Genomic DNA, 57,671 nt, shown 5'->3' on the forward strand with positions numbered 1-57,671 from the left:
GCAGTACATGATCGTGATATTAATGCAAGTCAAAATATATTAAAAACAGCCGTGGGAGGGCATTCCAAGGCTTTAAATGGATGTGGAGCAGGGCGTAAGACTACCGCAAAGGTAGCAGTATGCGATGAAGCGTCAACCATCCTAAAAGGAACTCAATTAAGTTTGAGCTTGTTTTAGGAATCCCGTCGCCTTCAGGCACGGGAGGATGTCAATTATAATTGTTTTGATCATCAAATAATAAACTTTAAATTATGGTGTGGAAATATAAAACTTCAGGCATTCCCGACGAACTTTTTGAACGTTTACCCGGAATTCCGTTAACCAAAAGAGAAGTAAGATTATTGATTTTGTCAGCTTTGCGCCTAGAAGATAAATCCGTAATTTGGGATATTGGAGCGGGTACTGGTACAGTTTCCATTGAAATGGCTTTACTATGCCCCCAGAGCGAAATTATTGCCGTTGAACGAGATCCAGAGATTGTTTCTTTAGTTAACAAAAATTGTAAAAAGTTTAAAGTAACTAATGTTACAGTAATGGAGGGTAGCGCCCCTGATTGTCTTGGGGAAATAAAATCTAAACCTGATCGAGTTTTTATTGGGGGTGGTAAATCCGTTAAGGCTGTTTTAACCCAAGTTTGGGATAACTTACAAGGGGGTGGTCGAGTAGTGGCGATCGCATCTAACCTTGAAAATCTTTATCAACTCTCGGAAGGATTAGCCCAACTACAAGCCAGAAACATAGAAGTAGTACAATCATCCATCAACCGCCTAGAAACAAGGGGGATGAGTCAAGTATTTGCCGCCATTGCCCCCGTATTTATTCTCAGTGGAGAAAAAATTTAAAATAATATTAATAAATAATATTTATCACTATCATCTAAAGTTTAATCAGTAATTAATATGATTAAATGTTACCCTAAAATAAATAAAATAAAATATTCCTAAAGAAAAATATATGCTTCAGCGTTGCCTAATTTGTACAGACTTAAAAGATGGACTACAAAAGTTAGCCCGTTTTATAAGTAGTTTTGAACATAGTGGCCTAAAAGAAATTACTTTTTTGCACAGTGTTCCCCTCTGGACAGAAGGAGAAATTCCCCGTGTTGACCAAGATAAAATTGATGAGGTCAAAAATTTCCTATCTTCTCAATTAGAGAATGTTCCAGACTCTATTAAGGTTAATGTAGAGGTGTTATCGGGAGAACCTACCACCAATATAATTGAAACCGTAGAAAAAAATAATATTGATTTTGTTATTCTTGGTACTACCGTAAAAACAGCCATTCAAGAGGGAATATTTGGCTCAACCGCTACAAAATTGACCAAAAAATTAAAAGTTCCTTTCATGATTTTACGTCCTCAATTAATCTCCGTTTACCGAGATGAGGAATTAGCCCTAAGATGTAAGCATCTCAATCGTTTTTGGTTAGTACCTTATAAGGGTGGTAAATCTTCCCGTTATCTTATTAATAAAGTAAAAGAATATTGTCAAAAAGAGTCTTTGAAAACTCAACATCAAATTTTATTAGTAACCGTAGTAGAAGAAGTTTCTCGCTCTCCTTTATTATTAGAAAATAGGGTAGAAAATGCTCAAAAAGATTTAGCAAAGGTTGAACAAGAGTTAAAAGATTTAGGTTTAGAAGTTCAATCCATCGTCAAAAAAGGTGACCCCATTTTGGAAATTCTTGACCTTGCCCTTAATTATGATGTAAGTGCGATCGCCGTTGCCGATGACCGTGATAACATATTACTAAACTGGACAGTAAAAAGTTTTGCCCAAGAAATCCTCCACCGTAGTTGGTTTCCCCTCGTCTATTTCCCCCTAGAAAAATAATATTATTTATTATTAACAAAAAAAATCAACGGTGGGCTATGCCCACCAAAATCCTATCTCACTTCACCCACGAGTTAAAAACTTTACCCTTTTATTGCCCTTAAATATGTCACAAACCATTTAAAATTGCCATAACCAAAAATAATAATATCCCTGTCCCATTAACCTGATCATGAACTTAAAAAGTTTAATATTAATTGTCTTTTTTTTAATCTTAATTTTATTATTAGTACAAAACTCCCAAGCCATTCCTATTATTATATTAGGAAGCTCACCTGTTAATATCCCTCTGTCCATAATTCTTTTTAGTGGCTTTTTCGGAGGAATAATCTCCACCCTAATAATCAACTTTTTTAATAAATTATCCGCCCCCAAAACTTCACAATATTCTAACTATAATCCCACCAGCCCCAACAACCCAAAACCATCAAAAAATAGGCAATACTCCACCAAAATAGAAGAAAAATCCCATCCCTACTATCAACCTACCTACCAAGACGATCCTATTTATCCCGACAGCTTAGACACAGAAAATAAACCCAATTTTGAACCTAGAGAACCGATAAAATATCAAAAAGAAACCACAAATAACATAACAAATAACACCCCCCAAGAAAATATTAAATCAGAAAAAAAACTAGATATTTTAGAAGAAAAACCAGAAGAAAAAAATATCAACATAACCCCCCCCCCAGAAACAATTGATACCCCAAAAGTAGAAATTATAGATCAACCAGAACCAGAAATAGAAATCAATCAAAAACCCCGTCAAGCAGCCCCCTACTCCTATCAGCCAGGGGAAAGGACGGAAATAGTGCCTAAAAGTGCTAAGATTTCCCCTCGCCAACCCTCTCGCCCCAGTGCCAACCAAGGGGGAATTTATGATGCTACCTATCGAGTTATTACCCCCCCCTACCAACAAGATCAAGATTTTGATGACTTTGAAGATGAAGACTGGGACATTTAACTTTTGTAACTTAATTAATTAATAATTGTTAAATAATCATGACCATGTTTTGAAAAAAATGGGTAAAATAAAATTACTTTAACCCTTAAAAAAAAGTAACTTTACCTTGATAAATAATTAAAAATATCACCCTTAAATTTTTTTTCTTCTCATTTAAAAAACTATCATGATTGACCTAGCAAGCGTCCAACAACAATCCCATGAACAATTTGAGATTAGGTACCCTGGTTCTATTCAAGGCCACGGAATCTTGATAGTTATTGACTTTGCCACCCTAGAAATTATTCAAGTTAGTAATAATGTTGAAGAGTTTTTAGACATAGCACCATCAAATCTTCTCGGAAAGCATCTAAAAAAAATACTTTATCCGAAACAAATAAATAACATCTTAGCTTCCTTAAAAAATAATAGTCACGATTTTTTTGAGATTATTAAAGTTAAAACCCGTAAGAAAAAAACTACATTTCAAGGTACTATTCACACCATTCAAGATAGTATTATCTTAGAACTTGAACCTCTAAAGTTTTCCCATCAAAGATTTTTACCAGATTTATATAGTCTTCTCAATAATGCTATTCTTAACACCACCTCTAGCTATAGCCTCGAAAAAACCTACGAAATTATTACCCAAGAAATCAGGAAAATAACTCAATTTGATCGAGTTTTAATTTATCGTTTTAATTTTGATAGTAGCGGAGTTGTCATTGCAGAGGATAAAAAAGAAGGTATCGAAAGCTATCTCGGTTTACACTACCCCTCCTACGATATTCCCACCCCTGCACGGGAATTTTATGAACGTAACTGGTTAAGGATTATTTGTGATGTATCGGCCCCCCCCGTGGAGATTATTCCCATCCAACATCCCCTCAAAAACCAAGAGTTAGATTTAAGTCGCTCAACTTTAAGGAGTGTTTTTCCCTGTCATATTCAATACCTCAAAAATATGGGGGTAAAGGCTTCCATGTCCATATCCCTGATAAACCAAAATAAACTTTGGGGTTTAATTGCCTGTCATCACTATTCTCCCAAGTATATTAACTATGAAACGAGAAAAGCAGGGGAATTTTTAGGGCAATTTTTATCAGCGCACTTATTCTGTAAACAAGAACAAAAATTTAAAAATTATCGCCTTCAAATACAAGGGATTCAAAATAGGCTTAGGCAAGGTTTTTTAAGGAGTCCAGAATTGATTAAAGATGTTTTTATGCGAAATAAGAATAGTTTAATCAATCTGACAAAATCCCAAGGTTTGGTGGTGTGTTTGGATGATGATGTTCATTTGATGGGAAGTACCCCTAGCCAATCCCAAGTAAATGATTTAATGAAGGAATTTCTCAACCCTAGTCAACAGGAAATATTTTTTACAGACTCTCTTGCTACTATTTATCCTCCAGCGCAGGAGTTTCAAGATACTGGATGTGGAATTTTGAGCATATCTTTGTTTTTAACTAATCATACTTATCATTTAATTTGGTTTCGAGCGGAACAATCCTATCAAGTGGCATGGGCGGGGAATCCCTATGATGTAAATGTGGAAAATGTTGATAATATTCCCCAACTTTCCCCCCGTAATTCCTTTGCTTTGTGGAAAGAAACCATCAAAAATAAGTCTTTTCCTTGGGAGTCGGTGGAAATTGAGGCAGCCCAAGAGTTGCGCAAGGTTTTATTGTTAACGGCTTTAGAGTTTTCCCAACATTCCCAATATCTTTTAGAAGAAACCACGAAACAAGCCAATGCGGCTAATTTGGCAAAAAGTCAGTTTCTAGCAAAAATGAGCCATGAATTACGTACTCCTCTTAATGCTATTTTGGGTTTTACTCAAATGATGAATCGAGATTGTTCCCTTTCTCAGACACAGCAGGAGTATTTGGGCATTATAAATCGTAGTGGAGAGCATTTATTGTCTTTGATTAATGATGTTTTGGAAATGTCTCGCATTGAGGCAGGGCAGATTACTTTACACCAAACTTGTTTTAATCTCCACAATTTGATTAAGTCGGTGCAGGAGTTGTTAACCATTAAGTCTAATTCTAAGGGTTTACCTTTTCGAGTATATCAAGATGATGACTTGCCCAAATATCTACAGGGGGATGAGAGTAAATTACGCCAGATTATCGTTAATTTGGTGGGTAATGCCATTAAGTTTACGGATAAGGGTTATGTGGATTTAGTTTTATCTTTATTATCACTGGATACTTTGCCTTATCCACAAGTTAAGTTGTTGATTGAGGTGAAGGATACGGGCATAGGTATTGAGGAGGAGAATTTAGAGAGTATTTTTGAGCCTTTTAAGCAGACTGATAATAGTATTCATTCTAGGGAAGGTACTGGTTTAGGGTTATCGATTAGTCGTCAGTTTGCCCGTTTGATGGATGGTGATATAACGGTGAGAAGTCGTTTGGGGGAAGGTTCTATTTTTACTTGTCGTATTGTTATGACTCTTCCCGAAAAAATTGAAGAAAAACCTCTGAATAATTCTCGTCAGATTATTGGTTTACAGCAATCACAACCCCTTTATCGCATTTTGGTGGTGGAGGATGTGGAGAATAATCGACTTTTGATGGAAAAAATGTTAAAATCCATGGGTTTTGATGTACAAACTGCTTGTAATGGTCAAGAGGCGATCGCACTTTGGGAAACATGGCAACCCAACCTAATTTGGATGGACATGAGAATGCCCGTAATGGACGGCTATCAAGCCAGTCGTAATATTCGTAAACTAGAGAAAAATAACAACCAAAAACCAGTACCCATTATCGCCCTCACCGCCACCGCCTTCGACGAAGAAAGAGAAGCCATTCTCGAAGTAGGATGTAACGACTTTGTGAGTAAACCCTTCCAAGAAAAAATCATCTTTGAGATGATGGCAAAACATCTAGGGGTTAAATATATCTACCAAGAAAACCAAGAAAAAACCCAAGAAAAAACAAAACCCCCCACCCTCGATATTCAACAAGTACAAACTCAACTACGAAAAATGCCCCCCCCGTGGAAAAATCAACTCCATCAAGCCGCCTTGAGTGCCAGAGAATTAAAAATAAAAAAACTAATAGCCGAAATACCCGCAGAATATAGCTCCTTAACCCATCACCTTAACCACATGCTCAATAACCTATTCTTTGAGCAAATAACTAACCTAACCCAAAATAGCCATGAATAACTTAAATACCGCCAAAGGAGACATTCTCATCGTTGATGATGTACCCGAAAACCTACAACTACTATTTACCATGCTCACCGACCATGACTATGATGTAAGAAGGGTGTTAAGCGGTAAACAAGCCCTACAAGTAATAGAAATAGAACCTCCAGACTTAATCCTACTAGACATAAAAATGCCCAACCTAGATGGCTATGAAGTATGTAAAATTCTTAAATCCCAAGAAAAAACCCAACATATCCCCGTCATCTTCCTCAGCGCCCTTAACGACACCTTCGACAAAGTCCATGCTTTTAAGGTTGGGGGAGTTGACTACATCACCAAACCCTTTCAAATCGAAGAAGTAGTCATTCGAGTAGAAAATCAATTGCGTTTACTCAAAATGCAAAGAGAGATTGAAAGAAAAAATGAACAACTGATACTATTAAATCAAGACCTAGAAGCATTTAGCTATCGAGTATCCCATGACCTAAAAAATAAAATTCACGTCATCAACGGATTTAGTCAACTCATAGCGCAAGAATTTAGTCATCAATTTGAACCCAACGTCAAAGAATATTTTCAGTACATCTATGATGAAGGTAAAAGAATGGCTGAAGTGATTCGAGATTTATTACGTTTATCCCAAGTACAAAATATCGAAATAGAATACTCCACCTTCAACATCAGCGAAGTAGTGAGCGAAATTAGTGACAAATTTAGGATAGAAAATAAAAATCGTACCGTTGATTTTATCATTACCCCTGAGCTTTATTGCCAAGGAGATATTAATTTAATGAGAATTGTGGTCGAAAATCTCTTAGAAAATGCCTATAAATATAGCTCTAAAACCGAAAACCCTCGCATCGAATTTGGACTACTAAAAAAAGGTAATCAGAATGTATATTTTATCAAAGATAATGGAGCAGGATTTGATCCCAATACTGCCAAAAAATTGTTTACCCCCTTCCATCGCTTACATACCGATAGAGAATTTAAAGGCACAGGTATAGGTTTATCCACCGTCAAGCGCATTATTCAAAGACACCATGGTGAAATCTGGTATGATGCCGCCCCAAATAAGGGGGCAACCTTTTACTTTTATCTTCCGTAAAGCAATATTTACCTTTTTCGAGCCAAAGTTAAACCATCACCAATGGGAATTAAACTAAGATCAATACGATCATCTTCCTTTAAAAATTGGTTAAACTCCCTAATTTTATTGGTTCTTTTATCATCAATACTTTTATCTGCTACCCGACCATACCACAGCACATTATCGATCGCAATTAGACCCCCTCGACGCACCAAACACAAACACTTTTCATAATAATTCAGATAATTACTCTTATCCGCATCAATAAAACAAAAATCAAAAGTTTCCCTTTCCCCTTGTTCCACTAAATCATTGAGAGTATCGAGGGCAGGGGCTAAAAAAAGCTCAATTTTATCCTCTACCCCCGCTTTACGCCAATATTTTCTAGCAATGTCCGTATCAGCCTTACAAGTATCGCAACCAATCAATTTACCATCATCAGGCAAAGCCAAAGCCATAATGGTTGAACTATAGCCCGTAAATACCCCAACTTCTAATACCTTCCTTGCCCCCATCAATTTCAATAATAAAGCCATAAACTGCCCCTGCTCAGGGCAAATTTGCATATTACCCACAGGATGACTTTTCATCTCTTCCCGCAACTCTCCTAAAACGGGATTTTCCCTCAAAGATACCGATAAAAAATACTCATACAACGGAGGATTTAAGTTAATAGTTTGGTCACTCATTTTTACTTAAATGTAGGAATTAATCAATATCAAAATTTCCCACTACCATGGCACAAAAAGCAAAAGCAAAAACTAAGGGCATAGGAGAATTTAATACATAACTAAATATAACCCCTAAAAAACTAACTATTAAAGTAGCCGATACCCAAACTTTTTCTTGGTCAGAAAATCCTTTTTCCGCCTTAATATCTAATAATATTTCCCTAGGAATAGGTAATGGCATCACCCCATTAGGAGGAAAAGCCCAATAGTCTCGGCGATTTAAAAATAAGTCTGTCCAACCATTTTCGTAACACCATTCTTTAATCCACTCTTCTGAAAAATGCTTGATCATTTTTAATCGTCTTCGTTCATTCATTCTTTATCTAAACTATCAAAACTTTTTTCTTAAAAACACCTTTGTTTATTAAACGTAATATTTCCTTGATTATTTGTAAGTAATAATACTCAGTAAATTAATGAATATTTTAAAAATAATTAGTAATTATTCAAACATAAAGAAAATATAAAATAATTACCCATACTACACACAATTAACAGTTAAGGGGGTTGGTGAATCAAGGTATGATTTCTAGTTTAGTTCGGCAATAGGCAATGGTCCATAGTTTTGATTGTTATAATTATTCTCATCACCCACTAAGCATCAATAAAATAAGATCAGAGAATGATTAAAAAAAAGAAAAAATTAAAAAGAATACTAAACTTTTCCTTGTTATTTATTGTTAGTTTTTATTTTTCCCTACAGAAACATAACCCCGCTACGGCACAAAATAACATCAATACGGAAATAATAGAACTTATCACCAGAATTGATTTTGCTAGTAATAATCAAGATATGGAAAGTTTAAAACAATATATTTCGCCTCAATTTAGCAATGAAGATGGCTTAGATAATGAGACTTTTTTAAATTCCCTCGAACAACTTTGGAATAGTTATCCTAATCTAAAATATACAACTACTCTTAACTCCACTGAACAAAATCAACAACAATTAATCGTCAATACTACCACCATCATCGAAGGTAGCAAGGAGGAAAATGGAGAAACGGTAAATATGGTTTCTGAAATTACTGCCCGTCAAACTTTTGAAAATCAACAACTTGTTGCCCAAGAGATTTTGACGGAAAAAACCCGCATTACCACGGGGGAAAATCCTCCCCAAATTACCTTCAGATTACCTCAAACTGTCAGATCGGGTCAAGCATTTGATTTCGATGCGATCGTAGAAGATCCTATCGGTAATGGTTTAATATTAGGAGGGGTAAAAGAAGAGCGAGTAAGTCCTACTTTATTTACCAATCCACAACCCATGGAATTAGATGCCCTATCTGCGGGGGGTATTTTCAAACGAGTGACCATCAATGAAGGGGATCATTGGTACTCGGCTATTTTCATCCGTGACGATGGCACAACTATGATTACCCAAAGGGTAAGGGTTGAATAACAAACAAAAGCATACCAATAAAACCAACAATGGGCTTAAGCCCATTGCCCATAAATAGTAAATAAAAGTATAGTTTATGGATAAATTAACCCACAGTGCCTTCTAATTTGAGGCTTAATAATTTATCAGCTTCCGCGGCAAATTCCATGGGTAATTCGTTCAACACATCTTTACAAAAACCACTTACCAACATAGAAATGGCATCCTCTTCAGAAATTCCCCTTTGGGCAAAGTAGAAAAGTTGATCTTCGCCAATTTTAGATGTAGAAGCCTCATGCTCTAATTTGGCGGTATTATTATCTACCTGAATGTAAGGGAAGGTATTAGCCTCGGCATTGTCACCGATAAGCATAGAGTCACACTGGGAGTAGTTTCTTGCCCCCTTGGCTTTATTACCCATTTTCACCAAACCACGGTAACTATTTTTAGAGTTTCCTGCGGATATACCTTTAGAAATAATGGTGCTACGGGTATTTTTGCCGATGTGTACCATTTTTGTGCCTGTGTCGGCTTGTTGCATATTGTTGGTAAGGGCGATGGAGTAAAATTCTCCCACGGAGTTATCACCGACTAATACACAACTGGGATATTTCCAAGTAATGGCAGAGCCTGTTTCTACTTGAGTCCAAGAGATTTTTGAGTTTACCCCTTTACATAGTCCCCGTTTAGTAACAAAGTTATAAATACCCCCTTTACCTTTTTCATCCCCTGCAAACCAATTTTGGACGGTGGAATATTTGATGTCGGCATTGTCGAGGGCTACTAATTCTACCACTGCCGCATGGAGTTGATTTGTGTCATACATGGGGGCGGTACATCCTTCTAAGTAGCTTACCGATGCGCCTTCTTCTGCTACGATTAAGGTGCGCTCGAATTGCCCTGTATCGCCATTATTAATGCGGAAATAGGTGGATAATTCCATGGGGCATTTTACCCCTTTGGGAATAAATACAAAGGAACCATCACTAAAAACGGCGGAGTTGAGAGCAGAGAAAAAGTTATCTCCCACAGGGACAACACTACCTAAATATTTTTGTACTAAATCAGGATATTCTTGTAATGCTTCAGAGATAGAACAAAAGATAACTCCGTCTTCGGCTAATTTTTCTTTGAAGGTGGTACCAATGGAAACACTGTCAAAAATAGCATCTACGGCAACGTTACTTAATCTTTTTTGCTCGGATAAAGGAATACCTAATTTCTCAAAGGTATCGAGCAAAGTAGGATCAACATCATCTAAACTTTTGAGCTTTTCTTTACCCTGTTTTGGTGCGGAATAGTAAATAATATTTTGATAATCAATTTTAGGATAGCCCACATGAGCCCACTGCGGTTCAGTCATTTTCAACCACTGACGATAGGCTTTGAGGCGAAATTCCAACATGAATTCAGGTTCGTTTTTCTTGGCAGAAATTAATCTGACTACGTCTTCACTTAATCCTTTGGGAATACTATCGGATTCAATATCAGTGATAAATCCGTACTTGTAGGGTTGATTGACTAAAGTTTTTACGGTGGCACTCATGTTAATTAGTTTTTATAGACTGACTACTTATATAGTTTAACAACATTTTTGTTGCTAAAGTCTATTTTAGGACATTTAAACAACATTTTTGTTGTTTTAGTTATTTTTTATGGTCAATGGGGTTAAGCCCATTGTTCGTTTTATTAGTATACTTTTTCTGCGAACCCAGTATCAGTTGTAAAGCATCAAAAAAGCAAGAGGAAATATATCCCCTTGCCTGATTAATTTTAACTTCTTCCTGACAATCAAGAAAACATTGAAAAATTACCAAACATTTTTAGCCGCTTCAATTAAGGGCTGTAAATAAGAGGTTTGGCAAAGGAAGAAAGCAAAGAAAGCACCACCAGAAGCACCGAGAAGGAATCCAGAGGCAAATTCGCTCCAACCTTCTTTGGTACCTAATTCTGCGGGTACTTGGGGGGTGGTTAAGGTTTCAGTGGGTTTACTAACACCCACCGCACTATAGATGGATAAACAAATTGTTAAAATAGCAACTAAGCCAATGGTTGCGAGTAAACCAGCTTGGGAGCCAAAATCAGTATCTCTTAGGGGGCCTAGTAGGGCAAAAGGTCCATAAAGAAAATAACCATGGGCCATGCCAATTTCTAAACCACGACGGTTAGGGGATAAACCTTTGCGATAGGCGGGTAAGCCGTTGATAAATGCTTTTGTAAAACCAGATCCATTGATAGGAGTACTAAGATTTCCTACTTGAGGATCTCCACCAGAATTAACTACGTTACTACTCATGGATTTTATTTGATCTCCTTATATTTTTTTCACAAAAATTATTGTTTGTAGCTTACTTTAACTTGAGATTTGATTTTCAAAGTTTTTTTGTTAAGAATCTTTATATTTCGTCCATTTTTGCTTAGGTTAGCGGTAATATCCATGGTAGTTAATTTTATTGTTTAGCATAAGGAAAATAACAACCATGCTTGGAGAATACGCAGCCGCTTTCTTACCTTCTATTTTAGTTCCTGTTGTGGGTTTAGCTATGCCTGCAGTGGTTATGGCATTACTATTTTTACAAATCGAAGCTGAGGCATAATTAATTTCTCTGCTAGGGGAAAATATTGTAAGGAGGTGATGGGTGTCCTATTTTGTGGGATATGTATTGCCTCCTTACCGTTCAATTCTCAGGTTTTATTAAGGCCCTGAAAAAATAGCGTCTTCTATATCTTGTCGGGAAAGGGAGTAACGAAAGGCTCTTTTGATGTCTGTGCCATCGGCTCCTGCTTGGAGATAGTTTATATTAATATCTTCGGTTTCGAGGATTATTTCTGCTTTCCAGTGATCTTTGCTGAGGTACCAGTGGTTTAGTTTTTGACTATTTTGTTCGCATCCCATGGATTTTAACCAATCTTCGATCGCCGGTAGGGGATGACTGTAAAGGGGGCTAGTGGGTGACAATGGAGGCATTTTAATCAATGTAGTTCAATTTATTGCACCATAATTTTACCAAAAAAAATCAGCCTCTTAGCCAAGCAAGGAATAATGCAAGGATCACACAGGCAAAAAGGGTGACCCCCATGAGCAACAGGGCAAACAGTTCTCCTGATGATAAAGGTCTATCGGTGGGATCTAGGTAGGCAGAGCTTTTATATTCTTCTTCTTCTTCATCCTGATAAAAATTGAGGGGGGATTGAATTACATTCCAACGGGAGTAACCTATTTGTAAGTCATAGAGCGATCGCCTCTCAGGGTTAGCCAATACCCCGTAGGCTTCATTTAAACATTGAAATTTTGTTTTAGCCTCCTCAAGGGGTAAAGCAGTGGTATCAGGGTGATAAAGTTTACTCAACTCCCGATACGCCCGACGAATATCTACCCCAGAAGCCGAAGGATGTAACCCCAACAAACCATAATAGGTATGAGTAAATAAACCGCCTTGGGAAAAAACCGATTTTTGCTGTTTATCCATACTCCCCTACTACTCAACTTTAAACATATCCACCGAGGCAATTAAATCCCTAGCAATGGTTACTAAATTCTGTAAAGAACCTGCCACCCGTTGCGATTCTTGGGAAGTTTCTTGAGCCGTTAACTCCACATTCTGCATAACTTTGGCGACCCCCTTAGAGTTTTCCCTTTGCTCATCGGTATCCGCTGTAATCGATCGCACCAGGGCATCAATACGGTTCGCCACCTGAATAATATCCTCCAAAGAGCGTTTTGCATCCTCAGAACGGCGGGTAACGTCCATTACCTGTTGAATACCCTCCTCCATCGCCGTCATTACCGACCCTGTTTCCGTTTGAATTTGTAATACAATCTGCTCAATTTCCTGTAAAGACTTAGCGGATCTATCCGCCAACTGCCGTACCTCCGCCGCTACGATGGAGAAGCCACGACCCGCTTCCCCTGCCCTTGCCGCCTGTACCGAGGCATTAAGAGCCAAAAGGTTAGTACGGGAAGCAATGTTAGAAATTACCGCTACAATGGTAGAAATTTTTTGGGATGCCTCCGCCAAACGTTTTACCTTTCGAGTGGTTTCCGATACCGTCTCCCTAATTTGTAAAATACCAGCCACGGTGCGCTCCACCGCATCCCCCCCCTTGAGGGCTGTAACACTAGAAGAACGGGCTACCTCCTCGGCTTCTCGGGCATTTTCTGCCACCCTCTGAATCGAATCGGTCATCATCTGCACCGAATTAAGAGTAACCGCCAACTCCTCCGCCATCCTCAGCGCATCACTAGACTGACTACGGGCAAACACCTCACTATCGGTACTACCCTTGTTCACCTGAACCGCCGCCTGTTTTACCTGGGTTACGATGGTACGCACGTTTTTGATAATTAAGTTAAAAGCATCCGCTACCGCCCCCAATACATCAGAAGTAACCTCCGCCTGAACCGTTAAATCACCTCTAGCAGCCCCTTCCACGTCATCAAGGAACTTAACCACCTGTTTTTGGAAATCTTCCCGAGCTTTTTCCGTATCTTCCGCCCGTTTTTTAGCTTCCGTGGTGGTCATCTTAATCATTTTTGCCATGTGATTAAAACTAGAAGCCAAAGTCCCAAACTCATCTTGGGAATAGACCGTGGTTTTTACATCGTAGTTACCCTGATAAATAGAATCAAACTGATTTTGTAGATCATTAGTATAACGTTCCACGTGTTTTGCCATCACCAACCCAGCCCCAGCGGTGGTACCCCCAGCGGCTATTCCTGTTAATAAACCAAGGATAAATTTATTTCCAAATCCTAACCCTTGTCTTTCCCCATCGGCACCTCCCCCCTGAAAAGAGGTAATTAAAAATACGGCAACGAAGGAAACTACCCCCGTGAGTAGTCCATGGAATAGTTGTTTATTAAAAGTAGAGAGATTGTAATACTTCCCAAACTTACTAGATTGAACTTCAATCTCTGCGGGCATAGATTGATATGTGGGGGTACTGTAGGGAGAAAAAGAAGCACTGGTGCCGATGCCATCATCTCCCCCTAGGTCAATACTGTTGAGATCTGAGGTATTAAAACTAAAACTACTTTCATCATCATCAAACTTATCATCGTTTTGCAGTTGCTGAGGTTGGGGAAAAATAGAAGAAGGAATGCTATCCGATGAGATGTCGGGAATATCATCGAGGTCATCGGGGGCGAGGAAGAATTTTTCATCATCTCCAAAGGCAAGGGGTTGATCATCTTCATCTTCATTGATGGTGGAGGTTTGATTTTTGGTAGCAAAAGAGCCTGAAGGGGTGGTCAAAGGCTCAAGGGCGGAGCTGTAGTCTCCGTAGTCATCATCGTTGAGATCATCAAGGAAGTCCCCCCCAGTGCTACTGGTGAGCATTTCTTCTAAATCCACAAGATCAGATTCTTGGGAATTTTCTTGCTCTGAAGATACCACAAAGGTAGGGCTACCCGTTATGTCCTCTGACTCGTCCTCATCTCCGAGATTCAGGGGGGGGAAATTATCATAGTCAATGTCCGAGGGGCTAACATTTACATCCAAGTCTTGAAGATTGGTTACGCCAAATTCAAAATCATCATCATCGGAGCTATCTTCTGACCCAAAATCAAAGGGTTGGGAGAGGGAGTCGAAGTTGGTGGCGGTTAAATCATCGTCAAAATCGTCAAAATCATCTTCCCCTGCTTCAAAGGGATTATTTTGCTTTTCTGATGAACTTTGTTTACTGTTGGTAAAGGAAGGGTTTTGCTGGAGGGTTGGATCTTCTATATCTTCTTCTTCTAGGTCTTCTGGATCCCAATCTAGGTTATCTAGGGAAAGGCTATTGGTCCAGTTTTCGCTCTCACTTTCTTCAAAGTCTTCTACTTCATCGCCAAAGTTGGGATCTTCTAATTCCATGGGGTAAATACTGTCTTGCTGTTGCTCGTTGATTTGTTGTAAACCTTGATGGGCTAGGTTGATGATGTCGGGGCGATCGCTCAGTTTCAACACTTTTTGATAGCTGTCTTTAGCACTATCATGCTCATCCTGTTGTAAGCAAATATGACCTTTGAGTAATAAAACAGTGGGATCTTCAGGGTAATCATGAACAAGAATATCGGTAATATCACGAGCCTCTGGCAAATTTCCCTCTAAATATGCGTTTTGTGCTTGAGCGTATCTTTTTTGATAATCAGTTTCTGATGCCATGTTTACTTCTCCGTCAGTTGCTAAATTCTAAGTTTAAACTTGATTTTGTGTTGATCATATAACTACCCTAAAGTTAGGCTACCCAACGAGCCGAGCGTAAAATCGCAATGTGGTCTAATACCCTAATATGATGATTTCTTCCTTCCACCCATTCCCCCTGAACATAGGGAGCGATGTGATCTGGAATATTTTGGGGTATTTGCAATTTATCCACCTCAAGCCAATGAATTGCCCCTAATGATTTTACTGCTAATCCCAGAACAATATCCTGTTCCTCCACCGCAATAACGGGAACTTCTCCTCGGTCAGTGTTCAAAACATTAGGATAACCTAGAAACTGTCCGAGATCTGCTACCCAAATAATTTCTCCTCGAAGATTGATGGTCCCTAGAAGTAGGGGAGAGGCATTAGGTACGGGGGTAATGTTCCCCGGTTCCTGTTGCATAATTTCTCTAATTCCCATGGCCGAGAGGGCAAATTCATTGCCAGAGGGCAGAAAAAAACGGAGATGGGATTCTCCCTCTAAGGATTCTACATCTTTGGTAAATTCTGTATCAAGGGCGAGGGAATAGGGCGATTCGTCAATAGATGGGGATTTGTTTTGATTATCTACCATTTTCGATGCTTTTGAGATGGAATTAGAGTATAACTTCTTTAAAGATTATGGGAATTAAACGATAAAAATTAGGAGAAGTGTAACTAATCATTAATTATAGTGTATTATTCCCATTAGAAAATAAATTATAAACAATTATTTTTTGAGTAGTTGCTTAATCATTTTCATTAGTTCACTAGCTTGAAATGGTTTGCTAATGTAAGCGTCTGCACCTTGTTTCATGCCCCAGTAACGATCAAATTCTTCTTTTTTTGAAGAACAAAGAATAACGGGAACATTTTGAGTTTTTTCCCCAGATTTAATAGAGCGACAAACTTCATAACCATTCATTTTTGGTAAGATTATATCTAAAATTACTAAATCTGGAATATTAGTTTTCATCGCCTTCAAAGCATCCTCCCCGTTGGCAACACTTTCTACTGACAATCCTTGCTTGGTGAGTAAATTACTAATTATTTCTCTGGTACTTTTACTGTCTTCTACAAGTAAAATTTTTTTCATAGGAACGTGACAATTGACAATTGATAACTAATTTTTTCTGTTTTTTTTTACCACTCACTATCTATTATTCATCACTTTGTCGAGTTTATTCGGGAGTTATTTATAAATAAAAAAAATTAAAAGCGTTTTGCTTTCAGTATCACTCTGTAGGCTTAACGCTTCAACATTTTATTAAGGTGTGGGTAGGGAGCAAAAATCTAACTACGATACTGAATGCGTTTTATCTGGGCGCCTAGACTTTGTAGTTTTTGTTCAATGTTTTCATAACCTCGATCAAGGTGTTGTAATCCTTGAATTAAGCTAGTTCCATCGGCGGCGAGGGCGGCAATGACAAGGGCGGCCGATGCTCTCAAGTCCGTGGCCATTACGGGGGCGCCGGATAAACGATAAATACCTTTTACCATGGCACAGTTACCTTTTACTTTGATGTCCGCTCCCATGCGCTTGAGTTCGGCTACATGGCGTAAACGATTTTCAAAGACAGTTTCGGTGATGAGGCTATTGCCTTGGCTGACGGTGAGTAATGCCATGAATTGGGCTTGCATATCCGTGGGAAAACCGGGATGGGGAGAAGTTTCTATGTCTGTGGCACGAAGTTCTCCTGGTACGACCGTAAGGCTAGTGGGAGATTCTTGGGCAATTTTTACACCAATTTCTTCTAATTTAGCAATGACGGGAATGAGATGCTCACGGTTAACGGCGGTGAGGGTAATGGGGGAGTGGGTAATGGCACCTGCGACTAAAAATGTACCGGCTTCGATGCGATCGGGAATTACGGCATAGTCGGTACTGTGAAGACTTTTTACCCCTTGGATGGTAATGGTATTTGTTCCGGCGCCTTTAATCTTTGCTCCCATGCTATTACAGAAGTTGGCAAGATCAACGATTTCGGGTTCTTGGGCTGCATTTTTGATAATAGTTTCTCCTTCGGCGAGGGTGGCGGCCATCATGATGGTTTCGGTGGCCCCTACGCTAGGATAATCGAGAAAGATGTTTGCTCCTTGGAGTCTTTTTTTGTTTCCTTTCACCGAAGCGTTAACGATACCATGGTCAATGATAACCTCTGCTCCCATGGCTTGAAGCCCTCGGACGTGAAGATCTACAGGACGAGAACCGATGGCACAGCCCCCCGGTAAAGGCACGTGGGCAACCCCTAGGCGGGTAAGAATAGGACCGATGACAAAGAAACTGGCTCGTAGCTGGGAAACTAATTCGTAGGGAGCTTGAGCGTCTTTGAGTTGACGGGCATCAATGTCCCAGACATCCTGATTTTGTTCAATTTTTACCCCAAGGGCGTTCAACACTTGACCCATAAATTGAACGTCTTTGAGGCTAGGAACGTTAGTTAAACGACATTCTTCGCTACATAAAAGAGTCCCTGCTAAGATGGCGAGGGCGGAATTTTTTGCTCCGCTGATTCTGACTTCTCCTTTTAAGGGTTTTCTGCCGATAATTTCTAGGGCAACATGGTTATAGTCTTGGGTGAATGTTGCGGATGAATTTGTTTGAATGGAAGTAGTAATAGCTTTTTCCTCCTGATCTTATTTAAAAATAAAGTTTAATCATAATATTTCACCATGATTCTACATGATAATTTCTGTTTTGTTCTTTTTTTCTTGAAATTTAGATTTTTTTAGGGGTTTTCAGACACTACCATGGCAAAATCCCTCCTAAGGTCTTAAATTCAGAAACATGATTCTGGGGGGGTGGATTTTTGAATTTTCATTATCAATTATCCATGGGCTTTTAGGGTATAATTTAGGGTGATTATTTCATCATTTTTTAGCCTTTGGTTAGATGAAATTGTCATCGAATATACATATTATGAGGGGACGGTATTTGTGGTAAACACCATCAGTAAGCCAGAACAACAATTTAACAATATTTCCACCGATAGTAATAATTCTCTTGCTGTGTGGTTAAGGGAATTGGGCGATCGCATCATAGACGGTGGACAGATTACCAAAGAAGAAGCCTTAAGAATTACTACCATTGAAGGGGAAGAAAATATCCTCTTGTTGTGTGAAAATGCGGATCGTATTCGTCAGGTCTGTTGTGGTAATGTAGTTGATCTTTGCAGTATTGTTAATGTAAAGTCGGGTAATTGTTCGGAAAATTGTAGTTTTTGCTCACAGTCGGTACACCATCAGGGTAAAGATTCCCCCGTTTATGGTCTGAAAACTGAGGACGAAATTTTAGAATATGCTAAGGCGGCGGAAGCGGCGGGGGCAAAAAGATTTTGTTTAGTATCCCAAGGACGAGGGGTAAAATATAATAGCCCTAAAAATAATGAGTTTGCGGAAATTATCTCCACGGTGCGCCGTATTATCACGGAAACCAATGTTAAACCCTGTTGCGCCCTAGGGGAAATTACCCAAGAACAAGCTCAACAACTAAAAGAAGCTGGGGTAACTCGTTATAATCATAACCTTGAGTCATCGGCTAATTTTTACGAAAATATCGTTACTACCCACACTTGGCAAGATCGAGTGGATACGGTAAAAAACCTTAAGGCGGTGGGAATTCAAGCCTGTACTGGCGGTATTATGGGGATGGGTGAAAGCTGGGAGGACAGGGTGGATTTAGCCCTTTCCCTCAGAGAGTTGGAAGTGGAATCAGTACCCATTAATTTACTTAACCCCAGAGAAGGTACACCCCTAGGAGAGCAAAACAAACTTACTCCTTTACAAGCCCTGAAGGCGATCGCCCTTTTCCGTTTTATCTTACCCAAACAAATCCTACGCTACGCAGGGGGAAGAGAAACTGTCATGGGAGAATGGCAAAAACAAGGTTTAATTTCGGGAATTAATGCTATGTTAATCGGTAACTATTTAACTACCCTAGGACAATCTCCCCAAGAAGACCAAGCCATGTTAGAATCTTTAGGCTTAGAAGGGGGAGAAGCCCCTGTTCCCTACCAAGATGAATCCATTGGCTAAAGACGACCAAGAAGAACTCAAAATTAATCCGATATATGAGTTTGTGTGGGCATTGACAGGCTTAATGCTCACCATTTTTGGTACATTTATAGAGGTTTTTTTAGTAATTCCCCAGGGTACTACCCTAGAAGATTTAAACCCCACTTCCCTCGGTGTAACTTATCAATTGGTGGGGGTATTTTTAACGGGTTGTGTGGCAGGAAAAAATGCTGGGGCTTATGCTCAAATTGCTTACTTGGTTTTAGGTTTATTTAAGTTACCTGTATTTTATCAGGGGGGAACTTTTGAATATTTGGATCAACCCAGTTTTGGTTATATCTTAGGCTTTATTCCGGGGGCTTGGTTATGTGGTTATCTTGCCATACCGGGTAAAAGAAGATTAGAAACATTTGTGTATGCCATCTTTTTTGGTTTGCTCATGGTTCATCTGTGCGGGATTCTTTATTTGGTGGGCTATACTTTTATTACCCCCCTATTTGGTAATAATTTAGATCCTAATTATCTTACCGATGCTATTAACCTTTTTACGATTACTCCTTTTTTCTCTCAGATACTTCTGATTCCTTTAATTGCTTTAATTGCTTTTATTATTAGACTCATATTATTTTATTAATTTTTTCTAAATATATTTACATATTTTTAAAATATACAATTTACTTACATATATTAGTTATAAAAAACCTCCTAAACTATGAGGAAGAACTTTTATTTTTGGCTAGTGGCGATCGTTGGTTTAATCATTGACCAACTCACTAAAATTTTGACTATTTTAACCTTTGAAAATGTTAATGATACCATTCCTATTTGGGAAGGAGTATTTCACTTTACCTATGTACAAAATACAGGGGCTGCCTTTAGTTTTTTTAGTGGAGGGGCATTTTGGTTAAGATGGTTGTCTTTGTTTGTTAGTTTAGTATTGATTGTTTATGCACTATGGGAAAAACTACCTAAACCCGAACAGTGGGGCTATGGATTAATTTTAGCAGGGGCTTTTGGTAATGGTATAGATCGTTTTATCTTTGGCTATGTGGTAGATTTTTTTGATTTTCGTTTAATTAATTTTCCTGTTTTTAATGTTGCGGATGTGTGTATTAATATCGGCATTGTGTTTTTGATTTATGGTATGTTTCGGGAAAGCTAACCATGGACGTTGAATCAAAGCAATTGACAATGGACAATGGACGATGGACAATTTAGGTAATGAACAGTCAATAATTATAAATAAATGCTCAATATCCTAAGATGATAGGGATAGAGAATATTAAGATACTGATATGGTAAAAACCGAAAAAAAGCGTACTTTTCTGTTAGAGTTTGAAAAGCCTTTGGTGGAATTACAGGCGAGAATTGACCAAATTAGGGAACTAGCAGAGGAAACTAATGTTGATGTGTCGGGGCAAGTAAACGAGCTAGAGTCAAAAGCAGAGCAACTCAGGTTAGAAATTTTTAGTAGTTTAACCCCTTCTCAAAAGTTGCAAATTGCCCGTCATCCCCGTCGCCCCTCTACTCTGGACTATGTTCAAGCGATGACCGATGATTGGTTTGAACTCCATGGCGATCGCCGTGGAAACGATGATCCAGCCCTCATTGGGGGCATTGCCCGTCTCGATGGACGGGGGGTAATGATTATCGGGCATCAAAAAGGAAGAGATACAAAGGATAATGTGGCCCGTAACTTTGGTATGGCTTCCCCGGGGGGATACCGCAAGGCAATGCGTTTGATGGAACATGCGAACCGTTTTTCTTTGCCTATTATTACCTTTATCGACACTCCCGGGGCTTATGCTGGACTGGATGCGGAAAAATTGGGTCAAGGAGAGGCGATCGCCTATAATTTGCGAGAAATGTTTAGTCTTGATGTACCCATCATTACCACCGTCATTGGGGAAGGAGGCTCTGGGGGAGCTTTAGGCATTGGGGTGGCAGAAAAATTAATGATCTTTGAACACTCTGTTTACACCGTAGCTAGTCCAGAAGCCTGTGCGGCTATCTTGTGGAAGGATGCCAAAAAATCGGAACAAGCGGCCCTGGCTCTAAAAATTACCGCTAAGGATTTATTAGAGTTAGGTATTGTGGATCAAATATTACCAGAACCCCCCAACTGCGCCCACTCCGATCCCCTAGGGGCGGCGGATATTCTCAAAAAGGCCATTTTAGATAACTTAGAATATCTTTCTAGTCTTAGTGCAGAAGAACGGAAAAACCTGCGTTATAACAAATTCCGCAAAATCGGCGTATTCCTAGAAAATTAAATTCATTATCCATTCTCAATTACCTCCATGTTTTCTCGGATCAGAAACTGTTATAATTTTAAATGTGAATTTTGTTACAAAACTTCATAGAAGTAGTGACGGTGAAACCGTCGTTGTTTAAAGGGTGAAAAGAAGATGGAGTAATCAGGGAAAGTAATATCAGCTTATCTGAACAATCATCATTCAACCCAAATATAGTACAAGGATTAAATAATATCATGGAAAATTCCCCCAATCAGAAACGAGCTATCATTACGGGAGCTAGTAGTGGGATAGGAAAAGCAACAGCCATCAAATTTGCCCAAGCGGGGATTGATGTATGTCTAATTGCTCGTTCTACTCAAAAATTAGACGAAGTAGCCAAGATAGTTGCCGATTATGGGGTACAGGTAAAAACTCATCCCTTCGACCTTGGGGAGGTATCAGAGGTTCAAGGGGCGATCGCCAATATTGTAGCCCAATGGGGTGGCATCGATATTTTAGTCAATAACGCTGGGATTGCCTATACCAATTTACTGAGGGAAACCCCCCTAGAAGATTGGCAGAAAGTGATTAATCTCAACTTAACCAGCGTCTTTCAATGTATCATGGGAGTATTACCAACCATGAAAAAACAACAACAAGGAACGATTATTAACGTGGCATCCATTGCCGCTAGTAGTCCTTTTCCCGAATGGGGTACCTATGCCGTTAGCAAAGCGGCCCTTGTAACCCTAGGGCAATCCTTAGCCATGGAAGAAAGAAGTAACGGTATTAGAGTAACCACGGTATCCCCTGGAGCTGTGAATACCCCCATTTGGGATACCCAAACCGTTAACGCAGATCTTAACCGCTCTGCCATGTTAACTCCTGAAATCGTTGCCGAAACCATCCTCCACGCAGCCTTACTACCTCAGTCAGCAGTAATAGAAAACTTGACTGTAACCCCCAGTTTAGGCGCATTGTAAACCCCTGTAGATTTAAAGAATTATTTATAAAAATCAAAACCCATCTTTAAATCAAAATCTAACTTTGTTTAGCTATTTTGTCGATAGTTAACCCAAATAAAACCATACAGTAATCTTATAACTTTAATCATGACAGTATTTTCCAACGGTTCTGACTCTCTTAAAGAAAATTCTCTAAACTCTCAATCCATTGTTACTGAAGTATTCAACAATGTTGGCAGTCGTCCAGATCGCAACACCCACGACGGCAAAGAAGCCCAAATTCAAGCCATCAAAGAAGAAAACAAACAAAAAATGATGGATTCAGTACATCAAATGCTGGAGTGTTTAGGAGAAGATCCAGAACGAGAAGGATTACTAAAAACCCCCAAAAGAGTCGCCGAGGCAATGCAATTCCTCACCCAAGGCTACAGTCAATCCCTTGAACAGCTTGTGAATGGGGCTATTTTTGATGAGGGTCATAATGAAATGGTCTTAGTCAGAGATATTGACTTTTTCAGCCTTTGTGAACATCATATGTTGCCTTTTATGGGAAGAGCCCATGTTGCTTATATTCCTAATCAAAAAGTGGTGGGATTAAGTAAACTTGCCCGTATCGTAGAGATGTATTCCCGTCGTTTACAAGTACAAGAAAGGCTCACCCGTCAGATTGCCGAAGCCGTACAAACCATCCTTGACCCCCGTGGCGTTGCCGTAGTGATGGAAGCTAGTCATATGTGTATGTCTATGCGTGGGGTACAAAAACCAGGTTCTTGGACTGTTACCAGTGCTATGATCGGTGTTTTCCAAGATGAGGATAAAACCCGTGAGGAATTTTTGAACTTGATTCAACATCAACCTCGATTCAGATAATTTTTTTAGGGCGAGGCGATCGCCCTTTTTTTTATTCAATTTAGCCCCACAAGCCCATAATTGTTTGGTTTAAGATAGATAAATCTTCTATGGGTGCTGGTATCATCGCCCCCCGTGAGTCCAACAACTGTACTAAAACTAGGTAAACAACCCCTAGCAGTACCGACATAATTCCCGTAATTACCGCCACTAACTTTTTTCTTTCCATGGTTGGTTTAATTATTTTTGTAAACTGATTTATAGTTAAAGACTTAAATCTTCTAGTCCTTCAACATAGGTTCTTAAAAATGAACTATGTAGGTTGATATTTTGCCATTGACTAGGACTACCCATCAGGACAATTTGAGGCACATTTTGCGCTCCGTAAGCCTTAATAGATTCGATTTCGAGGGCAAAGCTACCCGCTTCAAAAGTAGGGTTATAACCTCCGTCATATTCAAATTTACTAAGCATTAATTGCATAGAATACATTTGGCTAGAGTCGAATTTATCAGCTTCTGGAACAGTTTTTGCCCTGAATACGGGTATTAAATCATTAAAATTGATGTCAATAATATTATCATTTCCATCGGTATCAAAGGAATAACAATAACTTAAGCCGTCCCATTTTCCCTCGCAACGGGTGATAAATTTGTAGCGTTTACCATCTCCTTTCACCTTTAAACGGATGCCTTGATAGGTTGATAAATCCCAAGGTTGAGGAAAGTTTTTTGTCCTCACTGAAGCAAAACCTCCGTTATTGGCGGTGGAAACCATGCCACTAAATACTATATTTTGATTACCAATTTTGACATCACTTTCACTTACTCCCCCCATAACAATGTCATCCACGGCTCCCCATAGGTTTTTGATTTCTGGGGTGGGTTGATGGAAGTCGAAAAGGATGGTTTCTTCTGGTTTTAGGTTATTATTAATTAGTTCAAATAATTCTTGATTATTATTTTCTGGAAAACAGACTATATTAGTAATTCTTTCTAGTATTGATATGTCTATATTTTCTAAATTTTTTATAGTTTGATAATTATAATTTTGTTGTTTCAAATAATTAATTATATTGACTGAAGAGTCATTCTGGGAGGGAGTTACTAAAATTAAATTCATTGCTATATCAGGTTTATCTTTGCTGGTATTTGAAGGGTTTAAAAATGTTTTTATACAGTTGATCCAAGGAAAAATATCGAAATAATTAATGGTTTTCCATATTCTTTTTATTTCCATTTTATTTTATAGGTATTGACTAATAATTTGGTTAAATTCATCGAGGACGATGGGTTTACTTAAATAATCATCCATTCCTGCTTCTAGGCAACGCTCTTTTTCTCCTTTGATCGTTCCTGCGGTGAGGGCAATAATGGGGGTATGGTGGGTTTCTATGGTTCTGATGGTGCTGGTGGCTTCATAGCCGCTCATGACGGGCATTTGAATGTCCATTAGGATTAAATCTGGGTTGTGTTGTTGGAATTTTTCGACGGCTTCTTGTCCATTTTTGGCGGTGATAATGGTGCTATGGGCGATCGCCTTTTTGACCAAAATTTTAGTTAAAGTTAAATTAACCCGATTATCTTCAGCAATCAAAATTAGAGGATTATCAACGGAAATCTTTTTTGTGTCCGTCAAACTATTATCTGTCACCTCCACGGGAGTATCAACTTTTTTGAGCCTGAGATGGGCTAAAGTCGAGTATAGCTGATCAATATTAATGGGTTTATTATGTTGACTTTGAATGCTCAACTCCTCACAAGCCAAATTAATGTCTCGGTCATTAGCTACACTATGTAATAAAACAATGGGTAAACGAGTAGAATCAATGGCAAAAGAATGTCGAATAATTCGGATCAAATCTAAACCATTACTATCGGGTAAACTATAATCAATGATTGCCCCCTCATAAACTTCGGGATTATCCTTCAGAATTTGTTCAGCGGAAGCACAATCATAAACCACATCACAGACAATATTCTTGCGTAGTAACATTTGTCTGAGAATATCGCAGTTATTGATATTATCATCCACAATTAACAAACGTTTAATGCCCCCCAAGCCCTCATACTCAATTTCTTCTCCCATATTGGTTTTTAGTTGCACCGTGAAAAAGAAACGACTACCTTTATGGGGCTCACTTTCTAACTGTAACTGACTACCCATTAAAGCCAATAGTTTATTAGAAATGGTTAAACCTAATCCTGTACCTCCATATTTTCGGGTGATGGAATTATCTTCTTGGGCAAAGGCTTTAAAGATATTTTCTTGCTTTTCTGGGGTAATGCCTGGGCCTGTATCTCTTACGGAAAACTCAAGATTAAAAATTAAATTATCATCCTCTAAGGGTTGTAATGCTTCTGAGTAGGGGATTTCAATGCGATCGCCCATGGTGATTTTTAATTCAATTTCTCCTTTTTGGGTAAATTTAACCGCATTACCGAGGAGATTAATTAAAATTTGTTTTATCCGAATTTCATCCAACCAAGCAAAACGGGGTAATTCTGGGGAAATATTTAAAAGAATTTCAATATCTTTCTTGGCAACCTTGAGACGAATTATATCAATTACCTCAGAAGCCATGCTCCAAAGGTCTATTTTTTGATAAGAAAGCTCGAGTCTTCCCGCTTCTATTTTGGAAAAGTCGAGAATATCATTAATTAAATCCAACAGAATGTTACCCGACTGGTTGACTAATTTGAGATATTTTGTTTGGGTGGCATCAAGATTGGTTTCTAATAATAATTCAGAAAAACCAATTACACCATTTAAAGGGGTACGAATTTCATGGCTCATATTAGCTAAAAATTCTGATTTTGCCTGATTAGCTAATTCTGCTTGTTGCTTGGCTATATTTAAATTTTCTTCAAGGCTTTTTCTTTCCATGGCGCTGGCAATATTATCGGCAAAACTCTGTAACAATGCCGTTTCTCCTTCTGTCCATTTTCTTTTTTGTTGACAATCATCAAAGCCAATAAACCCTGTTAATGTTTCTTGATAAAAAATAGGAATATAGATAAAAGACTTAATGTTTTGTTCTTCTATCAAAGATTTAAAAACTAGGTCATCTTCTATGTCATCGGTCAATATTTGAAAAGGTTTTCCCGCCAATAGTATCTCTGAAGCCAGAGGAAAAGCTGAAAAGGGAATATCATTCAACTGAGGATTCTTCGTTATGGGGGGTCGTTCACCGGCATAATATTCATATTCATGATGGCATATTGGTTCATTTTCCCCCTGTTCAACGGTGAAATAGTATGCTTGATCTGTTCCGATGGCATCACATAATATTTCTAGGGAAAGTGCGATCGCACCTTGTACATCATCATTAATCAACAACTCCTTAGTAGCCAAGGAAATAGCCGAGAGCATTTTTTCCTTTAGTTGTAAATTTTTATTAGCTTTTTGAATTTTATTTTTAGTCAATTTTTGACGAGTAATATCAAATATAACTCCCTCTAAATATAATATTTCTCCCCGCTGATTATAAACCCCTCGGCCCTTATCAGAAACCCATATCACCTTGTTGTTAGTGGTTATCAGCGCATATTCCACCTCATAACTGGTATTAGCAGAAATCCCCCGATTAATAGTTTCACGTACTTTTTGTCGATATTTAGGATGGATAACATCGTATAAGTTAATGCGATTATCTATAAAATCTTGAGGATAATAACCCGTTAACCGTTGAATTTCATCACTAATAAATAAGGTTGTATAACTACTATCATTCAAACATTGATAAGCCACCCCCGATATATTCGCAATCAAATTTTTAACTTTATTTTCACTTTCTGCCAAAGCAATTTTAGTTAATTGACTCTCGGTAATATCTGTAGTGATGCCATCTATTCTGACAATTTCTCCTAAATCATTTTTAATGTGTTTACCCTTATTAGAAACCCATTTAACACTATTTTCAGGGGTAATGATGCGATATTCTACCTCATAACTACCCTCGGTTTCTAATTTTTCCATAATAAAGGAATTTATATCTTGATCATCAGGATGTATTACCTTGTACCAATGGGAATTATCTTTCATCCACTCCTCCACAGGAATCCCATAAAGTTCCTCTACTGAAGGGGTAACATATAACATTTTTTGATCAGGATAACTCACTGACCATACTACCTCACTAAGAGAACCCAAGATGCTTTGTAATTGTTCTTTTGTAGTTAATAACTCCTGTTGTGCTATTTTACTTTCCGTGACATCAGTTTGAGCGCCAAACCAAAACCAGTTTCCATGCTCATCCTGTTGAGGTTGGGATTTTATCTGCATCCAGCGCACCTCACCGTTAATAATAAATCTGACGGTTTCATCAAAAGGAGAACGACAAATTCCCGCTTCATAATTTTTAGCCATGAATAAATCTCGATCATCAGGATGAATTTTATCAATAGCTAATTGAGGATTTTCTAACACATCTTCTGCTTCCAAACCATTCAACTCAGACCAATAAGGACTAACATAAATAAATTTAAAATCCTGTGTTAACTTGAAAATACCCATAGGTATAAAAGAGACTAATTGATTAAATTCTTCTGTTTTTTTAGCCAGTGCAATTCTATTTTTTTTCTCCTCATCAATGTCCTGAAAAGAACCATAAATACGACGACCTTTACCATCCCTAAAATCACCTTCCACCATCGCCTTAACCCAGATTTCCTTTCCCGTAGCCGTCACCAACTGCACCTCAAAAGCAGAGGAATCACCATTCATAATTGCCCCTTCTACCGCCTTTGTCACAGTGTCTCTACTTTCTCCTTCTCGATAAAAGTTAATAGCATCCTGTAAAGTAGGTTCAAAATCTAGGGGTAACTCATGGATAATCTTGGTCATATCAGTCCATTTGACTGTATCATTTTCTAAATTAACTTCCCATCCCCCAACCCTTGCCAAAGAGCTAGTTTGTTCTAAAAATTCTTTAGTTAAATTTAATTCAATTTGATCATTTTTTATGTCACTAATATCCTTAACGGTGGCACATAAATATAAAACATTATTATGAATATCATTTATGGTATAGTAGCTTACTAAAACAGGAAGAAAATGACCATTTTTATGTTTAAAATTTAGTTCAATATTTTGATTATTTAACTCAGTCTTAGCATCACAAAAAATACTATTAGAAAAATCTATATTTTCATCCCCCCAATATGCAAAAGGAGGATATTTTCCCATTAGTTCATCTCTACTAAATCCAGTCATTTGGCAAAAAGCAGGGTTAACGTCTAAGGTTTCCCCTTGGGGAGATAGCACCACAAAACCATCGGGCAAATTTGTAATCATAGAGTTAGAAAACTGTTTTTCTTGTTGTACCCTTTCTTCCCTAAATTTTCTGTCTGTAATATCCCTTGCTAAACTGTAAATTAAACCATCACAAACTTGAGCTTTCCATTCCAGATAATGATATGTGCCATCCTTATGACGACATCGATTTTCAAAACAATTAATATATTTTTCCGTCGTTAGTTTCGAGAGGATAGCAAAGCTATTTTCTCTGTCGTCGGGGTGTACCAAATCACTAAAATTATTCCCCTCCAATTCTTCTACGGAATAACCTAGCACTTCCTCCCACGCAGGATTTAACTCTAAAAAATAGCCATCTAAATCGGTAATACATAATAAATCCAATGCTAAGGAAAAAAAACGCTCTAAATTATGTCGTCTTGCATTTTCAGAATTTTTGTTATTACTCGATTCCTCAACATTCATTAGTTTCTTGATATTACCTAAACCCTTTCTTCTTATTTTACTCCCAGTTTCATCTTATGAACATTTTTGTTTATTAATTAAATTCAGAGCATTTTTTTTAAATATTTTGCCAAATAAGATTTTTTAGACTTAGCAATATCTTCAGGGGTACCCATGGCAACTAATTCTCCCCCTTTGTTGCCCCCTTCTAAGCCTAAATCAATAATCCAATCAGCGCACCTTATCACATCCAAATTATGCTCAATGACGATGATGGAGTTGCCCTTATCTGCTAATTTTTGCAACACATTTAGAAGATGGTGAACATCATAAAAAGACAATCCTGTGGTAGGTTCATCAATTAAATATACTGTTTTTCCTGTGGCACGGCGAGATAATTCCGTGGCGAGTTTTACCCGTTGCGCTTCGCCCCCCGAAAGGGTAGGGGCAGATTGTCCTAGTTTTACATAGGTTAAACCCACATCTACGAGGGTTTGTAAACGATTTACGGCACGGGGGATATTTTCAAATACCTTCAGGGCTTCTTCCACCGTCATATCTAACACATCGGCGATGGAATACCCTTTATATTTTACCTGTAGGGTTTCTCGGTTATACCTTGCCCCTTTGCATATATCGCATTGCACATAAACATCGGGTAAAAAGTTCATGGAGATGACGTTCACCCCTTGCCCTCCACAGGCTTCACACCTTCCCCCTTTGACATTAAAAGAAAATCGCCCTGCTTTGTAACCCCTTGCCTTGGCTTCGGTGGTTTGGGCAAACATTTCCCTAATTACATCAAATACCCCTGTATAGGTGGCAGGATTGGATCGGGGGGTGCGTCCGATGGGGGATTGATCGATTACAATGACTTTATCAACGGCTTCTATGCCCTCTAGGCTATCTAGTTGTTTGGGGAAGGGGGTATTGCGTTGTAGGTGATGTTTGAGGGCTGGATATAGTAATTCGTTGATGAGGGTGGATTTTCCTGAGCCTGAAACCCCTGTGATGCAAACAAATTTACCGAGGGGAATTTGTACATCAATATTTTTTAGGTTGTTACGGTGACAGTTTTTGAGGGTTAGGAAGTTACCGTTTCCTTCCCTTCTGGTGTCGGGTATCTCAATTTTTTTTCTCCCTGATAGGTAGGCACTGGTGAGGGATTCTTTGGATTTGAGGAAGTTTTTATAATCTCCTTGATAGACGATTTCCCCGCCATGGACTCCTGCCATCGGCCCAATGTCCACTATATAGTCTGCGCTCTTGATTGTGTCTTCGTCATGTTCTACAATGATTAAAGTATTGTCAAGATCTCGTAATTTTTTGAGGGTCTCTAAGAGGCGATCGTTATCTCGTTGATGTAAACCGATACTGGGTTCGTCTAATACATATAATACCCCCGTTAATCCTGAGCCAATTTGGGTGGCAAGGCGAATGCGTTGGGCTTCTCCCCCTGACAGGGTCATGGCGGTACGATCTAGGGTAAGATAGTCTAAACCGACATCGAGTAAGAATTGTAGTCGGGCTTTGATTTCTTTGAGGGCTAATTCTCCTATCTGGGCTTGTTTGGGGGTGAGTTGAATATCATTAACTTGCTTTAAGCATTCACCGATGGAGACGCTGGTTAAGTCGTGGATGTTATATTGTCCTAGTTTGACGGCGAGCGCCTCGGGTTTTAATCTTTTACCGTGGCATACTTCGCAGGTTTGATGTTCGATGTATTGTTCTAGTTTTTGTTTGATTACTTCGGAGTTACTTTCGTGGTAGGTTTTTTCGAGCATGGGAATTACTCCCCGATAGTAACCGTATTGGATTTGTTGAATTTCTTTGTCTCCGTAAAGGATGATATGTTGTTGTTTTTCGGTGAGGGTATGCCATTTGTCGCTTAGTTTGAAGCCGTATTCCGTGGCTACATATTCGAGGAGAGAGGTATAGTAGGGGTTTTCTTTGTCTGCCCAAGGGGCGATCGCCTTTAGAACGATGGCATCAGGATCTGGTACAATCAAATCGGGAGAAAACTGCTTTAGACTACCTAAACCATGGCAATGACTACAGGCGCCATAGGGGGAATTGAAGGAAAATAAACGGGGAGATAATTCTTCCATTACTGCGCCATGGGTTGGACAGGCAAAATTTTCTGAGAAAATGATAGTTTCTTCCTCTTTACCGACAATTTCTACCATGGCTACCCCCTCAGCAATTTTTAAACAGGTGGCTAGGGAGTCGGCTAACCTTTCTTGAATGTTGCCCTTGACCACGAGGCGATCGACCAGTACACTTATATCATGTTTTTTAGAAGATTTTAGCTCAATGTTATCCCCTAACTCCCTAATTTCTCCATTAATTTTTACCCTCACAAATCCTTGGGAGCTTAAACTAGATAGTAATTGATGATGATTGCCCTTTTTCCCCCGCACCACAGGGGCGAGTAAATGTAGTTTAGTTTTTTCAGGTAGGGCTAAAATGCGATCGCACATTTCATCAATGGTTTGAGGGGCGATGGACTGACCACAGATTGGACAATGGGGTTCTCCTGCCCTACCATAGAGTAACCTGAGATAATCATAGATTTCCGTAACCGTGCCTACCGTTGAGCGAGGGTTATGGGATGTGGATTTTTGGTCAATGGAAATGGCGGGGGATAGCCCTTCAATGCTATCTACATCGGGTTTATCTAGTTGCCCTAAAAACTGTCTGGCATAGGCACTCAACGACTCCACATAACGCCTTTGCCCTTCTGCAAAAATGGTATCAAAAGCAAGGGACGATTTTCCGCTACCCGATACCCCCGTAAAGACAATTAACTGATTGCGAGGTAATTCTAAATCGATATTTTTGAGGTTATGTTGTCTGGCGCCACGAATATGAATCATGAGTTAATGGGGGATGGGGAATGGGCAATAGGGAAATTTTCAGGTAAGATTATTTTAGCCATAATTATAGGGACTTAGAAAAGCCAAGCCCCTAACGGTTGATTGTTGATTTAGGTATATGATACCGTATAACGCAAAGCCCAGAATAGTGGATAATCAATAATAAATAATGGCGTTGGTGAATTAAGGTATGATTTTTAGTTTAGTTCGGCAATGGGCAATAGTAATAATAGTTCTAGGATTATATATTTACTGTAGTTTAATACTGTTACATACCCAAAATAAGCAACACCATAAATAAATAACTAATCATCTAATCTTTTTTACTTAGTAAAAACATACAATTTTGTTTCTACGGCGCTTCATTAAAACATTTTTTAACCTATCCCTAATTATTCTCCATCCCTAACGTAAATGAGTTTGCCTGACATTGGATTTAGATTCCTCGCCATATTTTCCCTCATTGCCATCAACGCCTTTTTTGTGACGGGGGAGTTTGCCATAGTTTCTGTGAGGCGATCGCGCATTAATCATCTAGTATTAGAAGGAGATATACCCTCCCAAACCGTCCAAACCCTCCAAAAAAGTTTAGACAGACTTCTTTCTACCACCCAACTAGGCATCACCCTTTCTAGCCTTGCCTTGGGATGGATTGGGGAAAGCACCATGGCACAAATATTACAATCATTTATCATCGCCCTACCCCTATCCCCTAATGTTCGTCAAATACTAATCCATTCCGTCTCTATTCCCCTCTCTTTTATCCTGTTAGTATATCTACAAATAGTATTAGGGGAATTATGTCCTAAATCCTTTTCCCTGCTATATGCCGAAAAATTAGCCCGACTCCTTGCGCCCCCCATTCGGGTAATCGGTACAATTTTCAAACCCTTTATTGATATTCTCAATCAGTCCACCAAGTTTTTACTCCGTTTATTTGGGGCAGAATATACAGGGCAGGGGTGGTATAAACAAGTTACCCCCGAAGAATTGCAGCTAATCATCCGCACTGAAAGGGAATCATCGGGCTTAGAAGCCGAAGAAAGGGAGTTACTCAGTAATGTGTTTGAATTTGGGGATGTGGAAGCCATGGAAATCATGACACCCCGAGTCAACATTGATTATTTATCCTTTGATTCCACCTATCAAGACTTAATCGAAGAAGTGGCGAAAACTGGACATTCCCGTTATCCCGTTATTGGGGAATCGTTGGATGATATTCGGGGTATTATCAACCTCAAAGACTGTGTTTCTTTTTTGGGAAAAAATGATAAGGAATCAGGGGAAAATAATTATCCTAATCTCTCCGAAAGTAAGTTAAATCAACCCATAAAAGACTTGATTCGCCCTGTGAAGTTTTTGTCAGAGTTTACTCCCCTAAGTGAGTTACTCAATGTGATGCAAAAATCACGGTTAAAAATGGTTATCGTGGTGGATGAGTATGGGGGTACTGCGGGGCTTGTTTCTATGCAAAATTTGATTAATGAAATTTTGGGTAATGAGGAAAAAAGTATCACCAATCAAGAGTCGGAAGTTACGGTAATTGATGAACAAAATTTCTTGGTTTCTGCCCAAATTAACCTCGAAGAGTTAAATGATTTACTCGATTTTAATTTACCTCTCACGGAAGAATATACTACCCTAGGGGGCTTTTTAATCTATCAGTGGCAAAAAATTCCTACCATCGAGGAAACCCATGTTTTTGATAATCTTGTTTTTACTATCGCTGATATGGATGGCCCTAGGATTAATAAAATTAAAGTTACCATTAGGGATTAGCGGGTAACTTTAGCGGTGATTTCTCATGGAGGTAGGTAATGGGTGATAGACTTAAGCCCATTGTTCGTTTTATGAATATACTTTATCTTTAGGGATTCGGTATCATTTGATGTTACAGAAGGCTTTTTCTTTTTCCTTGATAACTTTTGCGAGATTAGGGCGCCCAGATAATTGGAGACGATATTTTGCCCAAATGCCGTAAATTTGGTCAGCTAACCAACCGATAACGGGTATTTTGGTAATGGCATATATCCACCCCATACCCAATATTTCATAAACTCTGCGAAATACTTCCACATTGGTAATGATAGTACCATCCGCCATAATGGCGTGAATTTTTCCCATGGCAGTAGCGTAGTCAATATTTTGATTGGCTTCGGGGGAATAGTCAGGGGAGGAAATATCTACAAAGGCAACTTTACCCCTACCGTTATCTTTTTTCTTGAGAAAATTTACTTCTTTGACACAAAAAGGGCATTCTCCATCGTAGAGGAGTTTTATTTGGTAGGAGGAATTATTATTTGACATGGGTGGATAAACTTATTAAGATTTGTAAATTGGTTGTAAAATCATGGTAACTAAAAAAAAATTAGATTATCAATGCAAACATTCGGGAATCGACAAACTATTCAATTTAAGCCCCAACCTCTAAAAGTCATTGCCATTGGTGATAGTTTGATTTATGGCTATGGTGATACGGAAGGAGGTGGATGGGTTGAGCGTTTAAAGCGTCGTTGGATGTATGGTGAACAGGAACACGTGTTGTATAATTTGGGTATTAGGGGCGATCGCACTTCCCAAGTAAAAGAAAGATTAGGGCTAGAATATAAATATCGTGGAGAATTAAGAAATCGCTACCCCGATAGAATTATTATCTCCGTAGGTGTCAACGACTCCCCCAGACTAGGACGCAAAGCAGGAAGAAATCTCACCGATTACGATAAATTTTGCCAAGACATAGAGGAGTTGTTAAACCAAGCCCAACAACTGTGCCCAGTTTTTTTTATTGGCATGATACCCGTCAATGAAGAAAAAATGCCCTTCCTAGACTGTTTTTATTATAATCGTAGGGATCAATATCGTTACAAAGAAGCCACCAAACAAGCCTGTAAAGCCCTGAATATTCCTTACCTAGATACCTTCGACTTATGGACAAGTAGAGGAGAAAACTGGATTAAAAATCACCTTTGTGAAGATGGACTACATCCCAATGTACAAGGTTATAAATCTATTTATCAAGACATTAGCCAATGGCAACCCCTACAATTAATGATAGAAAAATACTCCCATTAAAAAGCGGTATTTCAACTGCCACGAAAAAAATTTCCAAAAAACCAAGGTAACTATGATAGTATCTGAGGTAAATTTAAAAAGAAATTAACTTTAAAAAATCTGGTGTTGAGGAGTAACAAAATGAAATATCAAAGACTAGAAAATATTCCTAGCCCTCGCCAACATAACAATCCTTTACAAATTGGCGTGATTGGGGTGGGTAATATGGGGCAACATCATACCCGTGTCTTAAGTCTCCTCAAAGATGTAGAATTAGTCGGCATTGCAGATGTCAACGTGGAAAGAGGTTTAGATATTGCCAGTAAATATCGCGCCCGTTTTTTTGATAACTACCTCGAAATGTTACCCCATGTAGATGCCGTTTGTATCGCCGCCCCCACCAGATTACATCACCAAGTAGGCTTAGACTGCTTTAGGGCAGGAGTCCATGTATTGATGGAAAAACCCATCGCCGCCAGTATCGAAGAAGCAGAATCTTTAGTTAATGCCGCCGCCGAAGCCAATTGTATTCTCCAAGTAGGGCATATCGAGCGTTTTAACCCCGCCTTTCAGGAATTGAGTAAAATTCTTAAAACAGAAAATCTCCTTGCCCTCGAAGCCCACCGTATGAGTCCCTATTCCGATAGGGCAAATGACGTTTCCGTAGTGCTGGATTTGATGATTCATGACTTAGACTTGTTTTTAGAATTAGCAGGGGCGCCTGTTACCAAATTAAGTGCCACGGGTAGCCGCGCCGCCGAATCTCAATATTTGGACTATGTCACCGCTACCCTCAATTTTGCCAATGGTATCGTTGCCACCGTTACCGCTAGTAAAGTAACCCATCGTAAAATACGTCGTATCACCGCCCATTGTCGTCAGAGTCTTACGGAAGCCGACTTTCTTAACAATGAAATTTTAATCCATCGTCAAACCACCGCTAACTATACCACCGATTATGGACAAATTCTCTATCGCCAAGATGGTCTAATCGAAAAAGTATATACTAGCAATATTGAGCCTCTCCATGCCGAATTAGAGCATTTCGCCAGTTGTGTTAGGGGGGGTAATCAACCCTCCGTGGGAGGGGAACAAGCCCTAAAAGCGTTGCGTCTGGCGAGTTATATTGAGCAGTTAGCCCTTGATGGCAAAGTTTGGCAAGATTTTTCCGTTAACCTAGAAGAGATTAATGGTGGAGTTGTGGTTACTCCCCATTAAGTAGGGTGCGCTTTTATTATCTAACGGCTTCTAACAGACGAGAATAATAAAAACTGGTGCTAGTCATTTCTTGGCGTTTGATGTTAAAACCATTATCATTAAGAATTTTAATAATATCTTCCTCTTTATGTTGATAAGCCCTAGTGGTTTTACTTGGGCCCGGAAAAAACTCACCAATTTTCTTTAAAATAGTTAAAAAGGGAGTTTTGGGTGCAAAACTTAAAATCAATCGAGACTTTGCCAAGGAAGCAAGATGGCTAATCATTGCAGCGGCATCTTCGGTGGGATAGTGAATAAGTACATCTAAACAAATAACGGTGTCATACTCTCCCCGAATAGACTCTAAGTCTTGCACCGCTAACCTAACGTTACGGGGATTTGTCATTACCTGTTTAATTTTTTCGGCGGCTTCTCCTACCATTTTGGCAGATATATCACTGGCGAAAACCGTTGCCCCATCTTGGGCGAGGGGAATGGTTAAACTACCCACTCCACAACCTGCATCGCAGATAGATAGTTGGGAAAGATTACCGTCATCTTGTAACCACTTTACTACTTTATCGATGGTTTGTTGATGTCCTTGCCTAATATCTAGCTGTACTTTGTTTACTGTACCATTGCCATAAATATTACGCCAACGTTCAAACCCTGTGGCATTAAAATATTCTTTGACGACTTTTTTATCATCAACTTTGTTTTTTAGTGTAGTTGTCATGGTAATTTTTGCGGTTTTTAATTATTTCTCTGGGGATGTGATAATTGCGGATACAATCCTTTAATTTACCAGAATTTCTCTGGGATTGTCACGGGTTGTGATACTTCTATTATTTCAGTATATTCAAATTGATTATCACTTTTTTTGACGAGGGGATATTGGTTACCATATAAGGTAATGTAGTCTTCTTGGCAGTCTTGTTTTGGTGAGCGATAAACTAAGACATATTGACGATGGATATAGTTATCCATTTCTTTTTCTACTTCAATTCTCCATTGGGTTTTGGTGACTAATACCACCAGTTGATTGGCTAGTTGGGGAATCGCTTTGGCTACTTGGGTGCGATAGATTTCGTCTAAACTACCGAAGGGGGAATCCATGATGATGGGAAATTCATGGGTGGAGGGTTGGATGATACTGTTTTCTTTTGACCATTGTTTTACCATGTCGATGATAGCACCGATAAAGGAAAGGCTAAGAATTTGATTTTCCCCGGTGGAGGCGGCAACATCTAGGGGCATACCTGAGGTATTTTCCATGAGGTTTAATTCGTAGTTTTCGTTGAGTTGTGGTTGGTAAGGGGTAAAGGAAATTGAGCTAAATATTTCTTGTAGTCTTTTTTCGAGGGCAAGACGAAATTGATTTTCTAGTCTGATTTTGACTTCTTGGAGACTTTTTATGGATTCTTCGGTGGCGTTAATTCTTTTTTGGGTGAGTTGATATTTTTGGGCTTTTATTTCTTGTTTTTTGATGGTTTTTTCAAGGTTTTTTATGTCTTCGCTGATGGTTTCTATTTGTAGGTTTGTTTCTCCTTGATTGAGGGTTAAGTTTCGGATATGTTGTTCAATGTTATCTAATTCTTTTTGGGCTGATTGAATATTTTTATCGGGATATATTCTTAGTTTTTCGTTTATTTTATCGATTTCATTTTCTATGTGGCTTAGTTTTTCTCGATATTCCCCTATTTGATATTGATATTGGTCAATTTCTTGGTATATATTCTCAGGATAGGATTCGATGGTTTTTACTTGGGTATCTAAACGGATGGCTTCTTCTTCTATTTTGGCAACCCCTGCTTTATTCATCCATTTTTGCACTTCTTGGTAGGGTTGATTTCCTTCTATTAATTCTGTACCACAAATACAGCGATTTTGTTCTAGTAAGTGGTTAACAAATTCTTTTTTTATTCCGCTGGGTAGTTGTCCTTTTTCCCTTAGTTTATCTACTATACTATGAAACTGGGCGATCGCCCCTTGAAGATAAATTAAATAACCTTGACGGGAGATAATTTTTTTTATTTTCTGACGATGGGTTACTAATTGACTACGATAATTTTTAGCATCTTGAGATAATTTATTTCTAAGGGTTTCTAAGGTTTTAACTTCACCCATGGCTAATAGTTGATGGGATATAGCTTGTTTATCTTCTGCTAGTTTATTTAAACGGGAAATAATTAATTGATTTTGCTTCTCTTGTGTTTCTTTTTTCTGCTCTAATTCTCTTTTTTGTTTGATGGTTTTTTTTACTTCTATATCACCGAGGGAAGACAATTCATCTTGTAAACTTTTCCGTGCATTTTTGAGATGGATTATTGCTCTTTCTAATAACCTTACGCCAATTAATTCTTTGGTATCTTCTGCTATCTTTTTTCTTTCCCCAGAGCGAAAAATCTGCTCAATTTGCTCCCCGTCAAAGAAGAAATATTGATGTAAACTACTGGGTAAAATTCTTTCAATAATATCCTCTGGTTTTTCTTGGGGATATTTCCATGTACCATCATCGGCCATTACCATCATGGAGAGAATTGAGGGGCTGGTTTCTAATTTATTTTGAGTATTTCTACACACTAAACATTTTCTTTTTAACTGATAGCGAATATAATTATGGTCAAATACAATTATGACTGAACATTCAATATTTACGCCCTTTTCTACTTCGTTAATAGCTTTTTTGTTTATTAGTAAATGAGGGGATGAAAAAGCAGGGGTAAACTTTTCGTATAGTACCCACGTAAAGGCATTTAATAGGGTTGTTTTACCCGCACCGTTGTTACCATGAATAATAGTTGTGTGTTTCTCTCCTCCACTAAAATAAATAACGGGAGTTTCTCCATAAAACTGTCTAAAATTATTAGTTTGTAAAGAGATTAGTTTCATTGAATATTCTGTTTGATTATTTTTACAATATCATCATTAATATGGCGAAGGTTGTTATTATATAGTCTCTCTCTTTCTAATTTTAAAACCTGTTCTATAATTTTTTGAACTTCTGGTTTTGCATTTTGAATGGGTTGATTTATTTCATCTAAGTTGATAAGGCTAGTATTAATCATATGGTTAGATTTATCATACTTTTTTATCAATTATATAGTAGTGTTTCATTATGGAGACCAACATTATTCCTTAGATAGTCCAGACAAAAAAGTTTTAACTCTTAAAAAATAAATATTTTCTATTTTCTTTTATCTTTCGTAGTTTTTATGAAAAAATATCTGCCTTTTTTTATTTTAGGACTAAGTGCGATCGCCCTTCCCCTGTTATTATATGTACTATCAGGAATAAAAGGATTTATTGTCGGAATACTATTAATCATAGCGGGGGCATATCTCTATAAATATCCCCAAACGAGTTTATATCTGTTTTTAATATATCTATGCTTCGGAGGTACCATAACCTATATAATTCCCGGTACATATATTGTAGATGGGGCATTTATTAGTTTTACTTCTCAATACATTATCCTGCAAATTATCATCGATGTATTTTATATTCCTGCCCTAATTGCCATTATTCTAGGCTACAAAAAAGAAGATTATCAAGAAAACTATCAAAAATATCGAGCCATCATCTGGGGTATGATAACCTTTACCCTCATAACCCTACTACACTTCTTTGTTATCAATATACCCAACCATTTTCAAGGAGGACAAGGAAATCAAATCCTAGGGGGTATCATCGGTTTAAAAATATGGTTAGGTTATATTCCCCTAATTTTATGCGGATACTACCTCACCAAAAGCAAAAACCACCTTAGTAGAATCATCAAACTACAAATAGTCTTAATTTCAATCTGTTGTCTTTTAACCCTATTTCAATATTATGCTTTGAATGCAGGACTTTGCATCGGTAGTGTTGACTTACCTGCCCCCGCATTTAACCGCACCACCTTACAAGCCAGATGTTTAATTGGAGGCTCTTTATTATACTACCCCGACTGGAACTTAATTCGTTTACCCGGAACATTCGTTGCCCCTTGGCAATGGGGATGGTTTCTAATTTCTAGCATCTTTTTTACCACCATTGGCACCATTCTTTTAAAGGAAAAAATATGGAATTATCTTAGTTGGCTAGCTTGTTTTTTAGTCATTATTTGTAGTATTATTTCTGGTCAAAGAGTAGCCCTATTACTGGCTCCATTATTTCTAATAATTTTACAATTAATTACAGAAAATAGAATCAAAAAATTAGGCATCAGGGTAGGAGTAACCCTTTCAATCATTATTGTAAGTTTAAATCTTGGCTTTGTCCAAAGTGCCATTAACAATTTTTTGGGGCGCTGGAGAGTCTCTCCCCCTACTAACTTTTTGATGAATACTTTTGCTACCGTATTAAATAATCAAAGAGGAATTTTAGGTAATGGAATAGGAGTAACTTTAAGTGCTGCTAGAAGATTTGGAAATGTTCAATTAATTGAAATTTTTCCCGCTCAATTGATTTACGAAATGGGATTTTTAGGACTAATATCATTTTATGTTTTTGCCACCATCTTAGTTATTTTCGGTTATCAAGCCTATCAAAAAACAGAAGATAAAATCATTAAAAAAGTAGCCCTATGTCTTTGGATTTTTGTAGTTTTTATTAGCTATAATCCATACTATTATCCCCTAGTGGTAGATCCCGTTAATATTTATTATTGGTTAAGCATCGGTATTTTACTTAAACTACCTAGTATGGAAAAAAATCCAGAATCAGCTATTATTATAGATGAAGATCCTAATTGATGTGTGAGGTGGAAAATCATGGATGGCGGTAACAACGACAAAATTGTGGGCTACTTCATTGAAGAAGCTAAAGAGCATTTAGAAACCATTGAAAAAGGGATTTTAGATTTATCCTCCGTCATTAACGATGAGGAGAGTGTCAACGAATTATTTAGGGCTGCCCACTCCATCAAAGGGGGTGCTGCCATGCTAGGATTTACCAGTATCCAAACCACAGCCCACCGTCTAGAAGATGCTTTCAAAGTAATTAAAGATCAAACCATCGAACCTGATCAAACTTTAGAGAGTCTTTTTCTTAAGGCTTACGACATCTTACAAGATTTACTAGAACGTTTACAAGGGCCTTTTGGCTTAAAAGAAGAAGAGGGGGAGGGAATCCTTCAAGCTGCGGAACCTCATTTTGTAGAATTACAGAATTATTTATTACAATTGGTGGATGGAGATATTCCTAAAGCACCAAAAGTTACTTCCGAGTCGGTTAGGGCTTCTTCTCCTTCACTCATAGCGGTGCCAAAGGACGACATTATCTCAGAAGTAAGACAGTTATTACAGAGAATGTTAGTTATTTTTAAGCAAGAGTCAACCCCCGATAATCGTCAACAGTTAGAGGGAGTTTGTGATAAATTAATTCAACTTGCCCCCGAGGAAAACGGTTGGAAAAACCTCTTAAAATCTGCCCAAAAAGCAATTAATAATCCAAAGCATTCTTATCGTTTACTAGCCCCTGTTATCATCAAAGAAATTAAATTGGCAGGGGATTGTTTGGAAGTGGGAAAAGGCTCAGAAATTGCCCCATCCCAAGGTTTAGAGCAGTTGGCACAATCAAAAATGCCTCAAATTCTGCTAACATTAGACCCTGAAACTGCCGCTGATACCCTCGCTCAAGTGTTTAATCGGGAGCAAATTTCTCGTTTGGTTAATTTGTTACAAACAACGGCATAATGGCAAATAGTATTGTGGTCTTTTGGTGGCTAAGGGCGTTTAAATAGATACCTGACGATGGTAATACCTAACCACCCTAAAAGGGCATAGACAATTATTGCTACCATAACGTTAAGGTCAAAAACGTTCATCCCACCGATAGGATTCATGGTTTCATCGGATACGGGGCTAATAAATAGGGTAGCAAAAGGTGTCATAAATGGATCAGAAACCCCATAGATAAATTGGGCAAACTGATTTTCGGGATTTGCACCCAAAAGACGCAATAGGAGTCTGATAAATAATAATACTTGTAAAAATCCTACTAATACATAAATGGTATTAATAATCCAAGTGAATGTAGAGGCTCTTTGTTGTGCTTTTAATTCCCTTTCTCTTTTATGGAGTTTGTAGGCTTCTTCTTCTTGACGAAGTTGTTGTTGTTTCTCGAAATTGTCATCATCTAAGGGTTGGTTATTCATGTTTTTAATGATAGTTTATTAAGGGTAATATTTATGTTTTTTTAGTAATATATTTATTGTTATGGTCTAAAATAACCCTATTCTAATCAATTAAAAACTTATTTTTACCAACTTAAAGAAAGTTAATATTACATTGCTCCGTACAGAAAAATATAGTTTATAAATTGGACTTAGTATTAGTTGTAAAAAATTTTGAGCATTTATGGCTTTAGTTAAATCTTTTATGTTTTGACAAATATTTAATTATTTGGGTAGGGGAATTAAGTTAAAAAAAGTGTTAAATTTCTTATTCCCCATCAGCCATAGAGTTTTAGTCAGGGGATTAATTGAGTTTACTACCCAATAAAAATAGACTAAATAAAGTGCCACTATTCCACAAACTATGCACCATAATCGAAGATAATAAACTGCGAGAGCGACTATAAACTACCCCTAATAAAATTCCTAGGGTTGCTAAGGGTAAAATTTCTGATAAGCTAAGATGGGCGATCGCAAAGATGAATCCACTAAGTACAATGGCACCCCATACTGGCATATAACGAGTAAGAGAGGGTAGTAAAAAGCCACGAAATATAATCTCTTCAAAAATAGGTGCTGCCACGGAAGCGGTAACAAAGAAAATAAACAGGGCAACCTTATCCTGAGATTCTAACGCCAACATCAACAAAGGATTACTCCCCCCTTGCCCATGCCAAATTTGTTGATTAAGGAAAGATACCAAAAACACGAGGGGAATGGCGGTGACATAACCTCCTAAACCCCACCAAAACCAATTTTTATTGGTCAATTTAAACCAACCTTCGGGCAGAGGAAAAAAAGGCTTGATGGATAGATATAAAACCAATAAACCACTTCCAGCCATCAAGAAATAGCTAACTAATACATATAAAGCCTTGCCCCTAATGCTTAAACCGACGGGATTAAAACCGCTGACACTAAATAGAATTGGTAAGAGTATTTGAGAAATGAATAAAAAACCAATAATTAATACTTGTAGAATGGTTTCCCAATCCCATTTTAATTCCCATGATAAAGTGCCATTTACCGCTAGGATGGATGATTCTTTTTTCAGTAACCATTGAATTAATAAAAAGAGTATTAAACCTGTGCCGATAACTCCTCCAAAAAAAGGAATAACGCTCAGGATAATTAATCTAACGGTTGCTTTTTCCGCTAGGGTTTGTTGTTGTGCTTTAACTTCTAAAAATCTATCTTGATTATCTTCTAGTTGATAATACTGTTTTAAGACAGTTAATTTAAACCAATCATCTAAGTTTTCGGTAATAATCGTCTCCGTATTATCCTCTATGGTTACTTCAGATTGCCAAAGATTATTGAGGGTTGATGCTACTAAATTATCAGGTATTTTTTGCCAATATTGAGCGGCTTCTTGGGGTTGATTTTGAACAGCTTTTATGATACCTAATTTGATAGTTAATTGTTCTATTAATTCTTGATTTTGATTTAAACTTTGTTTAATTTGTTGTCTAGGGGTTTCGGATATATTAATTAATTCTGCTTCTTTTTCTTGCTCTTGTTTAATAACACCATCTAAGACATTTTTATATTGGTTTTCTGCTACTTGATAGGGATTTGTACCGACTAAACTAGGGGCAATTTGGCTTAAGTTTTCATCGGATGATTCTTCTAATTCGGCAACATTGAGGATGAGGTTAGTTTGATATAATTCTAGTTGGGATTGAACTTGAGGTTCTGTTAAACTTTGGCTCAGGGCAAAAAATACACTTGATAGGGATACGATGGTTATGATGGCTAAGAGCGCTCGTTTTAGGTTCATATATGAATTTCTTAAATAGTTTTATTTATTACTTTATCATTGTTCAAAGAAACTATGTGACATTTATTTTCTATTACCATCGAGATAATTAACATTCGATTGTTTAAATTATGAAGATCAACAATTTTTTGCTGCAAGTTAAAACTATTAATTAGATTCCCTTTCAGATCTAGTATTACTATTTTTCCGAGGGAGTTGGCACCGATAAAATATTTATCAAAAGATATAATAAAATCAGCGTAAAAACTTAAGGGAATTCTTTGTACGTTAAAAGGTTTAAGGTTAATTAAGATTACGTAGTTAGTAAACTTTTCCCTAGCTAAAAAATAGTTTTTATTTTTTTGATTAACTTTGATATTCTCCAAAGGTAAGGGAATACAGTAATTATGATACCAATCGCCTTTTCTTGTAAAAAATTTCCAAAATGAATAGTTTTTATTAACTTCTTTTTGCTCAAATGTTACTACTCCATGGCCTTGATCAAGGATAATGATTTCCTTGGGAGAAAAATCATCTATTTGAGGCATCGAACAAGTTAAATTATCTAGTCTTATTAGTTGGAATTTTTTATGTAAATTATCATTTATCCCTAGGGTTAACCATTGACCATTAGGGGCGATCGCACTTAGAAAACTATCAGCAGAAAAAGAATATAAAAGAGAAACTTCTTCACATAAAGAAATTAAACTATAACAATAAATATTAGTACCCTTTTTAACTACTACAAAACAACCATTATTAAGGGTTTGCAAGTCAATAATAGTACCTTCAAAAGTATATTCTTTCTTAGAAATAATTGTTATTTTATCATCAGTAATTTGATACTTTTTAGCAACAAATTTATTATTATTTGCAAAATAAAAACAATCATTAGTAACTACAAAATAATTAAAACAATCATCTAAAATTTCAATGGTATCAGTATCACAATTACCATCAAAATCTTTTAGACAACCATCAAAAAAAGGATTTCTTTCCAGAAAAACCGTATCTAAACTTAGTAAACACTCTAAAATCCTTGCCTTCATCTCCTTTGCCGTGCGAAAACGATGACTCGGTAACTTCGCCAAAGCCATTTTTAATATATCCTGTAACAACGGAGATAAACTTTCAGGAATATCAGGTAAATGATTGAGATGCCCTATCATAATCTCCTTGGGGCTACCCGAAAAAGGGCGTTTTCCCGTCAATAGTTCATATAATATAACTCCCATGGCGTAAATATCTGAACTGTAGGAATATTTACCATAAAACTGCTCTGGCGCCATATAAGCAGGGGAACCCGTATCCCCCAAACTATTCATATCATTTCCCTTGTCCTCCGCCTCAATTTTTGCTACCCCAAAGTCTGATATTTTTGCCACCCAACCATTAGGAGAAACCGTTAATAAAATATTTTCTGGCTTCAAATCCCGATGAATAATCCCCTTTAAATGGATAGAAGCTAACCCCGATAAAACATCAACAATTATCTTTAATTTTTGTTCTATATTCAATGGAATAGAACTATCAATAAAATCTCTTAGGGTACCACTATCACAATATTCTGTGACTAAGAAACGATCTTTTGTACTATGTTCTAAACCTTGACAACGGATAACATTTTCATGGTCTAAACTTAATAAAATTCTAATTTCTCGTAAAAACTTCTTCGTAGAAAACTTTTGGGCATCCAACTGCTTGAGGGCAAACAATTCCCCTGTCTGTCGATGAATGGCACTATATACTTTACCAAACTGCCCTTCTCCTACTAGGCTTAACATTCGATAATTACTACTTTTCACCAGATGATACCCATAGTTTTATTTGAAATATATCTAGTATAACCATGGGCTACTTAATTCTTTTCTCAACAATGGGCTGTGCGCCCATTGCCTACCTCCATTTCAATCGTCTTAGTGTAAGAAATGCCTTACCCCAGTAAATACCATTACCAAACCCAACTCATCGGCGGCTTTGATGGAGTCTTTATCTTTGATAGAGCCTCCTGGTTGAATTATCGCTGTGATACCTGCGGCGGCGGCAGTGCGCACGGAGTCATCAAAGGGAAAAAAGGCATCACTGGCTAAATAAGCCCCTTGGGCTTGATCTCCTGCCTGTTCTAGGGCGATTTTGACTGAACCTACCCGATTCATCTGCCCTGCACCGATACCGAGGGTAGTACGATTTTTGCTAATGGCGATCGCATTGGATTTTACATGTTTAACAATCTTCCAAGCAAAGAATAACTCTTTTAACTGTTCTTCGGTGGGTTTTTTCTCGGTGACAATTTCCCATTGCTCAGGATATTCGATTTGTATATCATTATCTTGAACTAAAAAGCCCCCGGCGATCGCCTTTATGTTATCCTGACTACCAGCATATAAGTCCGAGAGAATCAACACCCTTAAATTAGGCTTCTTAGCTAAGATTTGTTTTGCCTCCTCAGTGCAATCGGGTGCCACGATACACTCTAAGAAAATCTTGCCCATGGCCGTAGCCGTAGGAGCATCAATGGGACGATTTAACGCCACAATGCCCCCAAAAGCCGAGATGGAATCCGCCTGATAAGCCTTATTATAAGCATCTATCAAACTAGAACCCACCGCCACCCCACACGGGTTAGTATGCTTTACAATTACCGCCGCTGGTTCATCATTAGGAAACTCAGCTATAATCCTTCTAGTGGCCTCTAAATCCACCAAATTGTTATAACTTAACTCCTTTCCTTGTAACTGCTGCGCCCCAGCCCAACCAGTTTTTTGACTACCGCTTTGATACCAACTAGCCTGTTGATGGGGGTTTTCTCCATAACGTAGGGTAGCAATTTTTTGTCCACCGATGCCATAGTAACCCTGAGTTTCTGGGGCAACTTCACCAAAATAACGACAAATAGCCTGATCATAACTTGCCGTCATGGCAAAGGCTTCTGCTGAACGAGCTTGACGAAATTCGAGGGTAGTTTTACCGCCATTAGCTCTCAATTCTTCGATATATTGATTATACATGGCAGGGTTAGTTAATACCGCCACATGGTGATAATTTTTCGCCGTCGCCCTCACCATGGCAGGGCCACCAATGTCAATTTTTTCGATGGCATCAGCTAGGGTACAATTAGGATCGGCGATGGTCTGCTCGAAGGGGTATAAATTTACTACCACCGCATCAAAAGCCCTAATATCATTAGCTTGTAAATCTGCTAAATCTTCTTGGGTATTACGGGCAAGGATACCCCCATGGATGCGAGGATGTAAGGTTTTGACTCTACCCCCCAAAATTTCGGGTGAGCCTGTATAGTCACTCACTTTTGTCACTGCAATGCCTGCGGATTGGAGGGTTTTGGCGGTACCACCACTACTGACAATTTCAAAGCCAAATTCACTGACTAATACTTGGGCTAATTCGACAATACCTGTTTTGTCGGAAACACTTAATAAGGCTAAACCTGTCATTAATTTACTATAAAAATACTAATACAATCAAACAATAGCTTATCATAGTTGCTATTCGTCCATTCTTTGTGTGTGGGGATAATCATTGCCCATGGTCTATTCTCCGCTCCAATGATTACACTTTTTCTGTACCCCTAATTATCCATTGTTCATTTTCAATTATCAATTATCAATTATTCTCCTATAGTAGAGATGTTGAGTAATTCGCCCTGAGAGAAAGGGATAAGATTGAAATAGTACCATGAAAAAATTTTTACAACAAACTTTTGCTAGTTTTATCGGTAGTTTAGCGGGGTTATTTTTCTTTTTTGCCCTTAGTGCGGGGGGTTTATTTTTCTTTTTCATGGCTTTGTTGATGAGTAGTAGTACCCCCCAAGTGGAAAATCAATCGGTGTTGGTTTTTAACCTCAGTAGTCAAATTAGTGATAGTACGGGCGATCGCCCTTTAACGGTGGTTTTAGGGGAAGAAAGCCCCAGTATTTTGAGCCTCAGACAAATTACCACGGCCATTAATCGTGCGGCGGAAGATGATCGTATTACGACTTTATTTTTAGATGGTAGTAAGGGTAATATTAATACGGGATATGGTAGTTTGGCAGAGATTAGAACGGCCTTAGAAAACTTTAAGGATAGTGGTAAAAAGATAATTTCTTATAACGTTTCTTTGGGAGAAAAAGACTATTTCTTAACTTCCCTTGCCGATGAAATTCATATCAATCCTTTGGGTTCTATGGAGATGAATGGTTTAAGTTCTGCTCAATTATTTTTTGCTGAAGCCCTCGAAAAATACGGTATCGGAGTACAAGTAATTAGGGTAGGTCAATATAAATCGGCGGTGGAACCTTTTACCAGAAATGATTTTAGTCCTGAAAGTCAGTTACAAACAGAAGAATTATTGACAAATTTATGGGATATATACACCGATGAAATTACCAGTGGTCGTGCTATAACTCCTCTTAATATTAATAATATTGCAGATAATATTGGTTTATTAAAAGCTCAGGAAGCTCAAGAATTAGAGTTAGTTGATAGTATTAGTTATCTTGATGAAGTAAATGATAATTTAAAGATTATTTCTAATAATGAAAATAGTGAATCCATGCCAACTATTGATATTAGAAAATATGTGGAAATTACTAATAAACAAAATACTCAAAATGTTAAAGATACCATTGCCCTGCTTCATATTGACGGTAACATCGTTGATGGTATGGGTAGAGTGGGAGAAGTAGGGGGCGATCGCATGGCGCGGGAAATCGAAAAAATTAGAGAAGATGAGAATATAAAAGGGGTAGTGGTGAGGATCAATAGCCCCGGGGGAAGTGCGATCGCATCGGAACGCATTGCCAGAGAATTGGAACTAACGGCCCAAGAAATGCCCGTGGTAATCTCCATGGGGGATGTGGCCGCCTCTGGGGGTTATTGGATAGCCACCGCAGGGGAAAAAATATTTGCCAACGAAGGCACCATCACAGGCTCTATCGGGGTTTTTGGCTTACTCTTTAACCTCGAAGACATCGCCAACAATGTAGGTATCAACACAGACATCATTAAAACCAACGAATTAGCAGATATTGGCAACACCTTTCAAGCTAAAACAGACCAAGAAATTGAGATTTATCAAAGTAACGTTGACCAAATTTATAACCTTTTCCTCGAAAAAGTAGCCCAATCCCGAAGCCTATCCGTCTCCGAAGTCGATGAAATCGCCCAAGGTAGAGTTTGGTTAGGTAGTGTTGCCCAAGAAGTAGGTTTAGTAGATGAAATTGGGGGCTTAGACAGTGCCATTGAATATCTTAATACCGTTTTAGAGTTGAATGACCAATTTAAAATCCAAGAGTTTCCCCAAAGAAGAAATTGGGAAAATGAACTACTAACCGCCCTAGGCAGTGCAAACTTGAGTGCCAATAATCTTGATAAAGTAGCCCTTGCCAACGTCATTTGGAATCTCAACTCAGAGTTAGAGTTGGCAGATATTATCAAAAAGCCTAACCGCATTTACACCATTCTTCCTTTTAAAATGGACATCAAATAATACCAGTTAATATACCTAATAGAGATAATTAGCTTATCAATGTACAACCATAAACCTTGAAAAACTGTTCCCCGTTGCCTATTGTCCGTTACCCATTTGATACTCAACCATGGCAATGGATATGGGGTTATCTTCTCGATGGATGATAGAGCGATTATTTTCTGAATATCCTAGGCTCGTGAATTGATTTAATTCCCCTTGTGATAAAGCCCAAGGAGGCCCACTGGGGGCTTCTTCTGTGTCTCTGATGTGGGTTAAAATCAGTATTTTGCCCGTGGGTTTTGCTAGGGAAGTGACGGCTTCAATAACTTGATTACGGACATCTAGGGGTAGGGCTTGAATGGTGCGACATTCCCAGATGAGGTCAAATTTTTCTTGCCAATCTGAAGGTAAATTAAAAATATCGGCGGTAACATAATCTACGGGGCTATTAGGAAATCTTTGCTTACACCAACTGATGGCGGTGGGGGAAACATCGAAGGCGGTAACGGCATAACCTGCTTGGGCAAGGGCTTGGGCATCGTCTCCTAAGCCACATCCTATGACCACGGCTTGAGGTTTTTGGTTGCCATGGAGAGGATTATTTTCTAGCCATTCTATCAATTGATGACTGGGTTTTTGGGCTGCCCAGGGGATTTGTGCGGGGTTATGGTTGGCTTGGGCGTATAATTCTTCAAACCATGCGGATGGTTGATTGTTTTCTAAGTGTTTTTCGACTAATTTTTTGATTTCCATGGTTATTTGTGTTGGGTGGTGATGATGCCATGGGGACACACTTTTGTTACCCACATTTCTAGGTTTGGATCGTTAATTTGTTGGGTGATGGTATTTTTGATCTGGTTTGCCTTATTTTCGTTTTCACAGAGGGCAAAGACAGTCGGGCCTGAGCCTGACATCATGGTACCAAGAATGTCTTGGGTTTTAAAGCTGTCGATGAGGTTTTTTACTTCGGGATATTCGGGTAAAACGGTTTTTTGGAGGTCGTTGTATAGTAGTTTGCCGATTTGTTTGGAGTCGTGATGGGCGATCGCCCTTACTAATGCCCCGGAGTGGACGGCATGGGTGCGCTGACTTATGCCATGGCTATCTTGAACATATTGATCATGAAATTTTTCCCGATAGGTTTTATAGGCCCAAGGAGTAGAAACACTGATATTACTATATTTAGCAAGGATTACCCAAATATTATCTAGGTGGGGTAACGGCTCAATTTCTTCCCCTCTTCCCGTGGCGATCGCACTTCCCCCCGCAATACAAAAAGGTACATCGGAGCCGAGATAGGTGGCTAAATCCCTTAATTCGGGCTGGGTTAACCCTAATCCCCACAATAAATTAATACCCACTAACACCGCCGCCGCATTGGTTGAGCCCCCCGCTAACCCTGCACATACGGGAATATTTTTCTCAATGTGAATATCAACCCCCCCAAAATTATGGGCTTGGGCAGGATAATTTTTTTGCATCAACTGCACAGCCTTATGGGCTAAATTGCTACTATCAAGGGGTACTTGGGGATTTTGACAAAAAACTCGAATTTCCTCTTTTCCATTGGCTCTGATGTCAATAACATCCCCTAGGGCAACACTTTGCATGATCATCACTAATTCATGGTAGCCATCAGGGCGATCGCCAATAATTTCTAAATGAAGATTTATTTTAGCAGGGGCAAATAGTGAATAAGATTGCATAAAACAACACTCAACAAAGTTAATAAACAAATCTTATCAAAATTTTGGTTTCAAAACCGCTTATCCAGAAGCTCTTACCATTTTCTATATCCTTCCATTCCCTACGTAGTAAATGGTTGACAAAAAAACTTTCATGGTGAATTTTTGATACACTGTACCTGAAAAAACGATTAACGGTAACCATTGCTGTACACAATTTTTGCACTCCTCCCCATTCTCTCTATTTTTTTGATACTGGTAGTCGCCAAACAACCAGCCAGTATTGCCATGCCCATGGTTTATGGGATTACCATAATTAGCGCTGGAATAATATGGCAAGTAACCCCCGCAATGCTCATGGCCACCTCCCTACGAGGCATCGTCATTGGTTTGGAAATTCTTTATATCCTTTTTGGCGCAATGTTACTGTTAAATATCATCAGTCAGGCTGGAGCCTTAAGCGTTATTCGTAATAGCTTATTAAATATTTCCCCAGATCGACGGGTGCAGGTGGTTATTGTCGCTTGGTTATTTGGCTCTTTTATTGAAGGGGCAGCGGGCTTTGGTACCCCCGCGGTGATTTGTGTACCCCTCCTTGTTGCCATTGGTTTTCCGCCCTTGGCTTCGGTAATGGTAACCTTAATTATTCAAAGTACCCCCTCCACATTTGGAGCCGTAGGCACACCGATTATTGTGGGGATTCGTCGTGGGCTGGGAAATCCTGAAATTGTCAGTAACTACTTGCAAAATTCTGGACTAACCATGGAACAATTTTTACAAAACATTACCCTCAAAGCATCACTCATCCATGGAGTTCTAGGGTTTTTCTTGCCCTTGATTATCGTCACCATCCTAACGGTAAACTTTAGCCCAAAACCCAATTGGCGTTGTGCTGTGTCAGAGTGGAAATTTTTGCTCTTTGCAGGGGCAGCCTTTGTCGTACCTTATTTTTTAACCGCTATGTTAATCGGCCCTGAATTTCCTAGTTTGATGGGGGGCATGGTGGGCTTATTGTTAGTAATTACCGCTGTAGGTAAGGGTTGGTTTCCTATTCAACAACCATGGGATTTTCCTAGCGCTGGTGAATGGCTAGAAAGTTGGTCTAGTCCAGATTATGAAGTACAGGAAATGAGAGTGCGATCGCTCCCTATTTGGTTAGCTTGGTTGCCCTATGGATTAGTAGCAGGGTTACTCCTTTTATCCCGTTTAGATTTTTTACCCTTGAAAGGATTTTTACAAAGTTTTAGCTTGACTTGGTCACAGGTTTTAGGAACCGAAGTAGAAATTAGCTCCACCCACCTTTACCTTCCCCCCACCCTATTTATCATTGTGGTAATTATCAGCATCCCTCTGTTTCAACTATCCCCCTCCCAATCCCAAAAAGCTCTTTTTACAGCGGGCAAACAACTACTATCGGCGGTAATTCCCTTAGTGGGGGCAGTGGCCATGGCTCAAGTATTTATCGGTACTGGCACAAATCAACTAGATTTACCTAGTATGCCCGTTTATTTAGCAAATCAGGCTTCTGGACTATTCACCCAAACTTGGTCTTGGTTAGCTTCAACCGTGGGCTTAATTGGGGCATTTATTGCCGGGAGCGTTACCGTAAGTAACCTGATGTTTTCCCTATTTCAATTTGGAGTAGCCCAACAAACCAACTTCCCCCCCGATTTAATTCTTGGTTTGCAAACAGTGGGAGCTTCCGCTGGTAATATGATTTGTGTTTCTAATGTGGTTGCCGCTGCCGCTACGGTGGCGATGATTGGTCGAGAGGGGGTATTAATTCGCAAGTTACTTTTGCCTACGGCCTACTATACCTTGGGAGCTTCTTTGATGGGATATATTATTCTTCAGGTTTTCCCCTAGTCGAGTCACGGGGCTATGGTGAATAAATCATAAGAATCTTGTTATCATAGGACAATTCTTCAAGTTTTATCATCGTCAAATGAGTAATTGGTTAGAACATAGTGTACAAATCGAAGTAAACGCCCCCATTGATTTAGTTTGGAAGTTATGGTCAGACCTTGAAAAGATGCCTTCTTGGATGAAATGGATCGAGTCTGTTAGTATTCTTCCCGAGAATAAAGACTTATCCCGTTGGAAATTAGCTAGTGGTGGTTTTGAATTTAGTTGGTTATCTCGTATTGTTAACCTTGAAACAAATCAAATTATTCAATGGGAGTCGGTGGACGGTTTACCTAATCGGGGGGCTGTGCGTTTTTACGATCGCCACGAGTCGAGTATTGTACGTTTAAGTATCGCTTATTCTATTCCGGGAGTTCTTGGTCAACTGATGGACAATCTTTTTTTGGGTAGGGTGGTAGAATCGACGATTCAAGCGGATTTAGAAAGGTTTAAAGTGTATATTGAAAATTTGTGATTTGATAGTTGATTTTGCCAGATTGCTTAGTATTATTTGATCTTTGGATGGATTGAATTTTGGTATTATCGCTGAAAAACAGATGATTTTTAATGGTGTAATAAAAAAAATTGGATTATAGCGTTTTACAAGGAATCTAGGTAAATTATCGATTGAATAATCTATCTTTGATCCTTGACAAGAAAAAACGAAAAAATGTTATATAGTCTTATGATTTAAAGTAAACTTAATTGTTGCAGAAAAATAAGGATTAATCATTCCCCATAAAGTCCTATTGTGTTTTAGTACAAAATAATAGTAAATTTAACTATTATCAATCTTGCAATAATTGTTATCTTAGTTACAGCCTAAACACTTCATTATAGTAAATCATTATAAAATCACCATGACACAATACGAACAGCCTGTTAATAATAATTTAAAACCAAGACAAAATGAACCGATTGAGCCTACCATTGACGAGATGAGCTACCCTGTTAATGAGGCAATCATTAATTTAGATAATTTACTATATCAAAAAATAAATATTCCTTTCACTCGTAAAGTAATCATTGATGAAAGGGAATTGTCCGAGCAACTAGATCAAATCAGAAGAAGTCTTCCCGATTGTATTCAGGATTCTATGGAAATTATCGATGAGAGAGACTATATTATCAATGAGGCTCAAGACTATGCCACTAAGTTAGTGGATAATGCGAAAAGGGAAGCGGCTCAAAGGTTGGATGAGTCTTTGTTGGTACAGCAGGAGCAATTCCAAGCAAATCAGCTTAAGAGAAAGATATATCAAGAATGTGAAGATAAACGTCGTCAGACGGAAAAGGACATCGAAAGAATGATCGAAAATGCGGAAATAAAAGCTCGGCAAATTTTAGAACGTGCGATGATGGAGGCAGAAAAGGTTCAGACTCAAGCGGATGATTTTGTGGATCAACAGCTTTATGGTTTAGAAAAAGAATTGAGTAAGGTACTTCAGACGGTGATGGCTCTAAGTAACTATCGACAAGGGGAAGTTCAACCCCAACAAAATGGTCAAATAAATAGTAATAATGGTAAGAAAAAGGGTTCTTTGACTGATAAAAAAGCGTCTTAGGAACTATATCTACTAAGGGCAATTATTGCATTTTGTCCACCAAAACCGAAGCTAAAACAAAGAGAGTTTGTAATGGTATAGTTTTCGGTTTTTTCTACCCAATTTAAATCGTATTCTGGTTCTTTTTCTTGATAGTTAATGGGTAGTTTTTGTTGATGAATTGATAATAGGGTTAGGCTAGAGGCGATCGCACTGCTTGCTCCGAGGGTGTGACCGATAGAACCTTTCGTATGACTAATTTTTGGGCGATGGGGAAATAATTTTTTTATTAAAAGGGCTTCCCGATGATCATTTAATTTTGTGGCGGTGCCATGGGTTTGAAGATGGTCAATGTCAATGGTGGATAGATTACTACGAATTAAGCATTGTTTGATGGCATCCATGGCTGAATAGGCCGACTCCTCTGGGGCTGTCATGGTTTGTGCATCGCAACTGGTCGCCCATCCTTTAATTTCACCGTAAATTTTAGCCCCTCGCTTCAGGGCAAATTCTTCGGTTTCTAATATTACCATGGCTCCTCCTTCCCCCAATACCATGCCTTCTCTTTCCGTGGCAAAAGGATAACAACCATGATGGGCAAGGGCTTTCATCTTCTCAAAGCCAACTATGGTTAAAGGGGTTATGGGAGCTTCCACTGCCCCTGCGATAACCTGTTTACAATAACCTTGTTTGATGAGTTCGTAACCCTGGGCGATCGCCCCTATGCCTGTGGCACAAGCCCCCATGGGAGCCAATACAGGGGCAAATGAGCCAACATATTGAGCAGTGATGGTAGAAGGTTGACAGGGGAACGTATTTAGCCAGTTTTGAGGGGTAGATTTATCCTCTAACCATTGACGGGCAAACACTTCCCAGCTACCCTGACAACCACGACTAGAACCCACCACCACCCCCATATCTGGTATAGGGGAGGATAAACAGGCGGATTTGAGGGTTGCTTGGACTACCCTTTGGGTAATTGTTTCGATGGTACTAGGATGTTGATTGATTAATCCGAGGGGATATTTGGGCAAAAAATCGTAGGGTTGAGAAAATCGAATCCCCGATAATCCTTGACTCATTTTATCCCAAGTTTCTTGGGTATCCCCCATACAGGATATTAAACCAACACCACTAACCACAACCTTCATTTCCCAAACCTTCAATCGTTCATTGTTAACCTATCGTTTTAGATTCTCAATACCGCTAATTACTTGAACAGAATCGATGCGATCGCCCTGTGCAATACTCTCTACTACATCCATGCCACTGGTTACCCTACCAAAAACGGCATAACTACCATCAAGGAAAGGTAAATCAGCAAGGGTAAAATAGAACTGAGAAGAAGCAGAATCAGGCATTTGAGAACGAGCCATGGCAATTACCCCATACTCATGACGTAACTGGGGAGCAACATCGGTGGTTTGACTGTAGATAATCTCAGGGGGAGTCACATCTTCGGCAGACTCATCAAATTGAGGTCTAATTTCCAGGGGAATATAACGCTGAGAATTGGTATTAGGATCGATATAACCCCCAGTACCTAAACGACTCACAGGAAAATTAGGATCTTTTCCTTGGGGATCTCCCCCTTGTGCTACAAAAGGTTGCGGATCAGTTACAACCCGATGGAAAACTAAGCCATTGTAAATCCCTTTATCTACTAAATCAAGAAAATTTCCTGCGGTAATAGGTGCATTATCCCCATCTAATTCGATGGTAATAGGTTGCCCTTTAACCTTCATTTCAACGATCGCCTTTCCTTCTAATCTGGGTAAACTCATTATAGTTTCATTTATCTCGGTGGACGGATTTTCGGCTACATCAGCCATAGGATTTTCAATATCTTCGCCATTATTTCCACCAGTTAGGGCAGAGTCTGACGGGGCTTGACATCCTGTTAGGGTAATTAAACTCACTAAACAGACGGTCAAAAAAATACGCCAGTGATTATTATTATTCACTAAGTTCATATGTATTTATACTTGACTTTATTATTATCTTGTTGATTCTAGTTCATTGTCAAGAAAATTGTAATTCAATGGTTTTTTTCGCCAATCAAGATGATAAGCCACTACTTGTTAATCACCCTTGATTTATTACTACGTAACTGTCCACAGGCGGCATCGGCTTCTAAACCACGGGAATAACGAACACTAACGGCAATTTTATGTTGCTCTAGTATCTGGGTAAATTCCTTAATTCTTTCGGGGGTAGGGCGTTGATAGTCAGCCTCGGAGATGGGGTTATAGGGAATGAGGTTAACATGGGTTTGAAAGCCCCTGATTTGCCTTGCTAATTCGTGGGCATTTTCTGGTAAGTCGTTGACTCCTGATAGCAAAATATATTCAAATGTAACCCTTCGGCCAGTGGTGTTTACATACTCCTTACAATCGGCTAACAGTTTACTGAGGGGATAATGGACAGCCCCCGGAATTAGGCTTTCCCTTAGTTTTTGGTTGGAGGCATGGAGACTGACGGCGAAGGTAATTTGTAGTTTATGTTCGGCTAAATCCAAAATTTTACGGGGTAAACCCACGGTGGAAACCGTTAAGTTACGAGCGCCGATGCCCACGTCTTGATTAATGGATTGAATGGCTTTGATGACTTCGGGGAGGTTTAATAATGGCTCACCCATGCCCATAAATACTACGTTAGATACCCTTTGCCCAAAGTCTTCTTGGACGGTTAAAATTTGGTCAATAATTTCATGGGCTTTGAGGTTGCGGGTAAATCCTTCTTTGCCTGTGGCACAAAAATCACACCCCATCACACAGCCTACCTGAGAGGAGACGCACACGGTTAAACGTTTGGCGGTGGGTATGCCTACGGTTTCAATAATTAAACCATCCTTTAGTTTTAAGAGGTATTTTTTTGTACCATCGGGGGCGCTATTGTGGTAGTCTATGTGCGATCGCCCGATGTCCTGATTTTGATTATCTTCGCGCC

48 protein-coding genes (1 of these 48 running past the window's edge) are annotated in these 57,671 nt (G+C 38.6%); 22 read left to right on the forward strand and 26 right to left on the reverse strand.

The window, feature by feature from the left end:
- Positions 1 to 251: 251 nt before the first annotated feature.
- From cbiT to ACXITR_RS07195, 5 genes are all read left to right on the forward strand, one after another.
- On the forward strand, positions 252 to 842 hold the full coding sequence (gene cbiT, locus ACXITR_RS07175; protein ID WP_457996556.1) for a precorrin-6Y C5,15-methyltransferase subunit CbiT: 591 nt from the start codon (positions 252 to 254) through the stop codon (positions 840 to 842).
- A 112-nt stretch (positions 843 to 954) separates the two neighbouring features.
- Positions 955 to 1,833, forward strand: a complete 879-nt coding sequence (locus ACXITR_RS07180; protein WP_457996557.1) for a universal stress protein — start codon at positions 955 to 957, stop codon at positions 1,831 to 1,833.
- 172 nt (positions 1,834 to 2,005) lie between these two features.
- The gene (locus ACXITR_RS07185; RefSeq protein ID WP_457996558.1) at positions 2,006 to 2,800 is read left to right on the forward strand and encodes a hypothetical protein; all 795 of its coding nucleotides are present in this window, start codon (positions 2,006 to 2,008) and stop codon (positions 2,798 to 2,800) included.
- Positions 2,801 to 2,966: 166 nt separating this feature from the next.
- A complete protein-coding gene (locus ACXITR_RS07190; protein ID WP_457996559.1) occupies positions 2,967 to 5,960 on the forward strand; it encodes an ATP-binding protein in 2,994 nt (997 codons plus the stop codon).
- A complete protein-coding gene (locus ACXITR_RS07195) occupies positions 5,953 to 7,053 on the forward strand; it encodes a response regulator (protein ID WP_457996560.1) in 1,101 nt (366 codons plus the stop codon). The genes ACXITR_RS07190 and ACXITR_RS07195 overlap by 8 nt, the downstream gene beginning before the upstream one ends.
- Before the next feature lie 8 nt (positions 7,054 to 7,061).
- On the opposite strand, the gene ACXITR_RS07200 is transcribed toward ACXITR_RS07195, so the two are convergent.
- Both ACXITR_RS07200 and ACXITR_RS07205 read right to left on the reverse strand, forming a co-directional pair.
- Entirely contained in the window at positions 7,062 to 7,724 is a 663-nt protein-coding gene (locus ACXITR_RS07200) for a class I SAM-dependent methyltransferase (RefSeq protein WP_457996561.1), read from the reverse strand.
- A 19-nt stretch (positions 7,725 to 7,743) separates the two neighbouring features.
- Positions 7,744 to 8,058 (reverse strand): slr1957 family protein, encoded by a 315-nt coding sequence (locus tag ACXITR_RS07205; RefSeq protein WP_457996562.1) that lies wholly within the window; start codon positions 8,056 to 8,058, stop codon positions 7,744 to 7,746.
- Between the two features lie 330 nt (positions 8,059 to 8,388).
- On the opposite strand from ACXITR_RS07205, the gene ACXITR_RS07210 reads away from it, so the two are divergent.
- Positions 8,389 to 9,168: a nuclear transport factor 2 family protein gene (locus ACXITR_RS07210; RefSeq protein ID WP_457996563.1), complete on the forward strand. Its 780-nt coding sequence runs from the start codon at positions 8,389 to 8,391 to the stop codon at positions 9,166 to 9,168.
- An 85-nt stretch (positions 9,169 to 9,253) separates the two neighbouring features.
- Here the strand turns inward: ACXITR_RS07210 and sufB are convergent, their stop codons facing one another.
- Both sufB and ACXITR_RS07220 read right to left on the reverse strand, forming a co-directional pair.
- Positions 9,254 to 10,693: a Fe-S cluster assembly protein SufB gene (gene sufB / locus ACXITR_RS07215; protein WP_457996564.1), complete on the reverse strand. Its 1,440-nt coding sequence runs from the start codon at positions 10,691 to 10,693 to the stop codon at positions 9,254 to 9,256.
- 264 nt (positions 10,694 to 10,957) lie between these two features.
- Positions 10,958 to 11,443: a photosystem I reaction center subunit XI gene (locus tag ACXITR_RS07220; RefSeq protein WP_457996565.1), complete on the reverse strand. Its 486-nt coding sequence runs from the start codon at positions 11,441 to 11,443 to the stop codon at positions 10,958 to 10,960.
- A 184-nt stretch (positions 11,444 to 11,627) separates the two neighbouring features.
- Between ACXITR_RS07220 and ACXITR_RS07225 the strand changes: the two genes are divergently transcribed.
- Positions 11,628 to 11,744, forward strand: a complete 117-nt coding sequence (locus ACXITR_RS07225; RefSeq protein ID WP_457996566.1) for a photosystem I reaction center subunit VIII — start codon at positions 11,628 to 11,630, stop codon at positions 11,742 to 11,744.
- A gap of 98 nt (positions 11,745 to 11,842) precedes the next feature.
- Here the strand turns inward: ACXITR_RS07225 and ACXITR_RS07230 are convergent, their stop codons facing one another.
- From ACXITR_RS07230 to murA, 6 genes are all read right to left on the reverse strand, one after another.
- The gene (locus ACXITR_RS07230) at positions 11,843 to 12,115 is read right to left on the reverse strand and encodes a DUF3143 domain-containing protein (protein WP_457996567.1); all 273 of its coding nucleotides are present in this window, start codon (positions 12,113 to 12,115) and stop codon (positions 11,843 to 11,845) included.
- Between the two features lie 49 nt (positions 12,116 to 12,164).
- Positions 12,165 to 12,617, reverse strand: coding sequence for a J domain-containing protein (locus ACXITR_RS07235; protein ID WP_457996568.1), 453 nt, complete (start codon positions 12,615 to 12,617; stop codon positions 12,165 to 12,167).
- Between the two features lie 9 nt (positions 12,618 to 12,626).
- Positions 12,627 to 15,293, reverse strand: a complete 2,667-nt coding sequence (locus tag ACXITR_RS07240) for a methyl-accepting chemotaxis protein (protein ID WP_457996569.1) — start codon at positions 15,291 to 15,293, stop codon at positions 12,627 to 12,629.
- 73 nt (positions 15,294 to 15,366) lie between these two features.
- Entirely contained in the window at positions 15,367 to 15,909 is a 543-nt protein-coding gene (locus tag ACXITR_RS07245) for a chemotaxis protein CheW (RefSeq protein WP_457996570.1), read from the reverse strand.
- A gap of 135 nt (positions 15,910 to 16,044) precedes the next feature.
- Positions 16,045 to 16,410, reverse strand: a complete 366-nt coding sequence (locus ACXITR_RS07250) for a response regulator transcription factor (RefSeq protein WP_457996571.1) — start codon at positions 16,408 to 16,410, stop codon at positions 16,045 to 16,047.
- Positions 16,411 to 16,607: 197 nt separating this feature from the next.
- Positions 16,608 to 17,921 (reverse strand): UDP-N-acetylglucosamine 1-carboxyvinyltransferase, encoded by a 1,314-nt coding sequence (gene murA / locus ACXITR_RS07255; protein WP_457996633.1) that lies wholly within the window; start codon positions 17,919 to 17,921, stop codon positions 16,608 to 16,610.
- Between the two features lie 297 nt (positions 17,922 to 18,218).
- On the opposite strand from murA, the gene bioB reads away from it, so the two are divergent.
- From bioB to folE, 6 genes are all read left to right on the forward strand, one after another.
- The gene (gene bioB, locus ACXITR_RS07260) at positions 18,219 to 19,349 is read left to right on the forward strand and encodes a biotin synthase BioB (RefSeq protein ID WP_457996634.1); all 1,131 of its coding nucleotides are present in this window, start codon (positions 18,219 to 18,221) and stop codon (positions 19,347 to 19,349) included.
- Positions 19,333 to 19,962 carry a biotin transporter BioY gene (locus ACXITR_RS07265; protein ID WP_457996572.1) on the forward strand — a complete coding sequence of 210 codons (630 nt, stop codon included), beginning with the start codon at positions 19,333 to 19,335 and terminating at the stop codon, positions 19,960 to 19,962. Before bioB ends, ACXITR_RS07265 begins: the two co-directional genes overlap by 17 nt.
- Before the next feature lie 78 nt (positions 19,963 to 20,040).
- Complete coding sequence (gene lspA, locus ACXITR_RS07270) at positions 20,041 to 20,490, forward strand: signal peptidase II (protein WP_457996573.1); 450 nt, start codon at positions 20,041 to 20,043, stop codon at positions 20,488 to 20,490.
- A gap of 133 nt (positions 20,491 to 20,623) precedes the next feature.
- Positions 20,624 to 21,601, forward strand: coding sequence for an acetyl-CoA carboxylase carboxyl transferase subunit alpha (gene accA, locus ACXITR_RS07275; protein WP_457996574.1), 978 nt, complete (start codon positions 20,624 to 20,626; stop codon positions 21,599 to 21,601).
- A 218-nt stretch (positions 21,602 to 21,819) separates the two neighbouring features.
- Positions 21,820 to 22,548: an SDR family oxidoreductase gene (locus tag ACXITR_RS07280; RefSeq protein WP_457996575.1), complete on the forward strand. Its 729-nt coding sequence runs from the start codon at positions 21,820 to 21,822 to the stop codon at positions 22,546 to 22,548.
- Positions 22,549 to 22,677: 129 nt separating this feature from the next.
- On the forward strand, positions 22,678 to 23,400 hold the full coding sequence (gene folE, locus ACXITR_RS07285) for a GTP cyclohydrolase I FolE (protein WP_457996576.1): 723 nt from the start codon (positions 22,678 to 22,680) through the stop codon (positions 23,398 to 23,400).
- Between the two features lie 40 nt (positions 23,401 to 23,440).
- Here the strand turns inward: folE and ACXITR_RS07290 are convergent, their stop codons facing one another.
- The 4 genes from ACXITR_RS07290 to uvrA all read right to left on the reverse strand — a co-directional run bounded on the left by ACXITR_RS07290 (position 23,441) and on the right by uvrA (position 31,955).
- Entirely contained in the window at positions 23,441 to 23,608 is a 168-nt protein-coding gene (locus ACXITR_RS07290) for a hypothetical protein (protein WP_457996577.1), read from the reverse strand.
- Positions 23,609 to 23,643: 35 nt separating this feature from the next.
- Positions 23,644 to 24,501, reverse strand: a complete 858-nt coding sequence (locus tag ACXITR_RS07295) for a CIA30 family protein (RefSeq protein ID WP_457996578.1) — start codon at positions 24,499 to 24,501, stop codon at positions 23,644 to 23,646.
- A gap of 123 nt (positions 24,502 to 24,624) precedes the next feature.
- Entirely contained in the window at positions 24,625 to 29,100 is a 4,476-nt protein-coding gene (locus tag ACXITR_RS07300) for a PAS domain S-box protein (RefSeq protein WP_457996579.1), read from the reverse strand.
- A gap of 83 nt (positions 29,101 to 29,183) precedes the next feature.
- The gene (gene uvrA, locus ACXITR_RS07305; protein WP_457996580.1) at positions 29,184 to 31,955 is read right to left on the reverse strand and encodes an excinuclease ABC subunit UvrA; all 2,772 of its coding nucleotides are present in this window, start codon (positions 31,953 to 31,955) and stop codon (positions 29,184 to 29,186) included.
- Between the two features lie 414 nt (positions 31,956 to 32,369).
- On the opposite strand from uvrA, the gene ACXITR_RS07310 reads away from it, so the two are divergent.
- On the forward strand, positions 32,370 to 33,734 hold the full coding sequence (locus ACXITR_RS07310) for a hemolysin family protein (RefSeq protein WP_457996581.1): 1,365 nt from the start codon (positions 32,370 to 32,372) through the stop codon (positions 33,732 to 33,734).
- A gap of 102 nt (positions 33,735 to 33,836) precedes the next feature.
- Here the strand turns inward: ACXITR_RS07310 and ACXITR_RS07315 are convergent, their stop codons facing one another.
- Positions 33,837 to 34,262 (reverse strand): thiol-disulfide oxidoreductase DCC family protein, encoded by a 426-nt coding sequence (locus ACXITR_RS07315; protein WP_457996582.1) that lies wholly within the window; start codon positions 34,260 to 34,262, stop codon positions 33,837 to 33,839.
- A 72-nt stretch (positions 34,263 to 34,334) separates the two neighbouring features.
- Here ACXITR_RS07315 and ACXITR_RS07320 point away from each other — a divergent pair, with 72 nt between their 5' ends.
- Together ACXITR_RS07320 and ACXITR_RS07325 are read left to right on the forward strand one after the other, a co-directional pair.
- A complete protein-coding gene (locus tag ACXITR_RS07320; protein ID WP_457996583.1) occupies positions 34,335 to 35,027 on the forward strand; it encodes a GDSL-type esterase/lipase family protein in 693 nt (230 codons plus the stop codon).
- Positions 35,028 to 35,147: 120 nt separating this feature from the next.
- Positions 35,148 to 36,224 (forward strand): Gfo/Idh/MocA family oxidoreductase, encoded by a 1,077-nt coding sequence (locus tag ACXITR_RS07325; protein WP_457996584.1) that lies wholly within the window; start codon positions 35,148 to 35,150, stop codon positions 36,222 to 36,224.
- 16 nt (positions 36,225 to 36,240) lie between these two features.
- Here ACXITR_RS07325 and bchM read toward each other — a convergent pair whose 3' ends face one another.
- Positions 36,241 to 36,939, reverse strand: a complete 699-nt coding sequence (gene bchM, locus ACXITR_RS07330) for a magnesium protoporphyrin IX methyltransferase (protein ID WP_457996585.1) — start codon at positions 36,937 to 36,939, stop codon at positions 36,241 to 36,243.
- A gap of 65 nt (positions 36,940 to 37,004) precedes the next feature.
- On the reverse strand, positions 37,005 to 39,095 hold the full coding sequence (locus ACXITR_RS07335; RefSeq protein WP_457996586.1) for an AAA family ATPase: 2,091 nt from the start codon (positions 39,093 to 39,095) through the stop codon (positions 37,005 to 37,007).
- Between the two features lie 323 nt (positions 39,096 to 39,418).
- Here ACXITR_RS07335 and ACXITR_RS07340 point away from each other — a divergent pair, with 323 nt between their 5' ends.
- Together ACXITR_RS07340 and ACXITR_RS07345 are read left to right on the forward strand one after the other, a co-directional pair.
- A complete protein-coding gene (locus tag ACXITR_RS07340) occupies positions 39,419 to 40,939 on the forward strand; it encodes a hypothetical protein (RefSeq protein ID WP_457996587.1) in 1,521 nt (506 codons plus the stop codon).
- Between the two features lie 18 nt (positions 40,940 to 40,957).
- The gene (locus ACXITR_RS07345; protein ID WP_457996635.1) at positions 40,958 to 41,881 is read left to right on the forward strand and encodes an Hpt domain-containing protein; all 924 of its coding nucleotides are present in this window, start codon (positions 40,958 to 40,960) and stop codon (positions 41,879 to 41,881) included.
- Between the two features lie 29 nt (positions 41,882 to 41,910).
- Here ACXITR_RS07345 and ACXITR_RS07350 read toward each other — a convergent pair whose 3' ends face one another.
- From ACXITR_RS07350 to purH, 4 genes are all read right to left on the reverse strand, one after another.
- Positions 41,911 to 42,342, reverse strand: coding sequence for a YggT family protein (locus tag ACXITR_RS07350; protein ID WP_457996588.1), 432 nt, complete (start codon positions 42,340 to 42,342; stop codon positions 41,911 to 41,913).
- A 322-nt stretch (positions 42,343 to 42,664) separates the two neighbouring features.
- The gene (locus ACXITR_RS07355; RefSeq protein ID WP_457996589.1) at positions 42,665 to 44,140 is read right to left on the reverse strand and encodes a CPBP family intramembrane glutamic endopeptidase; all 1,476 of its coding nucleotides are present in this window, start codon (positions 44,138 to 44,140) and stop codon (positions 42,665 to 42,667) included.
- Positions 44,141 to 44,151: 11 nt separating this feature from the next.
- On the reverse strand, positions 44,152 to 45,924 hold the full coding sequence (locus tag ACXITR_RS07360; RefSeq protein ID WP_457996590.1) for a serine/threonine-protein kinase: 1,773 nt from the start codon (positions 45,922 to 45,924) through the stop codon (positions 44,152 to 44,154).
- Positions 45,925 to 46,035: 111 nt separating this feature from the next.
- Positions 46,036 to 47,571: a bifunctional phosphoribosylaminoimidazolecarboxamide formyltransferase/IMP cyclohydrolase gene (purH, locus tag ACXITR_RS07365; protein WP_457996591.1), complete on the reverse strand. Its 1,536-nt coding sequence runs from the start codon at positions 47,569 to 47,571 to the stop codon at positions 46,036 to 46,038.
- Between the two features lie 241 nt (positions 47,572 to 47,812).
- On the opposite strand from purH, the gene sppA reads away from it, so the two are divergent.
- Complete coding sequence (gene sppA / locus ACXITR_RS07370) at positions 47,813 to 49,606, forward strand: signal peptide peptidase SppA (RefSeq protein WP_457996592.1); 1,794 nt, start codon at positions 47,813 to 47,815, stop codon at positions 49,604 to 49,606.
- Positions 49,607 to 49,684: 78 nt separating this feature from the next.
- On the opposite strand, the gene ACXITR_RS07375 is transcribed toward sppA, so the two are convergent.
- Entirely contained in the window at positions 49,685 to 50,341 is a 657-nt protein-coding gene (locus tag ACXITR_RS07375) for a class I SAM-dependent methyltransferase (protein ID WP_457996593.1), read from the reverse strand.
- A 2-nt stretch (positions 50,342 to 50,343) separates the two neighbouring features.
- The gene (gene ispE, locus ACXITR_RS07380; protein ID WP_457996594.1) at positions 50,344 to 51,294 is read right to left on the reverse strand and encodes a 4-(cytidine 5'-diphospho)-2-C-methyl-D-erythritol kinase; all 951 of its coding nucleotides are present in this window, start codon (positions 51,292 to 51,294) and stop codon (positions 50,344 to 50,346) included.
- Between the two features lie 183 nt (positions 51,295 to 51,477).
- On the opposite strand from ispE, the gene ACXITR_RS07385 reads away from it, so the two are divergent.
- From ACXITR_RS07385 to ACXITR_RS07395, 3 genes are all read left to right on the forward strand, one after another.
- Positions 51,478 to 53,139, forward strand: coding sequence for an L-lactate permease (locus ACXITR_RS07385; RefSeq protein WP_457996595.1), 1,662 nt, complete (start codon positions 51,478 to 51,480; stop codon positions 53,137 to 53,139).
- 79 nt (positions 53,140 to 53,218) lie between these two features.
- A complete protein-coding gene (locus ACXITR_RS07390; protein ID WP_457996596.1) occupies positions 53,219 to 53,653 on the forward strand; it encodes an SRPBCC family protein in 435 nt (144 codons plus the stop codon).
- 385 nt (positions 53,654 to 54,038) lie between these two features.
- Entirely contained in the window at positions 54,039 to 54,743 is a 705-nt protein-coding gene (locus tag ACXITR_RS07395; RefSeq protein WP_457996597.1) for a hypothetical protein, read from the forward strand.
- Here ACXITR_RS07395 and ACXITR_RS07400 read toward each other — a convergent pair.
- The 3 genes from ACXITR_RS07400 to rlmN all read right to left on the reverse strand — a co-directional run.
- The gene (locus tag ACXITR_RS07400) at positions 54,740 to 55,873 is read right to left on the reverse strand and encodes a beta-ketoacyl-ACP synthase (protein ID WP_457996598.1); all 1,134 of its coding nucleotides are present in this window, start codon (positions 55,871 to 55,873) and stop codon (positions 54,740 to 54,742) included. The genes ACXITR_RS07395 and ACXITR_RS07400 overlap by 4 nt on opposite strands.
- Before the next feature lie 30 nt (positions 55,874 to 55,903).
- Positions 55,904 to 56,695, reverse strand: a complete 792-nt coding sequence (locus ACXITR_RS07405) for a peptidylprolyl isomerase (RefSeq protein ID WP_457996599.1) — start codon at positions 56,693 to 56,695, stop codon at positions 55,904 to 55,906.
- Between the two features lie 101 nt (positions 56,696 to 56,796).
- Positions 56,797 to 57,671 carry the 3' portion of a 23S rRNA (adenine(2503)-C(2))-methyltransferase RlmN gene (rlmN, locus tag ACXITR_RS07410; protein WP_457996600.1) on the reverse strand. The gene runs 154 nt beyond the window's last position, so 875 of the gene's 1,029 nt are visible here — the last part of the coding sequence; its start codon lies beyond the right edge, outside the window — the gene reads right to left on this strand; its stop codon occupies positions 56,797 to 56,799.

The organism is Cyanobacterium sp., assembly GCF_054166785.1.

Coding starts and splice junctions, on each gene's coding strand:
- sufB (WP_457996564.1), bottom strand. CDS start 10,693: ATGAGTGCCACCGTAAAAACTTTAGTCAATCAACCCTACAAGTACGGA.
- ACXITR_RS07350 (WP_457996588.1), bottom strand. CDS start 42,342: ATGAATAACCAACCCTTAGATGATGACAATTTCGAGAAACAACAACAA.
- ACXITR_RS07405 (WP_457996599.1), bottom strand. CDS start 56,695: ATGAACTTAGTGAATAATAATAATCACTGGCGTATTTTTTTGACCGTC.
- cbiT (WP_457996556.1), top strand. CDS start 252: ATGGTGTGGAAATATAAAACTTCAGGCATTCCCGACGAACTTTTTGAA.
- ACXITR_RS07290 (WP_457996577.1), bottom strand. CDS start 23,608: ATGGAAAGAAAAAAGTTAGTGGCGGTAATTACGGGAATTATGTCGGTA.
- bchM (WP_457996585.1), bottom strand. CDS start 36,939: ATGACAACTACACTAAAAAACAAAGTTGATGATAAAAAAGTCGTCAAA.
- accA (WP_457996574.1), top strand. CDS start 20,624: ATGGTAAAAACCGAAAAAAAGCGTACTTTTCTGTTAGAGTTTGAAAAG.
- ACXITR_RS07335 (WP_457996586.1), bottom strand. CDS start 39,095: ATGAAACTAATCTCTTTACAAACTAATAATTTTAGACAGTTTTATGGA.
- ACXITR_RS07195 (WP_457996560.1), top strand. CDS start 5,953: ATGAATAACTTAAATACCGCCAAAGGAGACATTCTCATCGTTGATGAT.
- ACXITR_RS07295 (WP_457996578.1), bottom strand. CDS start 24,501: ATGAATTTAATTTTAGTAACTCCCTCCCAGAATGACTCTTCAGTCAAT.
- sppA (WP_457996592.1), top strand. CDS start 47,813: ATGAAAAAATTTTTACAACAAACTTTTGCTAGTTTTATCGGTAGTTTA.
- ACXITR_RS07320 (WP_457996583.1), top strand. CDS start 34,335: ATGCAAACATTCGGGAATCGACAAACTATTCAATTTAAGCCCCAACCT.
- ACXITR_RS07200 (WP_457996561.1), bottom strand. CDS start 7,724: ATGAGTGACCAAACTATTAACTTAAATCCTCCGTTGTATGAGTATTTT.
- ACXITR_RS07280 (WP_457996575.1), top strand. CDS start 21,820: ATGGAAAATTCCCCCAATCAGAAACGAGCTATCATTACGGGAGCTAGT.
- ACXITR_RS07375 (WP_457996593.1), bottom strand. CDS start 50,341: ATGGAAATCAAAAAATTAGTCGAAAAACACTTAGAAAACAATCAACCA.
- ACXITR_RS07310 (WP_457996581.1), top strand. CDS start 32,370: ATGAGTTTGCCTGACATTGGATTTAGATTCCTCGCCATATTTTCCCTC.
- ACXITR_RS07230 (WP_457996567.1), bottom strand. CDS start 12,115: ATGCCTCCATTGTCACCCACTAGCCCCCTTTACAGTCATCCCCTACCG.
- ACXITR_RS07390 (WP_457996596.1), top strand. CDS start 53,219: ATGAGTAATTGGTTAGAACATAGTGTACAAATCGAAGTAAACGCCCCC.
- folE (WP_457996576.1), top strand. CDS start 22,678: ATGACAGTATTTTCCAACGGTTCTGACTCTCTTAAAGAAAATTCTCTA.
- ACXITR_RS07190 (WP_457996559.1), top strand. CDS start 2,967: ATGATTGACCTAGCAAGCGTCCAACAACAATCCCATGAACAATTTGAG.
- ACXITR_RS07225 (WP_457996566.1), top strand. CDS start 11,628: ATGCTTGGAGAATACGCAGCCGCTTTCTTACCTTCTATTTTAGTTCCT.
- ACXITR_RS07325 (WP_457996584.1), top strand. CDS start 35,148: ATGAAATATCAAAGACTAGAAAATATTCCTAGCCCTCGCCAACATAAC.
- ACXITR_RS07235 (WP_457996568.1), bottom strand. CDS start 12,617: ATGGATAAACAGCAAAAATCGGTTTTTTCCCAAGGCGGTTTATTTACT.
- ACXITR_RS07315 (WP_457996582.1), bottom strand. CDS start 34,262: ATGTCAAATAATAATTCCTCCTACCAAATAAAACTCCTCTACGATGGA.
- ACXITR_RS07205 (WP_457996562.1), bottom strand. CDS start 8,058: ATGATCAAGCATTTTTCAGAAGAGTGGATTAAAGAATGGTGTTACGAA.
- ACXITR_RS07245 (WP_457996570.1), bottom strand. CDS start 15,909: ATGGTAGATAATCAAAACAAATCCCCATCTATTGACGAATCGCCCTAT.
- uvrA (WP_457996580.1), bottom strand. CDS start 31,955: ATGATTCATATTCGTGGCGCCAGACAACATAACCTCAAAAATATCGAT.
- ispE (WP_457996594.1), bottom strand. CDS start 51,294: ATGCAATCTTATTCACTATTTGCCCCTGCTAAAATAAATCTTCATTTA.
- ACXITR_RS07240 (WP_457996569.1), bottom strand. CDS start 15,293: ATGGCATCAGAAACTGATTATCAAAAAAGATACGCTCAAGCACAAAAC.
- ACXITR_RS07300 (WP_457996579.1), bottom strand. CDS start 29,100: ATGAATGTTGAGGAATCGAGTAATAACAAAAATTCTGAAAATGCAAGA.
- ACXITR_RS07340 (WP_457996587.1), top strand. CDS start 39,419: ATGAAAAAATATCTGCCTTTTTTTATTTTAGGACTAAGTGCGATCGCC.
- ACXITR_RS07185 (WP_457996558.1), top strand. CDS start 2,006: ATGAACTTAAAAAGTTTAATATTAATTGTCTTTTTTTTAATCTTAATT.
- ACXITR_RS07265 (WP_457996572.1), top strand. CDS start 19,333: ATGAATCCATTGGCTAAAGACGACCAAGAAGAACTCAAAATTAATCCG.
- lspA (WP_457996573.1), top strand. CDS start 20,041: ATGAGGAAGAACTTTTATTTTTGGCTAGTGGCGATCGTTGGTTTAATC.
- ACXITR_RS07180 (WP_457996557.1), top strand. CDS start 955: ATGCTTCAGCGTTGCCTAATTTGTACAGACTTAAAAGATGGACTACAA.
- ACXITR_RS07400 (WP_457996598.1), bottom strand. CDS start 55,873: ATGAAGGTTGTGGTTAGTGGTGTTGGTTTAATATCCTGTATGGGGGAT.
- ACXITR_RS07220 (WP_457996565.1), bottom strand. CDS start 11,443: ATGAGTAGTAACGTAGTTAATTCTGGTGGAGATCCTCAAGTAGGAAAT.
- ACXITR_RS07210 (WP_457996563.1), top strand. CDS start 8,389: ATGATTAAAAAAAAGAAAAAATTAAAAAGAATACTAAACTTTTCCTTG.
- purH (WP_457996591.1), bottom strand. CDS start 47,571: ATGACAGGTTTAGCCTTATTAAGTGTTTCCGACAAAACAGGTATTGTC.
- ACXITR_RS07395 (WP_457996597.1), top strand. CDS start 54,039: ATGACACAATACGAACAGCCTGTTAATAATAATTTAAAACCAAGACAA.
- ACXITR_RS07250 (WP_457996571.1), bottom strand. CDS start 16,410: ATGAAAAAAATTTTACTTGTAGAAGACAGTAAAAGTACCAGAGAAATA.
- ACXITR_RS07345 (WP_457996635.1), top strand. CDS start 40,958: ATGGATGGCGGTAACAACGACAAAATTGTGGGCTACTTCATTGAAGAA.
- ACXITR_RS07355 (WP_457996589.1), bottom strand. CDS start 44,140: ATGAACCTAAAACGAGCGCTCTTAGCCATCATAACCATCGTATCCCTA.